The 53,670-nt window shown below is 65.1% G+C and carries 62 protein-coding genes, 3 tRNA genes and 1 pseudogene (2 of these 66 running past the window's edge); 34 read left to right on the top strand and 32 right to left on the bottom strand.

Annotated features, from left to right (window positions below):
- Positions 1-1,156 carry the 5' portion of an alpha/beta hydrolase gene (locus DCM79_RS15835; protein WP_257180637.1) on the bottom strand. 116 nt of this gene lie to the left of the window's left edge, so the window shows 1,156 of its 1,272 coding nt (coding positions 1-1,156); its start codon is at positions 1,154-1,156; its stop codon lies off the left edge, out of view.
- Positions 1,157-1,510: 354 nt separating this feature from the next.
- Between DCM79_RS15835 and DCM79_RS15830 the strand changes: the two genes are divergently transcribed.
- Together DCM79_RS15830 and DCM79_RS15825 are read left to right on the top strand one after the other, a co-directional pair.
- Positions 1,511-2,878 carry an APC family permease gene (locus DCM79_RS15830; protein WP_257180636.1) on the top strand — a complete coding sequence of 456 codons (1,368 nt, stop codon included), beginning with the start codon at positions 1,511-1,513 and terminating at the stop codon, positions 2,876-2,878.
- Between the two features lie 2 nt (positions 2,879-2,880).
- Positions 2,881-4,095 carry a hypothetical protein gene (locus tag DCM79_RS15825; RefSeq protein WP_257180635.1) on the top strand — a complete coding sequence of 405 codons (1,215 nt, stop codon included), beginning with the start codon at positions 2,881-2,883 and terminating at the stop codon, positions 4,093-4,095.
- Here the strand turns inward: DCM79_RS15825 and DCM79_RS15820 are convergent, their stop codons facing one another.
- Together DCM79_RS15820 and yidD are read right to left on the bottom strand one after the other, a co-directional pair.
- A complete protein-coding gene (locus tag DCM79_RS15820; protein WP_257180634.1) occupies positions 4,096-4,329 on the bottom strand; it encodes a hypothetical protein in 234 nt (77 codons plus the stop codon).
- An 87-nt stretch (positions 4,330-4,416) separates the two neighbouring features.
- The gene (gene yidD / locus DCM79_RS15815) at positions 4,417-4,755 is read right to left on the bottom strand and encodes a membrane protein insertion efficiency factor YidD (RefSeq protein WP_257180633.1); all 339 of its coding nucleotides are present in this window, start codon (positions 4,753-4,755) and stop codon (positions 4,417-4,419) included.
- A gap of 229 nt (positions 4,756-4,984) precedes the next feature.
- Between yidD and DCM79_RS15810 the strand changes: the two genes are divergently transcribed.
- Positions 4,985-5,878, top strand: coding sequence for a hypothetical protein (locus tag DCM79_RS15810; protein ID WP_257180632.1), 894 nt, complete (start codon positions 4,985-4,987; stop codon positions 5,876-5,878).
- 114 nt (positions 5,879-5,992) lie between these two features.
- Here DCM79_RS15810 and DCM79_RS15805 read toward each other — a convergent pair whose 3' ends face one another.
- Entirely contained in the window at positions 5,993-6,448 is a 456-nt protein-coding gene (locus DCM79_RS15805) for an iron-sulfur cluster assembly scaffold protein (RefSeq protein ID WP_028137200.1), read from the bottom strand.
- 254 nt (positions 6,449-6,702) lie between these two features.
- Between DCM79_RS15805 and folE the strand changes: the two genes are divergently transcribed.
- The 4 genes from folE to DCM79_RS15785 all read left to right on the top strand — a co-directional run bounded on the left by folE (position 6,703) and on the right by DCM79_RS15785 (position 10,476).
- A complete protein-coding gene (gene folE / locus DCM79_RS15800) occupies positions 6,703-7,392 on the top strand; it encodes a GTP cyclohydrolase I FolE (protein ID WP_028137199.1) in 690 nt (229 codons plus the stop codon).
- Positions 7,393-7,416: 24 nt separating this feature from the next.
- Positions 7,417-7,839 (top strand): phosphoribosyl-AMP cyclohydrolase, encoded by a 423-nt coding sequence (gene hisI / locus DCM79_RS15795; RefSeq protein ID WP_257180630.1) that lies wholly within the window; start codon positions 7,417-7,419, stop codon positions 7,837-7,839.
- A gap of 119 nt (positions 7,840-7,958) precedes the next feature.
- Positions 7,959-9,017, top strand: a complete 1,059-nt coding sequence (locus DCM79_RS15790) for a transglycosylase SLT domain-containing protein (protein WP_257180629.1) — start codon at positions 7,959-7,961, stop codon at positions 9,015-9,017.
- A gap of 292 nt (positions 9,018-9,309) precedes the next feature.
- Entirely contained in the window at positions 9,310-10,476 is a 1,167-nt protein-coding gene (locus tag DCM79_RS15785; RefSeq protein ID WP_257180628.1) for a DUF2336 domain-containing protein, read from the top strand.
- Positions 10,477-10,910: 434 nt separating this feature from the next.
- Here the strand turns inward: DCM79_RS15785 and DCM79_RS15780 are convergent, their stop codons facing one another.
- From DCM79_RS15780 to DCM79_RS15770, 3 genes are all read right to left on the bottom strand, one after another.
- A complete protein-coding gene (locus tag DCM79_RS15780; RefSeq protein WP_257180627.1) occupies positions 10,911-11,489 on the bottom strand; it encodes an Hpt domain-containing protein in 579 nt (192 codons plus the stop codon).
- A gap of 29 nt (positions 11,490-11,518) precedes the next feature.
- Entirely contained in the window at positions 11,519-12,064 is a 546-nt protein-coding gene (locus DCM79_RS15775; RefSeq protein ID WP_008549760.1) for a response regulator, read from the bottom strand.
- A 100-nt stretch (positions 12,065-12,164) separates the two neighbouring features.
- Positions 12,165-12,944 (bottom strand): NAD kinase, encoded by a 780-nt coding sequence (locus DCM79_RS15770; protein WP_257180626.1) that lies wholly within the window; start codon positions 12,942-12,944, stop codon positions 12,165-12,167.
- A gap of 241 nt (positions 12,945-13,185) precedes the next feature.
- On the opposite strand from DCM79_RS15770, the gene DCM79_RS15765 reads away from it, so the two are divergent.
- Positions 13,186-14,751, top strand: coding sequence for a S10 family peptidase (locus tag DCM79_RS15765; RefSeq protein WP_257180625.1), 1,566 nt, complete (start codon positions 13,186-13,188; stop codon positions 14,749-14,751).
- Here DCM79_RS15765 and DCM79_RS15760 read toward each other — a convergent pair.
- Positions 14,741-16,126: a serine hydrolase gene (locus DCM79_RS15760; RefSeq protein ID WP_257180624.1), complete on the bottom strand. Its 1,386-nt coding sequence runs from the start codon at positions 16,124-16,126 to the stop codon at positions 14,741-14,743. The genes DCM79_RS15765 and DCM79_RS15760 overlap by 11 nt on opposite strands.
- Before the next feature lie 104 nt (positions 16,127-16,230).
- Positions 16,231-16,773: a tetratricopeptide repeat protein gene (locus DCM79_RS15755; RefSeq protein ID WP_257180623.1), complete on the bottom strand. Its 543-nt coding sequence runs from the start codon at positions 16,771-16,773 to the stop codon at positions 16,231-16,233.
- Positions 16,774-17,024: 251 nt separating this feature from the next.
- On the opposite strand from DCM79_RS15755, the gene DCM79_RS15750 reads away from it, so the two are divergent.
- The 4 genes from DCM79_RS15750 to DCM79_RS31795 all read left to right on the top strand — a co-directional run bounded on the left by DCM79_RS15750 (position 17,025) and on the right by DCM79_RS31795 (position 19,517).
- On the top strand, positions 17,025-17,432 hold the full coding sequence (locus DCM79_RS15750; RefSeq protein ID WP_257180622.1) for a His-rich protein BRANT: 408 nt from the start codon (positions 17,025-17,027) through the stop codon (positions 17,430-17,432).
- A 168-nt stretch (positions 17,433-17,600) separates the two neighbouring features.
- Positions 17,601-18,035: a hypothetical protein gene (locus DCM79_RS15745; protein WP_257180620.1), complete on the top strand. Its 435-nt coding sequence runs from the start codon at positions 17,601-17,603 to the stop codon at positions 18,033-18,035.
- 274 nt (positions 18,036-18,309) lie between these two features.
- Positions 18,310-19,020 carry an outer membrane protein gene (locus DCM79_RS15740; protein ID WP_257180619.1) on the top strand — a complete coding sequence of 237 codons (711 nt, stop codon included), beginning with the start codon at positions 18,310-18,312 and terminating at the stop codon, positions 19,018-19,020.
- 254 nt (positions 19,021-19,274) lie between these two features.
- Positions 19,275-19,517 carry a DUF6719 family protein gene (locus DCM79_RS31795; protein WP_028137189.1) on the top strand — a complete coding sequence of 81 codons (243 nt, stop codon included), beginning with the start codon at positions 19,275-19,277 and terminating at the stop codon, positions 19,515-19,517.
- A gap of 29 nt (positions 19,518-19,546) precedes the next feature.
- Here the strand turns inward: DCM79_RS31795 and DCM79_RS15730 are convergent, their stop codons facing one another.
- From DCM79_RS15730 to DCM79_RS31790, 3 genes are all read right to left on the bottom strand, one after another.
- Positions 19,547-19,801, bottom strand: coding sequence for a hypothetical protein (locus DCM79_RS15730; RefSeq protein ID WP_257180618.1), 255 nt, complete (start codon positions 19,799-19,801; stop codon positions 19,547-19,549).
- Between the two features lie 328 nt (positions 19,802-20,129).
- A complete protein-coding gene (locus DCM79_RS15725; RefSeq protein WP_257180617.1) occupies positions 20,130-20,504 on the bottom strand; it encodes a hypothetical protein in 375 nt (124 codons plus the stop codon).
- Positions 20,505-20,769: 265 nt separating this feature from the next.
- Complete coding sequence (locus DCM79_RS31790; RefSeq protein ID WP_306556664.1) at positions 20,770-21,120, bottom strand: hypothetical protein; 351 nt, start codon at positions 21,118-21,120, stop codon at positions 20,770-20,772.
- A gap of 80 nt (positions 21,121-21,200) precedes the next feature.
- On the opposite strand from DCM79_RS31790, the gene DCM79_RS15715 reads away from it, so the two are divergent.
- Together DCM79_RS15715 and DCM79_RS15710 are read left to right on the top strand one after the other, a co-directional pair.
- Positions 21,201-21,914 carry a class I SAM-dependent methyltransferase gene (locus tag DCM79_RS15715; RefSeq protein WP_257180616.1) on the top strand — a complete coding sequence of 238 codons (714 nt, stop codon included), beginning with the start codon at positions 21,201-21,203 and terminating at the stop codon, positions 21,912-21,914.
- A gap of 74 nt (positions 21,915-21,988) precedes the next feature.
- Positions 21,989-22,189 (top strand): hypothetical protein, encoded by a 201-nt coding sequence (locus tag DCM79_RS15710; protein ID WP_257180615.1) that lies wholly within the window; start codon positions 21,989-21,991, stop codon positions 22,187-22,189.
- Here DCM79_RS15710 and DCM79_RS15705 read toward each other — a convergent pair.
- Together DCM79_RS15705 and DCM79_RS15700 are read right to left on the bottom strand one after the other, a co-directional pair.
- Positions 22,190-22,264 (bottom strand) — tRNA-Thr (locus tag DCM79_RS15705).
- A 167-nt stretch (positions 22,265-22,431) separates the two neighbouring features.
- Positions 22,432-22,905: a hypothetical protein gene (locus DCM79_RS15700; protein WP_257180614.1), complete on the bottom strand. Its 474-nt coding sequence runs from the start codon at positions 22,903-22,905 to the stop codon at positions 22,432-22,434.
- A 281-nt stretch (positions 22,906-23,186) separates the two neighbouring features.
- Between DCM79_RS15700 and DCM79_RS15695 the strand changes: the two genes are divergently transcribed.
- Positions 23,187-23,672: a hypothetical protein gene (locus DCM79_RS15695; RefSeq protein ID WP_257180613.1), complete on the top strand. Its 486-nt coding sequence runs from the start codon at positions 23,187-23,189 to the stop codon at positions 23,670-23,672.
- Positions 23,673-23,716: 44 nt separating this feature from the next.
- On the top strand, positions 23,717-24,235 hold the full coding sequence (locus DCM79_RS15690; protein WP_257180612.1) for a hypothetical protein: 519 nt from the start codon (positions 23,717-23,719) through the stop codon (positions 24,233-24,235).
- A gap of 79 nt (positions 24,236-24,314) precedes the next feature.
- Here the strand turns inward: DCM79_RS15690 and rlmB are convergent, their stop codons facing one another.
- Positions 24,315-25,145, bottom strand: coding sequence for a 23S rRNA (guanosine(2251)-2'-O)-methyltransferase RlmB (rlmB, locus tag DCM79_RS15685; RefSeq protein ID WP_257180611.1), 831 nt, complete (start codon positions 25,143-25,145; stop codon positions 24,315-24,317).
- A gap of 207 nt (positions 25,146-25,352) precedes the next feature.
- Here rlmB and DCM79_RS15680 point away from each other — a divergent pair.
- Together DCM79_RS15680 and DCM79_RS15675 are read left to right on the top strand one after the other, a co-directional pair.
- Positions 25,353-25,438: transfer RNA gene (locus DCM79_RS15680), tRNA-Tyr, on the top strand.
- 94 nt (positions 25,439-25,532) lie between these two features.
- Complete coding sequence (locus DCM79_RS15675; protein WP_257180610.1) at positions 25,533-25,775, top strand: GIY-YIG nuclease family protein; 243 nt, start codon at positions 25,533-25,535, stop codon at positions 25,773-25,775.
- A gap of 70 nt (positions 25,776-25,845) precedes the next feature.
- On the opposite strand, the gene DCM79_RS15670 is transcribed toward DCM79_RS15675, so the two are convergent.
- Positions 25,846-26,826 carry an NADPH:quinone oxidoreductase family protein gene (locus tag DCM79_RS15670; protein WP_257180609.1) on the bottom strand — a complete coding sequence of 327 codons (981 nt, stop codon included), beginning with the start codon at positions 26,824-26,826 and terminating at the stop codon, positions 25,846-25,848.
- A gap of 57 nt (positions 26,827-26,883) precedes the next feature.
- Positions 26,884-27,083, bottom strand: a pseudogene (locus tag DCM79_RS31845) (hypothetical protein); the annotation flags it as partial.
- A gap of 58 nt (positions 27,084-27,141) precedes the next feature.
- On the opposite strand from DCM79_RS31845, the gene DCM79_RS15665 reads away from it, so the two are divergent.
- Together DCM79_RS15665 and DCM79_RS15660 are read left to right on the top strand one after the other, a co-directional pair.
- A complete protein-coding gene (locus DCM79_RS15665) occupies positions 27,142-28,362 on the top strand; it encodes a DNA cytosine methyltransferase (protein WP_257180608.1) in 1,221 nt (406 codons plus the stop codon).
- Positions 28,359-28,775 (top strand): very short patch repair endonuclease, encoded by a 417-nt coding sequence (locus DCM79_RS15660; RefSeq protein ID WP_257180607.1) that lies wholly within the window; start codon positions 28,359-28,361, stop codon positions 28,773-28,775. Before DCM79_RS15665 ends, DCM79_RS15660 begins: the two co-directional genes overlap by 4 nt.
- Here DCM79_RS15660 and DCM79_RS15655 read toward each other — a convergent pair.
- Together DCM79_RS15655 and DCM79_RS15650 are read right to left on the bottom strand one after the other, a co-directional pair.
- A complete protein-coding gene (locus tag DCM79_RS15655) occupies positions 28,737-29,606 on the bottom strand; it encodes a hypothetical protein (RefSeq protein WP_257180606.1) in 870 nt (289 codons plus the stop codon). The genes DCM79_RS15660 and DCM79_RS15655 overlap by 39 nt on opposite strands.
- 72 nt (positions 29,607-29,678) lie before the next feature.
- Positions 29,679-31,736, bottom strand: coding sequence for an ATP-dependent helicase (locus tag DCM79_RS15650; protein ID WP_257180605.1), 2,058 nt, complete (start codon positions 31,734-31,736; stop codon positions 29,679-29,681).
- A gap of 122 nt (positions 31,737-31,858) precedes the next feature.
- On the opposite strand from DCM79_RS15650, the gene DCM79_RS15645 reads away from it, so the two are divergent.
- Positions 31,859-32,452, top strand: a complete 594-nt coding sequence (locus DCM79_RS15645) for a TMEM175 family protein (protein WP_257180604.1) — start codon at positions 31,859-31,861, stop codon at positions 32,450-32,452.
- Here DCM79_RS15645 and DCM79_RS15640 read toward each other — a convergent pair.
- Entirely contained in the window at positions 32,419-32,793 is a 375-nt protein-coding gene (locus tag DCM79_RS15640; protein WP_028137147.1) for a YciI family protein, read from the bottom strand. The genes DCM79_RS15645 and DCM79_RS15640 overlap by 34 nt on opposite strands.
- Positions 32,794-32,991: 198 nt before the next feature.
- Here DCM79_RS15640 and DCM79_RS15635 point away from each other — a divergent pair, with 198 nt between their 5' ends.
- From DCM79_RS15635 to DCM79_RS15625, 3 genes are all read left to right on the top strand, one after another.
- Entirely contained in the window at positions 32,992-33,177 is a 186-nt protein-coding gene (locus DCM79_RS15635) for a hypothetical protein (RefSeq protein WP_257180603.1), read from the top strand.
- A 25-nt stretch (positions 33,178-33,202) separates the two neighbouring features.
- On the top strand, positions 33,203-33,406 hold the full coding sequence (locus tag DCM79_RS15630) for a hypothetical protein (protein ID WP_257180602.1): 204 nt from the start codon (positions 33,203-33,205) through the stop codon (positions 33,404-33,406).
- A gap of 343 nt (positions 33,407-33,749) precedes the next feature.
- Positions 33,750-33,823, top strand: a tRNA-Gly gene (locus tag DCM79_RS15625).
- Positions 33,824-34,024: 201 nt separating this feature from the next.
- Here DCM79_RS15625 and DCM79_RS15620 read toward each other — a convergent pair.
- The 12 genes from DCM79_RS15620 to DCM79_RS15565 form a co-directional block, all read right to left on the bottom strand.
- A complete protein-coding gene (locus DCM79_RS15620) occupies positions 34,025-34,999 on the bottom strand; it encodes a tripartite tricarboxylate transporter substrate-binding protein (protein ID WP_257180601.1) in 975 nt (324 codons plus the stop codon).
- A gap of 24 nt (positions 35,000-35,023) precedes the next feature.
- Positions 35,024-35,740, bottom strand: coding sequence for a GntR family transcriptional regulator (locus DCM79_RS15615; RefSeq protein ID WP_049820176.1), 717 nt, complete (start codon positions 35,738-35,740; stop codon positions 35,024-35,026).
- Between the two features lie 23 nt (positions 35,741-35,763).
- Positions 35,764-36,504, bottom strand: a complete 741-nt coding sequence (locus DCM79_RS15610; protein ID WP_257180600.1) for an SDR family oxidoreductase — start codon at positions 36,502-36,504, stop codon at positions 35,764-35,766.
- Between the two features lie 24 nt (positions 36,505-36,528).
- Complete coding sequence (locus DCM79_RS15605) at positions 36,529-37,299, bottom strand: SDR family oxidoreductase (RefSeq protein ID WP_257180766.1); 771 nt, start codon at positions 37,297-37,299, stop codon at positions 36,529-36,531.
- Between the two features lie 15 nt (positions 37,300-37,314).
- Complete coding sequence (locus DCM79_RS15600; RefSeq protein WP_257180599.1) at positions 37,315-37,695, bottom strand: carboxymuconolactone decarboxylase family protein; 381 nt, start codon at positions 37,693-37,695, stop codon at positions 37,315-37,317.
- A gap of 29 nt (positions 37,696-37,724) precedes the next feature.
- Complete coding sequence (locus tag DCM79_RS15595; protein ID WP_257180598.1) at positions 37,725-38,963, bottom strand: ABC transporter substrate-binding protein; 1,239 nt, start codon at positions 38,961-38,963, stop codon at positions 37,725-37,727.
- A gap of 34 nt (positions 38,964-38,997) precedes the next feature.
- Positions 38,998-40,248: an ABC transporter substrate-binding protein gene (locus tag DCM79_RS15590; RefSeq protein ID WP_257180597.1), complete on the bottom strand. Its 1,251-nt coding sequence runs from the start codon at positions 40,246-40,248 to the stop codon at positions 38,998-39,000.
- A gap of 36 nt (positions 40,249-40,284) precedes the next feature.
- Positions 40,285-40,992 (bottom strand): ABC transporter ATP-binding protein, encoded by a 708-nt coding sequence (locus tag DCM79_RS15585; protein WP_257180596.1) that lies wholly within the window; start codon positions 40,990-40,992, stop codon positions 40,285-40,287.
- Complete coding sequence (locus tag DCM79_RS15580) at positions 40,979-42,748, bottom strand: branched-chain amino acid ABC transporter ATP-binding protein/permease (RefSeq protein ID WP_257180765.1); 1,770 nt, start codon at positions 42,746-42,748, stop codon at positions 40,979-40,981. Before DCM79_RS15580 ends, DCM79_RS15585 begins: the two co-directional genes overlap by 14 nt.
- A 2-nt stretch (positions 42,749-42,750) precedes the next feature.
- The gene (locus tag DCM79_RS15575) at positions 42,751-43,686 is read right to left on the bottom strand and encodes a branched-chain amino acid ABC transporter permease (protein WP_257180595.1); all 936 of its coding nucleotides are present in this window, start codon (positions 43,684-43,686) and stop codon (positions 42,751-42,753) included.
- 79 nt (positions 43,687-43,765) lie between these two features.
- Positions 43,766-45,160, bottom strand: coding sequence for an MmgE/PrpD family protein (locus DCM79_RS15570; protein WP_257180594.1), 1,395 nt, complete (start codon positions 45,158-45,160; stop codon positions 43,766-43,768).
- Between the two features lie 31 nt (positions 45,161-45,191).
- The gene (locus DCM79_RS15565; protein ID WP_257180593.1) at positions 45,192-46,085 is read right to left on the bottom strand and encodes an NAD(P)-dependent oxidoreductase; all 894 of its coding nucleotides are present in this window, start codon (positions 46,083-46,085) and stop codon (positions 45,192-45,194) included.
- A 247-nt stretch (positions 46,086-46,332) separates the two neighbouring features.
- On the opposite strand from DCM79_RS15565, the gene DCM79_RS15560 reads away from it, so the two are divergent.
- From DCM79_RS15560 to DCM79_RS15515, 10 genes are all read left to right on the top strand, one after another.
- The gene (locus DCM79_RS15560; protein ID WP_257180592.1) at positions 46,333-47,685 is read left to right on the top strand and encodes an MmgE/PrpD family protein; all 1,353 of its coding nucleotides are present in this window, start codon (positions 46,333-46,335) and stop codon (positions 47,683-47,685) included.
- 27 nt (positions 47,686-47,712) lie between these two features.
- Entirely contained in the window at positions 47,713-48,102 is a 390-nt protein-coding gene (locus tag DCM79_RS15555; RefSeq protein WP_008557256.1) for a carboxymuconolactone decarboxylase family protein, read from the top strand.
- Between the two features lie 11 nt (positions 48,103-48,113).
- Entirely contained in the window at positions 48,114-48,923 is an 810-nt protein-coding gene (locus DCM79_RS15550) for an N-acyl homoserine lactonase family protein (RefSeq protein ID WP_257180591.1), read from the top strand.
- A gap of 313 nt (positions 48,924-49,236) precedes the next feature.
- A complete protein-coding gene (locus tag DCM79_RS15545; RefSeq protein ID WP_257180590.1) occupies positions 49,237-49,566 on the top strand; it encodes a hypothetical protein in 330 nt (109 codons plus the stop codon).
- 59 nt (positions 49,567-49,625) lie between these two features.
- A complete protein-coding gene (locus tag DCM79_RS15540) occupies positions 49,626-50,078 on the top strand; it encodes a DUF2231 domain-containing protein (protein WP_257180589.1) in 453 nt (150 codons plus the stop codon).
- Positions 50,075-51,412, top strand: a complete 1,338-nt coding sequence (locus DCM79_RS15535; RefSeq protein WP_257180588.1) for a sorbosone dehydrogenase family protein — start codon at positions 50,075-50,077, stop codon at positions 51,410-51,412. The genes DCM79_RS15540 and DCM79_RS15535 overlap by 4 nt, the downstream gene beginning before the upstream one ends.
- 52 nt (positions 51,413-51,464) lie before the next feature.
- Positions 51,465-51,680, top strand: a complete 216-nt coding sequence (locus tag DCM79_RS15530) for a hypothetical protein (protein ID WP_257180587.1) — start codon at positions 51,465-51,467, stop codon at positions 51,678-51,680.
- 28 nt (positions 51,681-51,708) lie between these two features.
- Positions 51,709-51,879: a hypothetical protein gene (locus DCM79_RS15525; protein WP_257180586.1), complete on the top strand. Its 171-nt coding sequence runs from the start codon at positions 51,709-51,711 to the stop codon at positions 51,877-51,879.
- Between the two features lie 124 nt (positions 51,880-52,003).
- The gene (locus DCM79_RS15520) at positions 52,004-53,209 is read left to right on the top strand and encodes an MFS transporter (RefSeq protein ID WP_257180585.1); all 1,206 of its coding nucleotides are present in this window, start codon (positions 52,004-52,006) and stop codon (positions 53,207-53,209) included.
- A 167-nt stretch (positions 53,210-53,376) separates the two neighbouring features.
- Positions 53,377-53,670: the start of a CaiB/BaiF CoA-transferase family protein gene (locus DCM79_RS15515; RefSeq protein ID WP_257180584.1), read on the top strand. Its footprint extends 936 nt past the window's final position; the window shows 294 of its 1,230 coding nt (coding positions 1-294); it begins with the start codon at positions 53,377-53,379; its stop codon lies off the right edge, out of view.

The following is a 53,670-nucleotide window of genomic DNA, read 5'->3' as shown; positions in this document are numbered from 1 at the left end:
TGCCGTCGGCGGTCTCGACGAACACCACGCTGCCTGGACGGAGCGGCTGATCCATGTCCTCGGCGACGCTGATGCCCTTCTGGCGGAGCATGCTCATCAGCTCGCGGTCGCGCCGCGCGGTGTGGCGGGTGTAGGCGCTGACGAAGAAGCCGGAGCGGTGGCTTTCGATCCAGGACGCGAACTTGTCCAGTTCGCCATAGACGGCATCGAGCAGCACGACGCCGCGGACGCGCTCGCTGATGCCGCCGACCTCCAGACTCCAGGCCGTCGGCAGGAAGCCGCCGCTATAGCCGACGATTACGATCGGCATGCTGGCGAAGGCGCGCGCGCCGTTGGGATCGCCGGTGACACGGGCGAGATGCTCGGCCGATTCAGCCATGAAGCGCTTGAAGCCGCCCGGTTGCCAGAACTTGCCGGCGCTGGAATCGGCGGCATCGACCGCCATCTGCGGGGCGAGCAGCACGGCGTTGGCGCCGGAATCGGTGATCTGCTTGGGCACCAGCTGGCGATCGCGCACGTCGCGTTCGAGCGTTGCGCCGTTGCCGTGGAAGAACACCACGATCACGCCCGGCTTGCGCGCGTCGAAATGCTCGGGCACGTGCACCAGCACGCGGCTGTCATTATAGGTCTCGTCCTGCCAGAACACGCGACCGGAATAGCTGCGATGGCCGCGGCGGTCGCCCTTGGCAATGTTGAGGAACGGGGCGTCGGAGGCGGGGTTGTTGCCGAAATAGGGAAAGGCCGACGACTTCATGCTGACCAGGGTCGTCAGGCCCTCGCGGGCGGGGCGCTTGTAGGGGACCTGCGGCTCCAGCGAGGCGACCTTGTAAGGTGCCTGCTCCGGCGGCTGCTGCTGCAAAGCGTGCTTGGGCGAGAAATCCCACATCTGCCGCTGCAGAAGACTCTCGCTTGCGGACGGAAAGCGCTCACTGAACTGTGGGGCCGGGAAGCGATCCTCGAACGTGTCGCCGCTCGCCACCTTCTGGTTCGTCTTCGCAACGACCTGGACGTTCGCCTGCGAGTTCGCCGCGAGCGCGGCCGGGTTCGGCGCCTTGCCGCATTGAACCAGCGTCAGCGACAGCGGCACCAAGGCTGAGATTAGGCCGAGCCGGAGCGCGCGACCGCGCGCAGCGGAGGGGATCCGATCGGCAGGCATATCAGCTCTCGGTTTCGGAACGGCCCCGACCATCCACCCATGACCCCAAAGTCACGTCCACTCGGCAATCTCGAGACAATTGAGCCGACCGGCGTTTAGGCGACGTTAAGCGTCCGGAGAAACTTCCCCACATCCGGAACGCTCAAAAGGACCATGCAATCGTGTCCTGATTGTGGGGAGGGAGGACGGGGTTTTCCGGGGCTTATGCCGCTTTTTCTCGCGTTAGCGGCAATAGCGGTGCTCAAGTACCCCGTTTCCGCTGCCTCATTTAACCCTTGTTAACCCTGCTTGAATTGACTGGGCCAAACTGCACGATGCGCCCGCGAGGCACCATGCCTCAGGTTAAGGACCCCGATGACGGCATCAGATGCGGGAACCGAACCCTGGACTGGCCGGCTGACCGGAAGCGGGACAGGGGTCTCGGTTCTGGTCGCGACCGCCATCGTCGTGGCTGACATGATCGGGGTCGGCGTCTTCACCAGTCTGGGCTTCCAGGTCAAGGACATCCCGTCCGGCTTCTCGATCCTGCTGCTGTGGACCGTCGGCGGCATCGTCGCGCTATGCGGGGTGTTCGCCTACAGCGAGCTCGGGGCGATGTTTCCGCGCTCGAGCGGCGAATACAATTTCCTCGGCCGTGCCTATCATCCGGCGTTCGGCTTTCTCGCCGGCTGGGTGTCGGCGACGGTGGGCTTCGCAGCGCCGGTCGCGCTTGCCGCGATGGCGTTCGGCGAATACGCCAAATCGGTCGTGCCCGATCTGCCGCCGATCCCGCTCGCCATCGCCGTGGTGTGGCTGGTCTCGCTCGTGCAGCTGACCGGCGTGAGGCACTCCTCGACCTTCCAGCTGATAGCGACGATCATCAAGGTCGTGCTGATCGTCGCATTCCTGGTTGCCGGCTTCGTCATCGGCGTGCCGCAGCCGATCACCTTCACGCCGCAGCCGGGCGATCTCGCCCACATCGTCAGCGCACCGTTCGCGATCGGCCTCGTCTTCGTGATGTATTCGTTCTCCGGCTGGAATGCCGCGACTTACATCATTGGCGAGATGAACATGCCGCAGCGGAATCTGCCGCGCGCGATGCTGGCGGGGACGCTGATCGTGCTCGTGCTGTATGTCGCGCTGAACGCGGTGTTCCTCTATTCCACGCCGGTCGGTGCGCTCGCCGGCCAGCTCGATGTGGCCAGTGTCGCCGGCACCGCGATCTTCGGCAGTCTCGGCGGCCGCATCGTCGGCGCGATGATCTGCGTCGGCCTGGTCTCCTCGATCTCCGCGATGATGTGGATCGGTCCGCGCGTGATGATGACGATGGGGGAGGACATTCCGGCCCTGCGCGTGTTCTCGAAGCGATCGACGAGCGGCGCGCCGGCCTATGCCATCCTGTTCCAGCTCGCGGTCGCGACGCTGCTGCTGTTCACGCGCAGCTTCGAGGCGGTGCTCGACTTCATCCAGTTCGCACTGTTGTTCTGCTCTTTTTTCACGGTCGCCGGCGTCATCAAGCTGCGCATCACCGCCCCCGATCTGCCCAGGCCCTATCGCGCCTGGGGATACCCGTTCACGCCCCTGGTTTTCCTGCTCGTGACCGCGTTCATGATGTACTACCTCTTGACCGAGCGGCCGGTGCAGTCGCTCTCGGGGATGCTCGTCATGCTGTCGGGCCTGTTGATTTATGCCGTTTTCCGCAGGCGGCCGGTCGCCGCTGGCAATTCCCACAATCGCGAATAGACATGTTTCGATCCCTCAGAATTGCCGCCGCCGCTCTTGCCCTGCTGGCTGCGGCCGTCTCCTCCGCCCGCGCCGCCGACATCACCTTCGATGATACCGCGCGCTTCCTCGCGGGCATGCAGCCTTCGGCGGACTCGCCGCTGCTGCCGCTGACAAAGGAGCCGGGGTGGCAGCGCCATGCCAAGTTCTTCGACGGCGCCTTCGCCCAGCTCGAACAGCGCCAGCTCTCGAAGATCCGCGATTGGGCCGACGTCAATCTCGCCGCGCCCCGGCCGACCATGTTCTACATGTTCAGCGGCCCGGATTTCCTCTACGCCAACGCCTTCTATGCCAAGGCCAGCACCTACGTGCTCGGCGCGCTGGAGCCGGTCGGTGCCGTGCCCGATTTGACGCGGCTGCCGCGCGGTTCGATCAGTGCCGCGCTCTACAATGTCGAACGTTCGCTCGGCTCGATCCTGAGCTTCTCGTTCTTCATCACCAAGCAGATGAAGGTCGACCTGCACGCCAATCAGGTCAACGGCACCTTGCCGATCCTCTATGTCTTCCTGGCGCGCTCCGGCAAGACCATCCGCAACGTCGAGATGGTCGCGCTCGACGCCAAGGGGGGTATGCATGCCGCTGGAGACAATCCGGGACCGAACGCCGCCCATGGCGTGCGGATCACCTTCGCCGGCAGCGACGGCGAGGCACGCACGCTGTATTATTTCTCCACCGACCTTTCCAATTCAGGCGCGCGCAACACCGGATTCCTGAAATTCTGCGAGACGCTGGGGCCGGGCAACAGCCTGCTCAAGAGCGCGTCCTATCTCCTGCACTCCGGAAACTTCACCGTCGTCCGCGACTGGCTGCTCGCCAACAGCGCCACCATCATCCAGGACGATTCCGGCATTCCGCTAGCGAATTACGGCGCACGGCAATGGCGGTTCTTTCCGTTCGGGCGCTATCTCGGCCCCATCGACGAATTTCCCGGTCGCTACCAGGACCGTTACGCCGAGCTGTTCAGGCGCGCCCAGCCGATCGATTTCGGCGTCGGCTACCGCTGGCGCATGCACGAGTCGAATTTATTGCTGGCGGTGAAAGTGCCGGGCAGCGAAACGCCGCCAAGCGGGGAGGCGACCTCGTCGGCCGAGCCGGCGCCGAAGCCGCCGCGTCCGAAACGGCTGCGACCGCCCGAGTCGATCCCGCCGCAGTCCGGGCGCTTCTACTGGTTCCGATGATTACCAGTGCACGCTCTGGCTCGGTACGATGAACGCCGTCGAGCTTGGCGGCGTCGCAAGGCTCGATGCCAGGTACCAGCCCGAGCCGAGCACGAGCGCCAGCAAGGCGACGATTGCGAGCAGGTCGATGGTGCGGGGGTCGTGGTGCCGCCTGGAGCCGCGGGCGGGCCAAAGCCCAAGCCAATGCCCAAGTCCAAGCATGGCGTGAAGGTGAGGGCTGATTTTCCAGCGCATTGTTGTTTCCTCCCCAAGGGAGCGTCAAAACAACGCGGGAGCAAAGTCCAAGGTTCCAGTCAGGCGCACGGCAACGCAATCGCAAGCTCAGGGCGCATTGACGCCGCGCCATCGGCCATAGCGCCATGGCAGGTACCAGCGCGCGCCTTGCGGTGCGGTCAGCGGCACGTTGTCGATGCCTGATGTGCCGAAGGGATGGCAACGCAGCAGCCGCGCCAGCGTCATCCAGCCGCCGGCCCACAGCCCGAACCGTTCGATCGCTTCGTCGCCGTAGACCGAGCAAGTCGGCAGATGCCGGCAATTGTAGCCGACCAGGGGCGACAGCGTGTGGCGGTACAGCCAGATCAGCGCACGGCCGAATCTGCGTGGCAGCCGAAGCGCCCCTTCGACTGAGCTGGAACAATGCCCGCAGGCTGATTGCTTCATGTGCGCGGTGCTGCGATGTTAAGCGAGGTGTTGCACGGTTCCAATGCGGGGAACTGTAAGCTGTTGTTTGCGCGCCATATTTTGCATGCTTTCTGGGAGCAGTGCAGCAAGTACCTATGGACGATCTGTATTCCCCCGGATACCATTTTTGTGACGTTCGTGTGTAGACTCATCGCACGCAAAACGGGGCTTGCCTGAATCGCCTCTGGGGCTTGGGGAAGGGACCAGTTTGAAAGTTCTGAAGTCGCTCAATCTTCGCGGCTGGTTGCTGGTGGGAACCGCCGTGTGTGGAGTCGTGCTGGCTGGCGCCGTCGCGACACTCGGGTCGTCGGCCCGAGCGGGTAGCGCGCTCGAAGAGCGCAAGCTGCCGATGAAGTTCAGCTGGGTCGCCTGCGAGCCGAACTGCCGCGGCTGGGTCAGCGCGGTCGGTATCATCACCGCCGACACACCCAAGGCTTTCGAAGAATTTTCTCGCGGACGCCAGCTCGGCGGCGCCACCGTGGTGCTCGATTCCAGCGGCGGTTCCGTCAACGACGCGATCACGCTTGGCCGGCGGTTTCGCAATCTCGGCCTGCTGACCACGGTCGGCGTCAGCCTGCGCGGCGGGCAGTCGGCCCGCCCGGCGGTCGCGCCTGAGGCCTATTGCGAATCCATGTGCGTGTTCCTGCTGCTGGCCGGCAAGAAGCGCTACGTGCCGGAAGCGGCTCATGTCCGCGTGCATCAGATCTGGATGGGCGACCGTGCCGACGATGCCAAGGCGGCGAGCTACAGCGCCCAGGACCTGATGATCGTGGAGCGCGACATCGGCCGGCTCGCGAAATACACCTTCGATATGGGTGGCACCGGCGATCTGCTGTCGCTCGCGCTCAGCGTTCCGCCCTGGGAAGATCTGCACAAGCTGGATGCCGGCGAGCTCAAGGTCACCAATCTCGTGACGACCGATCTCGTCGCCGACGTGCTGCCGCATGTGGACATCTCCGCACCGGCGATGGCGGGGCTTGCCCCGAAGACGCAGGCAAGGTTCGGCGAGGAGCCGGAGCAGCCTTCCAAGTCGACCAAGACGGCGGAAGCCGTGGTGCCGACGGGCGGTGTGGCCGCGCCGGCTGCGCCGACGCCGAAGTAAGATTCTTCGCCGTCATTCCGGGGCGTCGCAAAGCGACGGACCCGGACTCCAGACGTCAAAGCGCAAGATTTCCGGGTTCGCGCTGACGCGCGCCCCGGAATGACATCGATGGGCTCAGCCCTGTGCCGCAGCCGGCTGCTTGGCTTTGGCCTCGATCTGACCGATCGCGTCAACCACGGCATCGAAGGTCAGCAGCGTCGAGGCATGGCGCGCCTTGTAGTCGCGGACGGGCTCGAGGAGCTTGATCTCCTCCCATTTGCCTTCAGGAGGCGCACCGTTCTCCTTCAGCATCTTGCGAACAGTCTCGCGTAACTCACGGAGTTCGCTCGCAGTCGAGCCGACAACCCGACTTGCCATGATGGATGAAGAGGCTTGTCCGAGTGCGCACGCCTTCACGTCATGGGCGAAGTCGGTGACGGTGTCCCCGGTCATCTTGAGATCGACTTTGACGGTCGAGCCGCACAGCTTGGAGTGGGCCGTGGCGGAGGCATCGGGGTCCGGCAGCCGTCCGAGGCGCGGAATATTGCCGGCCAACTCGATGATCCGCTTGTTATAAATGTCGTTCAGCATGTGATGGAGTCCAGCGCGTCCATGCCCACTTCGGCAACCTGTCGGCCTTGGCGGGCGTCGTCCAGGGTCCTATATAGGGACGGAACTGGTGGAAATACAGTCCGGCGGTACGAGGCGGTGATCCGGATCCATGCCGTCGGCGTTTTGAGCCCAGGACCCTTTCCGCCGAAACTGTTCTCTTCAGGCGTCCGGCGGCTTGGCCGCCCCGTCTGCCGGTGACACTCCGGCCGTCAAGGCCGTCGAACGGAGTCGATATGGACGCTGCAATCAAATCCATCCGCCCGGGCAAGCCCTCTGACCGGCAGCCCGAGAGTCGTCCGGCCGAGCTTGATCCCGCTGAATTCCTCGCGGCCGCCGTCCGCGCCGACCAGCCGCGCCCGGCGCGCGCCGAGGCGGAAGCGGCGGTGAAGACGCTGCTCGCCTATATCGGCGAGAACACCGAGCGCGAGGGCCTGCTCGACACGCCGCGCCGTGTCGTCGAGGCCTTCGACGAGCTGTATCAGGGCTATCACCAATGTCCGGCCGAGGTGCTCGACCGCACCTTCGGCGAAACTGCCGGCTATGACGATTTCGTGCTGGTGCGCGACATCGAGTTCACCTCGCAGTGCGAGCATCACATGATGCCGTTCTACGGCAAGGCCCATATCGCCTATACGCCGGTGGAGCGGGTCGTCGGCCTGTCCAAGCTCGCCCGCCTCACCGACATCTTCGCCCGCAGGCTCCAGACCCAGGAGCACCTGACGGCGCAGATCGCGGCTGCAATCGACGAGGTGCTCAAGCCGCGCGGCGTTGCGGTGCTGATCGAGGCCGAGCATACCTGCATGTCGGTGCGGGGCGTCGCCAAGCACGGCGCCTCCACCTTCACCAGCCGCTTCACCGGCATGTTCCGCGACAATCCCGCGGAGCAGGCCCGTTTCCTGTCCCTGGTGCGAGGCACGCGCTGACCTCGCGAATGGATCGGCAAGGTCGTGTCCGCTCACTCCCATGAGATCGAGGAAGGCCTGTCCTTCCGGCCCCGCTTCGATGCCAGCGGGCTGGTGACGGTCGTCGCCACCGATGTTGCCACCGGCGACGTGCTCATGGTCGCGCACATGAACGAGGAGGCGCTGCGCAAGACCATCGCGACCGGCGAGGCCTGGTACTTCAGCCGCTCGCGCAAGGCCTTGTGGCGAAAAGGTGAGACGTCGGGTCAGACCCAGCGCGTGGTCGAAATGCGCACCGATTGCGACCAGGACGCGGTCTGGATCCGCGTCGAGCAGATCGGGGCTGCCTGCCACACCGGGCGGCGGTCGTGCTTCTATCGCAAGGTCGAGGGTGAGGACGGAGGAGCCAAGCTGGTCTTCGCCGATGCGGAGCGGCTGTTCGATCCGGACGCGGTCTACAGGAAGTAACTGTCATTCCGGGTTCGCACCTGCTGTGCGCCCAGGAATGACTTGAAGTGGGGCGGCGATACCAGGATTAACCCCGCATTAACCATACCTGTCCGAGGGTGAGGCGACGGGCGTCCGAATTGCCGGCGCCGCTCAACGCCGCGCGGGGCGGGCACTTCATCATGTCGGTCGACACTTCCAGCGCCACGCAGACCGCCGGTCTCGATCCGGCGCGGGCGCGCGTCGCCGGTGCGATCAAACAGGCCTCGAACATCTCCGGCGTCAGCTTCCAGTACATGCTGACCACCGCCAAGATGGAATCGGATTTCAATCCCACGGCAGGCGCCACCACCTCGTCTGCGCATGGGCTCTACCAGTTCATCGACCAGACCTGGCTCGGCACCGTGAAGGAGGCCGGCACGCAGCTCGGCTACGGCAATTATTCCGACGCCATCACCAGGACGTCGTCGGGCAGCTACACCGTCGATGATCCCGCGATGAAGCGGTCGATCATGAAGCTGCGCGACGACCCGCAAGCCGCTTCCAGCATGGCGGCGGCGCTGACGCAGTCGAACGGCTTCAAGCTGACCGGCCTGCTCGGGCGCAGGCCGAGCGACAGCGAGCTCTACATGGCGCATTTCATGGGCGTCGGCGGCGCGGCCAGGCTAATCGCCAATGCCGAGGACAATCCGCAAGCGGTCGGCGCGCGGCTGTTTCCGAACGCAGCGTCCGCCAACCGTTCGATCTTCTACGCCAGGGACGGCCGCGCCCGCAGCGTCTCGGAGGTCTATTCGGTGCTGGACGCGCGCTATGCCAGCGCGGCGAATTCGAAAGTGACCCGCAGCGCGATGGCGATGTATGGCGGCACGCCGTCGACCACCGAGGTCGCGAGCGCGAACGGTGTGCAGCCGACCGCGCCGATCGTCGACAATGCCGCCTATCTCCAGACCTTCCCGAATACACGTGCGGCGACGCCCGTCGGTGCGATATCGCCCACGACGGTCGCGGACAGTGCGTCGACCACACCGGCCTTCCGCTCGATCTACCAGCCCGGCGACACGCAGCCGGTCTCGACCACGGTGCAGAAATTGTGGGGCAACAACGCCTCGCTGACGTCAATCGCCTCAGCTGCGCCCGACGTGCGTCCGCCGCAACCGCTCGATCTCTTCAGCGATCGCAGCGGCACGTTCTCAAGCTAGAAACCTGGTCTCGTGTCCCGGACAAGGCGCAGCGCGTGAGCGATGCGCCGCAGAGCCGGGACCCATGCTGCCGCACACATTGCTGTCGAAGATTCTGGGCCCCGGCTCAGCAGCGCATCACTGACGTGATGCGCTGCGTCCGGGGCACGAGAGCGTGGCCATTCTCTCCCTTAACAAATCCTCAATAAAACCAGCCAGTTATGGTGAACGCTTTGTTAAGCGTCGTGGTTTATTTTGTGTTGCAGGTGACGAGCCGTCACCCTTTTCGTTTGTTGTGTAAGCCGGAAGCAGCATGATTGTTCGGCAGTTCATTAATTGGATCAGGACGGCGTCCGCCGGCGAGCGGGCCGAGGCAACGCGGGCGTTGGCCCGGGCCTGGCTGATCTCAGACCTTTCGACAGAGGACCGCATCGCCGCCGAAGGCGCGCTGTTGATGCAGCTCGACGATGCCTCGCCCTTGGTGCGGCAGGCGATGGCCGAGGCCTTTGCGCGCAGTCCGGACGCGCCGGCATCGATCGTGCGGGCGCTGTCGGCGGACCAGCCGAGCGTCGCACTGCCGGTGCTCGAACATTCCCCGCTGCTGATCGACGCCGATCTCGTCGACATCGTCGCAACCGGCAATGACGAGGTGCAATGCGCGGTCGCGCGCCGCATCGCGCTGCCGGTCTCGGTCTGCGCCGCCATCGCCGAAGTCGGCTGTGCGGCGGCCGCGCTGGAGCTGATCGAAAATCCCCATGCCGAGCTTGCGCCGTTCTCCTGGAATCGCATCGTCGAGCGCCACGGCCATCTCGCGGCGATCCGCGAGGCGATGCTGGTGCTGGATGACCTGCCGTCCGCAACCCGCGCCGCGCTGGTGGCCAAACTCTCCGAGACGCTGGCACAATTCGTCGTGGCGCGGAACTGGCTGAGCGCCGACCGTGCCGATCGCATCACGATCGAGGCGCGCGACCGCTCCACCATCAACATCGCGGCGCGCTCGCGCGGCGAGGACATGCAGGGCCTTGTGCATCATCTGCGCGTCACGGGCCAGCTGACCGCCGGCCTGATCCTGCGCGCGCTGTTGTCGAGCAATCTCGGTCTGTTCGACGCGGCGCTGGCCGAGCTTGCCGATCTGCCGCTGGCGCGTGTTACCGCGCTGCTGCACGACCGCGGCGGCAACAGCCTGCATGCGCTGCTTAGGCGCGCCGGGCTGCCCGAGACGACGTTTGCGGCGTTCCAGGTCGCGCTCGATGCCTGCCACGAGCAGGGCTTTGTCGACAGCGACGACGGCGCGGCACGGCTGCGCCGCCGCATGGTCGAGCGCGTGCTCACCCATTGCGAGACCGACCGCGGCGCCACCGAGCCGCTGATGGTCCTGCTGCGCCGCTTCGCCACGGAATCGGCCCGCGAAGAGGCGCGGCTGTTCTGCGACGAGCTGATCGCGGACGAGGACGCCTACGACGATCTGATCGCGGCATAGCGCGATGCCGTAGGACCTCCTAGCCTTGGTCAAGAGCTTTCGTGCCTTGGTGAACCAGGGTAGCGCGGTGCTCACCGCAGTCCAGGACGCTTCGCGCCGGCTACGCCGGTGCCGATGGCATCCTGGACAGCGGCTGGGGCGCGGGTCCTACGTCGGTGCTCAAGGCACAGGTGGGCAAGGCGGCTCCCGGCGGATCGGCCCGGCCGACCAGCCTACACCAACTGACTGGCCTCCGAACGCCAGAAGGGTACAGGGTGGGCAAAGGCGCAAAGCGCCGTGCCCACCGCCTCTCAGTTTGATCCGGGATGAATCGTGGGCACGCTTCGCTTTGCCCACCCTACGAAACTGATCGCAATGATGGAGCCGGGCCTCCAGCCACCGTCATTGCTTCGTCGCAAGTGCTGCTCGTAATGACGGGGAGAGAGCGGGAGGCCTTACTCTCCCGGCACGATGCTCGGCGCCAGGATCACCTCGAGATGCTCGGGGCGGTCGCGGTTGACGTGCGCGAGATAGTCGTCGGCGATCTTGCGCAGGCGGCGGCTGAGCTCGGAGGAGACGCTGATGCTGTCGAGCCTGGTGCTCTCGTGCACGATGGCGAGGATGGCGTTGATGTGGTGCGTGAACAGCTCGGCCGGGACCTTTGCCAGGTCAGGCGCGTGCTCGATGACGCGGCACAGGCTCTCGGCGATTCCCGCCGCGGCCGGATAGCCGAACGTCACGGCGTCACCCTTGATGTCGTGAGCGGCGTGAAACAGCTCGTCGCGCCTTTCCTTGGTGAAGGCGTCATTGCGGATGGCGACATAGGCGGCCGACAGACGGTTGACCTCGGTCGTCATCCAGTCCTTGAACTCGCCGGAAAGACCCGCGAGCGCCTGCTCGGCGCGGCCGACCGGATCGTCCAGGTCCTTCTCGTCGACGCGGCGCAGAACCTTGCGCAGCGGGTTGGGCTGCGTGATGATCTGGTGTGTGGCGAAGGCCTTGACCTCGATATCCTTTGCGCTGTTCTTCGCCATGATTTCTGCCTCGCCTGAAGACGCCTGCGCTAGATGCTGGAGCGGGCCTTGTCGAGCAGCGAGGGCTGCTGCAGCACCTCGTGCTTTTCGCCGACGCGGCGCTCGGGACCCATATAGGCGGAATTGGTGTTGCGGCGCCGGTCCGGCCCGAAATAGGTCTTGGTCTTGATGAAGGGGCGGGGATTGGCGACCACGTTGAGGATGCGCTGATAGAGCCCCTTGGCCGAGATCGGCTTGGCCAGGAATTCGGTGACGCCGGCATCGCGCGCCACGGTGACGCGACGTTTCTCGGAATGGCCGGTCAGCATGATGATCGGCGCGTAAGGGTTGCCCTTGGATTCCGGCTGCCGGATCATCTGCGCGAGCTCGAGCCCGTCGAAGATCGGCATCGCCCAGTCGGTGATGACGATGTCGGGCACGTAATGGCTGTACATCTCCAGCGCCGTGGCGCCGTCCTCGGCCTCATAGACTTCGCGCGCGCCGAAGGAATGCAGCAGCGTCCGCAGGATGCGGCGCATGTGCGGATTGTCGTCGCAGACGAGGAAGCGCAGCTTGTTGAAGTCGATACGAAACATGACGCCCGGGCCAAAAGCGGTCAACCTTCGTTAACCATATCGCGCCGGAGGTTAACGAAGGGTTGCGGCCGCGGCTGCGGCGGCGGCCCGCGAGGTGGTTCTAGTAGCCGAACTGCTCGCGCAGGATGCGCTCTTCCAGGCTGTGGCCGGGGTCGAACAGCATGCGCATCGAGATCGTCTTGTCGGACAGGACCTCGACCCGGCGGACGTCGCGCACTTCGTCGTGGTCGGCGACCGCGGCCACCGGTCGCTTGTCGCCCTCCAGCACCTCGATGACGACATAGGCCGTGTTGGGCAGCAGGGCGCCGCGCCAGCGCCGCGGACGAAAGGCGCTGATCGGCGTCAGTGCCAGCAGCGCCGCGTTGATCGGCAGGATCGGACCCTGAGCGGACAGATTATAGGCGGTGGAGCCCGCCGGCGTTGCCACCATGATGCCGTCGGCGATCAGCTCGGGCATGCGCTCGCGCTCGTCGATCATGATCCGCAGGCGTGCGGCCTGGTAGGTCTGCCGGAACAGGGCGACCTCGTTGATGGCGTGGTGCAGGTGGACGCGGTCGTTGACGTCGGTCGCGCGCATCAGAAGCGGATTGATCTCGGATTCATGCGCAGCCTCGAGCCGCGCGCGCAAATCGTGGGTCGAATATTCGTTCATCAGGAAGCCGACGGTGCCGCGATGCATCCCGTAGATCGGCTTTCCCGTGCGCATGTTCTGGTGCAGCGTCTGCAGCATCAGCCCGTCGCCGCCGAGCGCGACCACGACATCGGCGTCCTTGGGGTCGCAATTGCCATAGTCCCTGGTGAGTTGGCCGAAGGCGGCCTGCGCCTCGTTGCTCGAGCTGGCGACGAAGGCGATCCGGTCGTATCGCTGGGGCTTGGTCATTGGCTTGTCGGACACGGCCGCTGGCTGGAGGAAGTTCCGCCGGGCTCGTCTATACGAGGTTTGGCTACATTGTCGAGGATGACCGTCCTTCAAGGCAAACGAGCGATTGTCGGTCCAGAGAACAAAACGGGTTGATTTGAGCCCGGTGGGAATGCGCCATCGGCCGTGATCCGCAAACGGTCGCAATTTCTTGCTAGCTTCAATGCGGCCCGGCGATGACAGCCGGGCAGGGAGAACGATCATGCCCACGATCTTGCCGAGGCTGCGACGAAGCGGGCTCGTACTGGCTGTTGCGGTAGTCGCATGCGCAAGTGTTGTGCGCGCGGAGGATCCGCCGCAGCCGCGCGCCGAGATGACCGCGCCGGCCGGACAGAAGGGCGGGCGCGGCAGCGCTGCGCAAAGCGGGCCGCAGAGTTCGTCCCCGGCCGAGACGCACCGTCTCCCGCCGGATTCGACCACGAAGCAGACGCTGGAGCTGCCCGGCCGCACCCTCAGCTTCGCGGCGACCGCCGGCTCCATTCGCGTGTTCGACGGCAAGGGCGAGCCGCTGGCCGACATCGCCTATACGTCCTACCAGCTCGACGGCGCCGACCGCGCCACGCGCCCGGTCACGTTCCTGTTCAACGGCGGACCCGGGGCGTCCTCGGCATGGCTCCAGTTCGGCGCGGCCGGTCCTTGGCGGCTGCCGTTCGATGGCGATGCGCTGTCGCCGTCGGCCTCGCCCGAGGTGAAGCCGAACGCGGAGACCTGGCTCGACTTCACCGACCTCGTCTTCATCGATCCCGTCAGCACCGGCTACAGCCGCTTCATTGCGAGCGGCGAAGACGCGCGAAAATCCTTCTACTCCGTGGATGGCGATGCCAATTCGATCGCGCTGGTGATCCGGCGCTGGCTCGAAAAGCACGAGCGGCTGACGTCGCCGAAATACGTCGCCGGCGAGAGCTATGGCGGCATCCGCGGCCCGAAGGTCGTGCGCCAGTTGCAGCTCCAGCACGGCATCGGCGTGCGCGGCTTGATCCTGGTGTCGCCGCTCCTGGATTTCCGCGAGTTCACCGGCACCAGCCTTCTGCAATATGTCGCGACGCTGCCGAGCTATGTCGCGGTGGCGCGCGAAGCCAAAGGGCCGGTCAAGCGTGCCGATCTCGCCGACGTCGAGGCCTACGCGCGCGGCGAATTCCTGGCCGACCTCGTCAAGGGCGAGGCTGACAAGGAGGCCACCAATCGTCTGGCCGACAAGGTCGCCGAGCTCACCGGCATCGACCAGGCGGTGAGCCGCCGCCTCGCCGGGCGCTTCGACGTCGGCGAATTCCGCCGCGAGTTCGACCGCAAGAACGGCAAGGTGACGGGACGCTACGACGGCTCCGTGCGCGGCTTCGATCCCTATCCGGATTCCAGCAGCTCGCGCTTCGGCGACCCCTCGGGCGATGCGCTCCAGGCGCCGCTGACGAGCGCTGCGGTCGACGTGCTCACGCGCAAGCTCAACTGGCGGCCCGACGGCTCCTATGAGGTCCTGAACGGCAGTGTGGAAGGTCACTGGGATTTCGGCCGCGGCATCAACCCGCCGCAATCGGTGTCCGAGCTGCGCCAGATCCTTGCCACCGATGCCAAGCTGAACGTGCTGGTCACGCACGGCCTGTTCGATCTTGCCACGCCCTATTTCGGAACCAAGCGGGTGATCGATCAACTGCCCGCCTTCGTGACGCAGCGCGTCAAGTTCGTGGTCTATCCCGGCGGCCATATGTTCTATTCGCAGGGCGGCTCGCGGCAGGCGTTGCGCAGCGAGGTCGAGCGATTGATCAGGGAGTAGGCCGTCGCTTGCGCGGCGGATAGCGGCGCGCAATCTCCTTTGCCACGACGCGCTCCGGCTTCACATTCGCACCGGCGATCCAGATGTCACTGACCTTGCCGCGCCTGTCGCGGATCCGGCGCACCGGCTCGCCATGGCTGGAATAGCCGGCAGCCCAGGCGAGCTTGCCGGTGTCGCGGCCGGTGACCTCGATCTCGGCGGCATCCATGAACGGATTGTTGAACTGCGGATTGGCGACCAGCACGCGGTTGCCCGCGGCAACGAGGTCGGTCGCGCCCCAGATCGTCCACCAGCGGCCGGTCCAGTCGCGCAGGCGGCGGTCGGGTGCGCCGCGGGTCTTGAAGACGCGCAGGATCTGCATGGCGCCGTCCATCCAGAACGGCGCCGCGCCGTCGATGGAGTTGCTCAGGATGCTGATCGAAAGCTCGCAAGCCGGGATCGCGCAGGTCCGCGAGATGTAGCCCTGAAAGCCGCCGCTATGGCCGAACCAGTCCCAGCCGTCGGTCTTGCCGGCATTGACGCCGAGGCCGTAATAGCCCTCGAAGCTCTGCGGGATGCGCCAGTGATGCCGCGTCATCTCGCGGCGGCTAGCGACGGAGAGCACGCTCTTCCTCGCATTGGGCGCAAGCTGCGCGAAGAAGCGCGCGGTGTCGCCGGCGGTGGCAACGAAGCCGGCGGCCGAAGCCATCGCCTGCGCCGGATTGTCTCCGGGGATCACGCAGCGTTCGCCCAGCGGAACCTTTCGTGTGTGGCCGCGCGCGAAGGAGGCGCCCTTGGGAAGCGGCGCGTCCGGCTCGGTCTCGCGCAGGCCCGCGGGCCCGATGATCTCGCGCTTGATCCAGACCGAGTAGGGCTGCTCCGTCACCGCTTCGATGACGAGGCCGAGCAGGCCAAAGCCATGATTGGAATATTTGAAGCGGGTGCCGGCCTCGATCGCGGTCGGTAGCTTCAATTCCGCGAGCAGCTCGTTCGCGTCGAGGTAGGGGCGACGATCGATGAACTGGCCGGAATCGACGCCGTCGCGCGTCAGCCCCGCGCTGTGCGACAGCACCTGCGCGATCGTCGTCTCGGCAACGCGCGGATGCAGGCCGCCGACATACTGGCCGATCGTATCGTCGAGCCGGAGCTTGCGCTGCTCGCGCAGCTTCATGATGCCGGCCGCGGTGAAGCTCTTGGAATGGGAGGCGATGCGGAAGCGGTGGCGCGGGGTGAGCTTCTCGCCGGTGTCGAGGTTGGAAAGGCCGAATGCATGCTCGGCGACGATCTCGCCGCGATGGGCGAATGCGACCATGACGCCTGGCTGCTGGATTGTCGTCAGTTGGAATTCGATCCAGGAGCCGACGTAGTCGATCGCGGATCGCAGCCACTTGTCCATTGCGCTACCGGTTTGCGGGGATTGGTGCGAGAGGCTAGCCGAGAAAGCGGAACGGGCACAACCCGGAAGGTTGTGCCCGTTCGCCTCATGAAGTTGCGATGTCGTCAGTACACGAGCGTCGCGCCGGTCGGCTTGTCGAGCGCAGCCGCAAGCGAGCGATATTCGGAGCTGTCGGTGCCGGCGAGCGAGGCGATTTTGTTCAGGTGATACTGCGCCTGTTCGCGGTTGCCCTGTTCGAGCTGCCAGAGGCCGTAATATTGCCAGGTGCGGACGTGGTTCGGATCGTCCTTCAGCGCCAGCTCGTAATAGAGCTTCGACGACTGGTAGTCGCCGAGCTTGCGATAGGAGTAGCCGATCAGATTGGCGACGTCGGCGACGTCGTCGCGCTTCAACGACTTCAGCTGGCCGATCGCGCCGGTGTAGTCGTGGTTGTCGTAGATCGCGGTGTAGGCGGTGCGATAGGCGGCGAGGAATTTGGGGTCGTTGACGGAAGAGCTCTTCTTCTTGCCCTTCTTGGTCGATGAGTCCGAGCTCGGCGGCGGCGAAGGGGAGTCGCCGCCCGCGGCATAGGCGCTGGACAGCACCGGTGCGGCCGCCAGCGACATGGCGACCAGTCCCGGCATGACAAGCATTGAGAGTCTGCGCATCTAAAATTCTCCCGTATGGAACTTGGCGATCCTACACGATTGCCCGAAGACCGAAACACCCGTCCCGCAGAAACATTCCCGCTTCGCACCATCTGCTCGCCCGGATGCAGATGACAAGCTCGTCATCGAGATGAACGGGAGCCTGCAAGGGGCTTCAGACTGGGTTCAGTGCCTCGCCCCTAGGTTCTGGCCTACGATCGAAGGGTAGGCGAGAGGGTGCCGCCTCGAGATCCTTCCAAGAGGAGACCACCATGCTGAAGACCATTTCCGCCGCCTTGCTCGCGACTTCCGTGATCGCAGCCCCGGCCTTTGCCGCCGAGGCCGGCAAGACCACCACGACCGCCCCGGTGATCAAGGCGGACCAGGCCCAGACCAAGGCGTCCACCACCGCCGCAAAGCCGGACGCCACTGTCAAGGCCGACGCCAAAGCCGATGCCAAGGCTGCTGACATCAAGCCCGCCGACGTCAAGGCGGATTCCAAGGCGGACGTTAAGGCGGATTCCAAGTCGAAGGCGATGAATGCCAACGCGGCGGCCACGCCGGACGAGCACAAGTCGGCGCCCACGCTTAGCCACAACGACAAGCATCTGTCGGCCAAGAAGTCGCAGAAGGCGCAGCCGGACCTGGCCAAGCCGGCCACCAGCGACAAGCGCAGCTGACGTCTGATCCCGCGCGGCGGCACCTTGCATTGCCCGCCGCCGCGTACGGACTTCAGGCCCCGTCCCGGCGCCTGTGCGAAAGCGCAGGCGCCGGCGGCGGTGCGTTCCCTTTGCGCGGCCTTGGGGCTAGAACATGCGAGGAGTCTGTGCACGTGGAGAGCGCGAGCTGTGGGGCGATTGGCGAAACGTACTGCGCGCCTGGCGTTGATCCTGACCTTGCCGCTGGCGCTTGCGGCCTGTTTCAGCGGCGATGGCGACCGTCCGACCTTCATGGGCGGGACCCAGGCCGGAGGGCCGCAGCCGTTTCCCGACAATTTCCGCAGCGACACGCTGGCGCTGATGCGCACCTATCTGAACAACCCGGTCGGCGTGCGCGAGGCCAGCATGGCCGAGCCGGTCCAGCGCGAGGTCGGCGGCCGGCAGTTCTATGTGAGCTGTCTGCACTTCACCCCGCGCGAGACCGACGGCAGCTACAAGGCCATGCGGGAACGCGCGGTGATCTTCGTCAACGGACGAGCGGATCGTGTCGTCGACCGGACCAGTGAGCTCTGTGCCGGTGCGGTTTACGCACCCTTTCCGGAACTCGAAAAGATGACGCGGTAGCGCAAAGCCGGCCTTCATGGCCTAGTGCTAGAACGAGATCGCCGGAGCCGCCGGATCACATTTCGGCGAGCTTTGAACGGGGCGGTTGGCGTTGCGACAAATTGGGACGGCAGGTCTTGCGAGACGACAAAAATAGTCGGCGGGATGGAACAAACTCGCGTTGTTGCCGACCCGTCACAGTAACGAACGATCAACGTTCCGGCATTGCCGTGAAGCAACCCAATTCACGCCACGTTGTTTCCTGAGTGTCGTAAATGAAAGAACGGGGATGATCATGAAATCGATTTTGCTGGGTGCAGTTGTTGCTCTGCTTGCGCTGGCCGCGCCGGCCGCAGCGGCGGACATGCAGCCGCGCACCTATGCCAAGGCGCCGGCCTATACGCCGCCGCAGGTGATCTATAATTGGACCGGTTTCTATATCGGCGGTCATGTCGGCGGCGCGTTTGCCGGCGACAACAGCTTCCAGTCCAGCGACGCCCGGTTCATGGGCGGCGTGCAGGGCGGCTTCGACTACCAGTTCGCCCCCAATTGGGTGATGGGTATCGAGGCTCAGTACTCGTGGCTGCCGACCAACAACAACGGCGTCACGTTCCCGCTGGGCACGCAGGTGACGTCCAACACCGACCAGATCGGGTCGGTGACCGGCCGTATCGGCTACACCTGGGGACCGACGCTGCTCTACGCCAAGGGCGGTTACGCCTGGCGTAACAACAATCTTGGCGTCAACATCGCCGGCGTGCCGCAGGCCTTCACCACGACCGGCAACAGCAAGGACGGCTACACGGTCGGCGCCGGTCTCGAGTACATGTTCGCGCCGAGCTGGTCCGCCAAGGCCGAGTACCAGTACTATAATTTCGGCAGCACCACCTTCACCTCGGGTCCGGCCGAAATCGTCGGGGTCCGCGGCCGGGAGGACGAGCATACCGTCAAGGTCGGTGTGAACTACCGTTTCGGCTGGGGCGGTCCGGCAGCTTCGCGCTACTGACCCACGACTACGACCACGCTCTGACAAAGGCCGGCTCCGCCGGCCTTTCGTCTGTCCGCCGTCCGCCCGTCGGCCGGCCCTGCATTTGCAATGCGTGAACCATCTGGCGCGTCATTTGCAGACGAACATTCCGGCGCGCGCTTTCTCACGCGCGTCATGGATCTCGGGTAAAGCAAAAATAATTTTTGCCGCTTACGGAACTCGCGCTCCGGAACGCGTTATATGACAATTACCGGGCTGGTGGGACGACGGACATGCGTATCTTGGTGTCGGCGGTGGTGCTCTCGTGCTTCTTGGGCCTGCCGTGCTCTGCACAGACAATCCTCAAATCCGAGCCTCTGATGTTGGCACCTTACGAGGTGGCTTTCGTCAAGGACGCCTCGTGTCCGTCGGGCAAGGTGATGAAAGTCACCGGCGCGATCCGCGGGTTGCACCGCCGCAAGGCCTGCGTGGCTATGCCTGGTGAGCAGGCCTCGCTGGCGACCGCGACGCCCTGATCCCCCCTGCGGCTTCCGCCGGCAGCCCCTCACGAATTCAGCTCAAGCTCCATCCTGGACTGGCGCTCGGCCTCGGCCTTGTTCCTGGCGGGGTCCTCGCCCGGGGCAGCCCGGCAGGGTTTGATCTCGTAGTCATTGTCGAGCACCCGGCGCGGCCCCGGACGGTCCTCGTCGGCGTTGACATCCAAGACCAGGCCACTCCGCTGCGCGAGCTTCCAGACGTCGGACTCGCTCGGATAGGCCTTGCTGATCTGGGCGTCGTTGCAGAACAGGGCGTAGGGCATTGCTTTCCGCTCCGGAAAGCCCGTTAACGGCCCCACGTGCCCGGGCGTTCCAGGTGGCGGTCGATCACGGGCCCGTGATCGGGCGCGCCGGGCCTTGAGTCCTTAACGAGTCCTGAATCGCGAAAAAAAGAATCCCCGGGACTCATTTGGCGGAATCAGCGGATGTTTTCCGCCATGACGAGCCACCTGAACACCTCCTGCGGGCACATGCTCCTGCCGCTGACGCTGGCGCTCCTCGGCGCCTGCGCTGCCAATCTTTGGCTGGTGTGGTCTTGGCTATAAGTCTTGGCTGTGGGATCTGGCTGTCGGCCCTCTGACGGGGCCAACTTTACTTTTTGGCCAGCGGGCCAGGGGCGTCGCGGAGGGCGGCGCGCAATCTGGTCAGGGTTTGCGCACAATATTCCTCGCGCTCGCGCTCGAACCGTTCCTGATGCTTGCGGAAATTGGCGATGCGGGCCTGCATCTCGGTGCGGAAATCGCCGGTTGTCCGCGGCGGCGAAAGCTGGATGGGCTGAGGCTGCGGAGGGGCCGGGGGTGCCTCGACCTCGACCATGACGGTCTCGACCGCGACGGCCTCGATGGTCGCCGCCGAAGCCTCCGGCGGCGCGCCCGGCCGCAGGAGCTCATCCGTCCTGCCGGTCACCGATTGGACGAAGGCCAGTGTCTGCGCGATCAGCGCGTCGCGTTCCCTGATCCATTTCATGATCCACCTCAGCCGCCGCCATTCCAGCAAAGCGGCTGCGCCGAATCAAGACGGTTGACAAGGGTTGCATATTTTTCCCGGTCGCCCGAAAGTGGACGGATGGAGTCCGGGAAAGAACGTTCGGCCGAAGTGGATGGCTTGAGGCTGATCCGCGCGTTCCTGTCGCTTCCGCCCGACAGGCGGGCGGAGGTGATCGCGTTCGTGGAGGAATTGGCGCGTGCCCATGGCCGGCCCGAGGAAGGCACCAAGGCATCGCCGAGATGAGCTATCGCTCGCGCGGGTTGACGTTGGGCTCGAACGGCGCGCCCACCACCCGAACCGGCCTCTGATCCGAGATCCTGGTCACGTCGATCAGAGTCCGCTCGGCCACAGTCCGCTCGGCGACCTGCCTCTCGGGGGCCGGCTGAAACACCGGCTCAAGCAGCGTCAACGTCCCGGCCACGGCGCCACAGAATAGTGTCACCGTCGCCAGCAGAAACATATTCCGGTTTTCTTCGCGAATTCGCATGGGTCGAGAACGAACGACGTGCGTCGTTGGTTCCGCGAGTCCCTCTGTTCGGGACGCGAATGCCATCGACAGCGCCAGCAGAAATCCCGAGACGATGACGAACCGCACGGCCGTCATCACAACCTGACCACATCGGCGGCGTTCGCTGTATGATGTCCCGCATCGCAATTTCGACTCGCGCCCGTCAGATGATCGCCAATCGTCCCCCCGTGCTGGCTCACGAACGCTTCGTCGCCGACCGCGATAATTTCGTGGGCCTCGATCTCGCCGCGCGGTTCGAGCGGATCGAGCAGACCAACCTCTGGGGCGCGGCCAGCTCGGTGTCGGGCCTCGGCTCGGAGGACACCGCCACCGCCGCCATCCGGGAGGCGCTTCCGTCATTGCTGCAACGGCTCGGCGCGCGCTCGCTGCTTGATGCGCCCTGCGGCGATGCGGGCTGGATTGGCCGCATCAAGCTCGAGCTCGACTACATCGGCATCGACATCGTGCCCTCGCTGATCGCCGCCAACAACCGGCGCGTGGCGGACGGCGAGCTGGCCGGCCGCTTCCTCGTTGCCGATATCACGCGCGATGCCCTGCCGCGTGCCGACCTGATCCTGTGCCGCGACTGCCTGGTGCATCTGAGTTTTGAGAACATCGCCCGCGCCGTCGCGCGCTTTCGGGAGACCGGGGCGCAATTCCTGCTCGTCACGACGTTTCCGGAAGTCGAGCACAATCGCGATTGCGAGGACGGCGACTGGCGAGCGCTCAACATGACGAAGGCACCGTTCGACTGGCCCGCGCCGCGCGCGTTGATCGACGAACGCTGCGAGGAGGGCGACGGCGGCTGGCGCGACAAGAGCCTCGGGCTATGGCGGCTGGACGAGTTGCCGGATCGCGACCGCATGGCCACGGATGTGTGACGGCCGCGACGTGAGATTCGCGCCTCGGACGCTGCGGCATTGAACCGCTTCGGAGCCTGGCGCCACAAAGTGGCATGACCGGCATCATCAGAGAATTGCTGCTTCCGATTGCGAGGTCCGTTGTCGAGGCCTGGTCGCTTGCCTTGTTTACAAAGGTGGGAAACTGGCTGGATGCAAATGTAGCCGGGCGATACGTGAAGCTCGTCATCGGCATGCTTCTCGGGCTTGCCGCGTTTTTCTTCGTCCCGGTGGTTCGCGGAATCCTGGGTCTTTGATGGTGCCGGCTGAGGGGATTGAACCCCCGACCTTCGGTTTACAAAACCGCTGCTCTACCGCTGAGCTAAGCCGGCGACGCCTGAAAGACACGGGCAGGGCCGGCAGGCGCCGGGGCTGTCCGCCCGTGCGCGCCGCAATACCAGACTTGATCGAAAAGTGCCAGAACCCGGGAGGTCGTGGCACCAGCATGAATCAGGCGGCCCTCGGGGCCGCCTGATCTCTCACATCGATTCAGATCGCCTTACTGGCAGATGTGCCGGCGGCCGTCTTGTCCCTTGAACCAGGTGCCTGGCGTGCAGACGAAGCCGTTACGCTCGGCATAGGAGCGGGTGTCCCAGCTGCGATTGTCCCAGGAATTATTCCAGCGATTGTCGTAGGCATAGGAATTGTCCCAGCCGCGGAACGGTGCGGTCGCGATCGCGCCGGCGGTGCCGATCGCGGCGCCGGCTACGCCGGCCGCGACGTCGGTCGGCCAGAAGCCGGTGCGGCTCCTGTTCCAGTCGTTATTCCAATCGGCATTGGTCTGCCGGTGGGACACGCGGCGCTGGCGGTTGCCACGATCGGTGTAAGGGGTGCCGGGGCCGAGGTTCTGGCAGTTGGCGTTGGGGAATTGCGCCGAGCAGCGGCCGGGTTCGTTGACCACAGACTGCGCCATGGCAGAGCCCGCCAGCATGGTCGCCGCAATCGCCGTCGCTCCGAGAAGTCTAATCGTCATGGTTGTTGGCTCCCATTTTGTTGACGAGAGCTAAACACTCACGGCGCCGGACGTTCCGCTGAACTGGGGAATTTCGAACGCTAAACGCTCAAACCGAGGTGAGCGCGCGGCGCGGTTCCGTGCGGCGCGCCCTGTGCCGTTAACGCTTCACTAGCCCGCTTCCCTGCATTTGAGCGCGGCGCAATCCTTACGCATTAGGCTTACCGGAAGTTGGTGAGCGCGCCTTAACTCTCTCTACGTCGTGATCGGCTAGGTTGCAGCCGCATAACCGGGGTCTCCTCATGCGCGCTGTAGCGCTCGCCGCCTTTCTGATCGGATTGCCTGCGACCGCGTTTGCCGGCGAGGGCTTCGATATCGTCATTCCCGGCCGTCCCGGCGTGCCGATCATCATCAACAATATCGACGCGTCCTATGCGGTGGTCGAGGGTGTCTGGGGCCTGGGCAAGAACCAGCAGGTGCAGCCCACGATCTATGGCGGACGCTATATCGCCGAGCGTCAGCCCGACAATGTCGGCCACTATTATCCGACGCTGGGCCTGCGGCCCGGTTACGGCCGGCTCGAGGTTGAGCCGCCCGCGAACCGCAAATTGCCGAAGCCGGCCGAGAGCTATCACCAGAGTTGGGGCGCGCAATCGGCGCCGTTGCCGGCGCAGATGGATCCGCCCGTCGATCCGCCGCCAGTGATCTACGCGCCCGAGATCAACAATCGTCCGCGGCCACCGCGACCGCGGCCGCATGTCGAGGTCCCCGGTAGGCCGCCGGGTTAAGAAACGTCAAAATCCAACAACACGGAAATCAACAGGAGAGAGTAATGCGTCAGATGATTTCGGGACTGGTCGCGGCGGCTGCCGTGATGTTCGCCGCCACCGCGCCGGCCGCGGCCTGCGGTTTCAATCCGTGCCAGCCCGTCGCGCCGGTCTATTCCGGCTGCAACACCGGCTGCGGCGGCTACGGGTACGGCTATGGCTACGGCTACGGCGCCTACGAGCGTCTCGCCGAGCCGACCACGCAATATTACTACGTCAACCAGGGCCCGACCTACACCGGCCCGGGCGCCTTCGCGCCGTATCCGACCTACCGTGAGGACGCGGTCGTCGCGCCCGCCAACTACGGCTATGGCAATTACGGATATGGCTATCGCGCCGCAGTGGCTCCGCATCACCGCCCGTACTACCGTCCGTACCGCTATGGCTACGGTCCGCGCTACGGCTATCTGCCGCGCGTGAACTACGGCTACGCCCACCGCCACGCTCCGCGCTACGGCTACGCTCACCGCTACGCGCCGGCGCCGTACTACGGTGGCCACCGCGTGCTGCGCCGCTACTACTGATCTCTGATCGGACCGAGTGACGAAACGGCCGTCCGCGCATTGCGGACGGGCGTTTGCTTTTCGATGCGAGGCGAAGGAGCTAGCGCTTCATCAGTCCCAGCCGGCTCGCGCCGACATAGAGCGCGAGCACGGCGGCATTCGACACGTTGAGGCTCTTGATCTCGCCGGGCATGTCGAGCCGCGCCACGACGCTGCAGGTCTCGCGGGTCAATTGCCGCAGACCTTTTCCTTCGGCCCCCAGCACCAGCGCGAGCGGCTCGCGCAGCGCGACGTCCGAGAGGTCCTCGCTGCCTTCGCTGTCGAGCCCGACGGTCTGGAAGCCGCGCTCGTTCAGTTCGGTGAGCGCACGAGCGAGGTTTTGCACGGTGACGACAGGCACCAGTTCGAGCGCGCCTGAAGCGGCCTTCGCCAGCACGCCGGTCGCTTCCGGACTGTGGCGCGCGGTGGTGACGATGGCCTTGACCGCGAACGCTGCGGCCGAGCGCAGGATGGCGCCGACATTGTGGGGATCGGTGATCTGGTCGAGCACCAGCACCATGCCCTCCTGCTTCAGGGTCTCGATATCGGGCGAGGGCAGGGGATCGGCTTCGGCGAGCAGGCCCTGGTGCACGGCGTCGGGCGACAGCAGACGGTCGATCTCCTGAGGCCGAACGATCTCGGGCGTGACCGGGGTCGCGATGTTCTCGTCCGCGAGCCGCTTCGCTGCGTTCTCGGTCAGCGTCAGCTTGCGGATCCGCCGCGCCGGATTGGCCAGCGCCATGGTGACCGTGTGCCAGCCGTAGAGGATGGCCGGTCCGTCGGGGTGCGAATCGCGGTCCCGCCAGGCCCGCCGGCCGGCCGATTTCCCTGGCCTGTTGAAGGGCTTAGCTCCGCCGCGGGAACCCTTTGGTGCGAATTTTCGATCCTTCATGGGCTCGCTTGTGTCACGGGTCCCGGAATATGGCAATTTGAGCGCCCGCGAGGGCGATTTTAGCTGTTCGCCTCGGTTGACTTTACCCCACCGCTTCGCCCATAACCGCGCCCGGTCGCGCCCCCATCCGGGCTGTCGCGGCCTTCACGTTCCATGGCCGTCTTCGGTCCGCCGGCAAGGTCCGGCCCGATTGTGCTGCCGTCGAGCGGGGGAGTGTCCCGAGTGGCAAAGGGAGCTGACTGTAAATCAGCCGCCTCATGGCTTCGCAGGTTCGAGTCCTGCCTCCCCCACCATCCTGCTTCGCGCTGACGCGCTTCGCAGGATTGCAGCCCTTCACTGCGCGAAGCAGGATGCCCTCCGAAGCCTTGGCGAAGGAGGGCGGCGGCGATGCACTATGTCTATCTTCTGGAGAGCGAAAAGTTCGGAGGTCAGCGTTATATCGGCCTGACTATGGATCTCAAGCAGCGCCTGGCAGACCACAATGCAGGCAAGTCACCGCACACCTCGAAGTACATGCCCTGGCGACTGGTGACTTACGTGGCCTTCTCGGACATTGCGAAGGCACGTGAGTTTGAACGTTACTTGAAATCCGGTTCGGGCCACGCCTTCGCGAAAAAGAGACTCTGGTGAGTGAAGTCGGGCTGAGACTATTCCCCCATCATCTCCCTGACCATCGGCACCACCTTGCGTCGGTGGCGTTCTATCGCGCGATCCGCACCACCATCTTGCCGAGCGCCGCGCGCGTCTGCATGGCTCTGAACGCGTCGCGGAAATCCTCGAGCGCGAAGACGCGGCCGACCACGGGCTTGAGCTGGCCGTCGGCGAGCCAGCCGGTCAATTGCGACATCAGGCGCTTCTGCAGCTCGGGCTCACGCAGCGGGATCTGAGCGAGGTCGACGCCGAGCAGGGCGCCGCCTTTCAGCAGCGGGAGATTGAACGGCAGAGCGGGGATGGCACCGGCCGCAAAGCCGACCACGAGATGGCGTCCGCGCCAGGCGATGGATCGAAAGGCCTGCACCGAGATCTCGCCGCCGACGGGATCGAAGATGACGTCGGCGCCGTGTCCTCCGGTCAACTCCTTCAGCGTGTCGCGCCAGCCGGGCTGCGTATAATCGATCACGGTGTCGGCGCCGTGCGCCTGCGCGAATTGGCGCTTGTCCGGCGTCGACGCTGCCGCGATCACGCGCGCGCCGAGCAGCTTGCCGATCTGGACGGCTGCGATCCCCGTGCCGCCGGCCGCGCCCAGCACCAGAAGCTGTTCGCCTGCGCCGAGCGAGGCGCGTGCACTGAGCGCATAGAGCGCGGTCAGATAATTGGCGCGAAACGAGGCGGCGACCTCGGCCGCAACGCCGTCCGGCAGCGGATGGAGCGCTGCGGGGCTGACGACGATCTCCTCGGCAAGTGCGCCGGAGCGCGTCATCCCCATCACGCGCATGCCGGGCTGATAGCCGCCGGGTGCCCCGGGCGCGTCCGTCACCACGCCTGCGAACTCCGTCCCGGGAATGAAGGGAAGGGGATCCTTGGTCTGGTAGCGCCCTTCGATCTTCAAGCCGTCGACAAAGCCGATCCCCGCGGCTTCGACGCGGACGCGCAACTGGCCCGGGTCCATGGATGGAGGCGGGACGTCCTTGAGCTCGATCTGATCGATTGGGGCGTATTGCTCGACGACAACGGCTTTCATGTCCCGACCTCTGCTGTTCCAGTTGTCCTGACAGGTCCCACGACCGGCCTCTTGCGTCTACCGCCACATCCCCCGCATCCGCGCGCCGATGTCGATCTTCGGCCCAGCGCCGCGCTGCGCGCAGCGCCTGCGGCGGCCTTCGGCCATGCGGTGCGCTCGAACAGGTAGACCAGCTGCTCCGGGATGAAGCGGGTGCGCGAGGCGTAGACGTGGCGGTCGCCCTTGGCGGCCTGGCCGTGGGTGAATCGAGCCCAAGGGCAACTAGGGCATTTCCTGTGAGCTAAGCATGAATGTGGTTGAGAACAAAATAAGAACATGCTATCGTTGCATAGAAGCAGTGTTCCGAATCGGTTGGGGTTGGAAGTGAAGGTTGCAGGCTTATTCGCTGGCATCGGCGGACTGGAGCGGGGTCTGGCTGCCTCTGGACATGAGCCGAGCCTGCTCTGCGAAATCTGGGAACCCGCTCGCGCGGTGCTTGCTGCCAGAATGCCGGACGTTCCGTGTAAACGCGATGTTCGGGAGCTCAAGTCGCTTCCAGGCGACACTGATCTGATAGCAGGTGGTTTCCCCTGCCAAGACCTGAGCCAAGCTGGTCGAACTGCAGGTATTGGCGGCGCCCGCTCGGGACTAGTCGGGGAGATCTTTCGGTTGCTCGATCGACGGCGAGTGCCCTGGGTGATTCTGGAGAACGTGTCGTTCATGCTGCAACTCGACAAGGGAAGTGGCATGCGTACCCTTGTCGAGGCTTTCGAAGAGCTTGGCTATCGCTGGGCTTATCGAGTGGTGAATAGTCTCTCGTTCTTACCCCAACGCCGAGAGCGCGTGCTTTTCGTTGCGACCACCACCGAGGTTGATCCCGCGTCGGTAGTTCTTACGGACGAAGCAGAGCCAGCATTGGCTTCGACTGACCTCAGCGCTCATGCACACGGATTTTATTGGACCGAGGGGGTTCGTGGGCTTGGCTGGGCGCCGGATTCCATTCCTACGTTGAAGAACGGTTCTACAGTGGGGATCGCGTCGCCCCCCGCTATCCTGCTTCCCTCGGGTGACGTGATCACACCAGACGTCCGAGACGCGGAGCGCCTTCAAGGTTTTCCGGAAAACTGGACCCGTCCAGCTGAGGAAGTTTCACGGACGTCCATTCGTTGGTCTCTCGTCGGAAACGCAGTTACGGTCCCTGTGGCCAAATGGGTGGGCTCGCGCCTGGCTCGTCCAGGCGCATATGAGTTCAGCCGCGACTGCGAATTGCCGGCGAATGGCCGATGGCCCAAGGCCGCACGTTTTGACGGCAGACGACGGCACGCCGTTCACATCAATGCTTATCCGAAGTGGGAGCGGCGCTCGTCTCTGACGGCTTTTCTGCGATATGACGGAAAGCTCCTTTCAGCACGAGCAACGCGTGGCTTCCTTTCGAGAACCGAAAGAGCGAAGCTTCGATTCGCGGATGGTTTTCAAGATCGACTCCGTCAGCATCTTGCTCGAATGGAGCTTCATGTTGCGTCGAGCAATTCGAACTATGCCGTCGCCGCGGAATGAGGATTGTTCGCACCGACGCAGAAACGTCCGCACGGATGGCGCGGATAAGGCAAAAGGGCACGAAGATCGAAGCGGCGGTTGCGTCCGCGTTGCGTGATCTGGGGCTGCACTATCGCAAGAACGTCAGAAAGCTGCCCGGTAGTCCGGACTTTGCCAATCGATCGAAGCGATGGGCAGTATTCGTGCATGGTTGTTTTTGGCATCATCACACGGGCTGCTACAAGGCGACGATACCGAAGTCCAACCGCAGGTTTTGGCTCGAGAAGTTCCGCGATAACAAGCGCAGGGATGCTCGAAGCGCGCGGCTACTTCGAAGGGAGGGATACCGTGTCCTCGTAATCTGGGAATGTCAGGAGCGCCGCATCCGAGACAAGCTAACCAAGATCCTTGAACCGAGTCGCATAAATTCCTGAGAGGCGCGCGATCATGCCTCCGTAGTTGTAGATGTCATCTTTCGGCGGAGCGGGAGGAGACTCGACGAATAGAACTGGCCTGCCATCGTTGGCCATATCGATCACGACGATGGATATCGCATCATAGCCGACATCGCCCACTCGCGAGCGACGGGGCAGCTGCTTTATCTTGTCGATTGCAAGCTGAGCATCTCTAGGTTGCTTGTGTCGACTCCATTCTGGATCGGACGGTCTGTTCTTCTTGTTCAGATCCGGGCTCAGATAGGTTTCCGCGACGTTCACCATGGTGAAGGCGACCGCTATGGCCTCGTCGCTTGCTCCGTGTACGGTGAGGTGCGACGAGTTTAGCTCATCGTACAGACGGGGGAGAGCTCGCTGATGAGCCGTCATACAGGCCTTGGCTTCGAGAGCCATCAGAACGGAGCCGACCGGGGCGCGCGCAAGCTGTGGAAGCTTTTCGAATGTCGTTCGCTCCTCCGGAGTCAGGTCGATGCCGTATTCCTCGGCGATGCTGGCTAAAGTCTCTGAGGTCGCAGGTCCACCCGGCGTACAGAGCACGAGATCCAGATTCTTCTTTCTATCATGGACGAAGTCTCGCATTTCGTGGTTGATGCCGAAGCAAACTGTTCCGGCCTCCACATGTCGCTTCAGAAGTGGGGTTGTCGCCAATAAATCGAAAATCACTCCCCAGCAGCCGATCTTCGAATGGCGATCACTCCTTGAGTGGTATTGCCACGAATTCTGATAGCGATCGCTGATATTCGTCTTCGATAGCGTTCGTACGAGTATTGCTGGCCCGTGCATTCGCGCCTCGATTGTATTGATCCACATGCTGTTTACATGCCCCGCGACGGACACCACAAGGGCCGTTGGAGGTCGGAAATGCTCAGTTTCCGTTCGCGTCTACCGCCACATGCCCCGCATCCGCGCCCCGATGTCGATCTTCGGCCCCTGCGCCGCGGTACGCGCGCCACCCGCGGCTGCCTTCGGCCAGGCGGTGCGCTCGAACAGGTAGACCAGCTGCTCCGGGATGAAGCGGGTGCGCGAGGCGTAGACGTGGCGGTCGCCCTTGGCGGCCTGGCCGTGGGTGAAGAAGCGCTGGGGAACGACGAGGTGGAGATCGTCCTTGGCGCGCGTCATCGCGACATAGAGCAGGCGGCGCTCCTCTTCCAGTTCGGCACTGGTGCCGGCGCCGAGATCTGACGGCATGCAGCCGTCGACGACGTTGAGCACGAACACCGATTTCCACTCCTGGCCCTTGGCGGAATGGATGGTGGAGAGGATCAGATAATCCTCGTCGCGCAAGGGCGGACCTGATTTGTCGCTGGTCGCATCCGGCGGATCGAGCGTGAGCTCGGTCAGGAATTTCTCGCGGCTGGAATAGCCGCTCGCGATCTGCTCGAGCTGCATCAGGTCGGCGCGGCGCGTCTCCGAATCCTCGTGTATGCGATCGAGATGCGGCTCGTACCAGAGCCGCACACGCTCGAGATCGACGGGCCATTCCGAATAGCGCAGGTTCTGGGTCGTGCGGACGAAGTCGGTCCAGTCCGCGCCGGTGCGCGCCGGCACCGGCAGCTGGCCAAGCGTTTGAAGCGGATCGGTGCTCTCCGCCATCTGGTCGAGCACGCGCTGCGCAGTCGCAGGCCCGATGCCAGGCAGCAGATGCAGGATGCGGAAACCGGCGACGCGGTCGCGCGGATTTTCGGCAAAGCGCAGCAGCGCCAGCACGTCCTTGACGTGCGCTGCGTCGAGGAATTTCAGCCCGCCGAACTTGACGAAGGGAATGTTGCGGCGGGTCAGCTCGATCTCCAGCGGACCGGAATGTGAGGACGTCCGGAACAGCACGGCCTGGTGCTTGAGCAGCGCGCCTTGCTCGCGGTTCGCCAGCACCTCCTCGACGATGTAGCGTGCCTGGTCGGCCTCGTCGTGCACGGTGACGAGCTGCGGCTTCTGCCCCGAGCTGCGGTCGGTCCACAGGTTCTTGGTGAAGCGCTCGCGGGCGAGGCCGATCACGCCGTTGGCCGCGGCCAGCACGGCCTGAGTCGAGCGGTAATTGCGGTCGAGCGTGATCATCTCCGCGCGCGGCGAGAAGCTTTGCGGGAAGTCCAGGATGTTGCGCACGGTGGCAGCACGGAACGAGTAGATCGACTGCGCATCGTCGCCGACCACGGTCAGTCCGCGTCCGTCGGGCTTCAGCGCCAGGAGGATCGAGGATTGCAGGCGGTTGGTGTCCTGGTATTCGTCGACCAGCACATGGTCGAAGCGGCCGCCGATCTCCTCGGCGATCAGCGCATCGCTCATCATCTGCGACCAGTACAGCAGCAGGTCGTCGTAATCGAGCACGTGCTGGGCCTGCTTGGCCTCGACGTAAGCGGCGAACAGACCCTTCAGCTCGGCGGCCCAGCCGGCGCACCAGGGATAATGTTGGCCGAGCACCTTCTCGATCTCCATCTCCGCGTTGACGCAGCGCGAGTAGATCGACAGGCAGGTGCCCTTGGCGGGAAAGCGGCTCTCGGTCCTGGACAGGCCGCGCTCGTGCCGGACCAGGTTCATCAGGTCGGCGGAATCCTCGCGGTCGTGGATGGTAAAGGCGGGATCGACGCCGATCCGCTCGGCATATTCGCGCAGCAGCCGCGCGCCGATGCCGTGGAAGGTGCCGGCCCAGGTCAGCGCCTCGCGCATGATCGCGGCGTTGTTCTCGCCGAGCACCTTGCGGGCGATGCGCTCGACGCGGCCGGCCATCTCGGCTGCCGCGCGGCGGGAGAACGTCATCAAGAGGATGCGGCGCGGATCGGCGCCGGCGACGATGAGATGCGCGACGCGGTGGGCCAGGGTGTTGGTTTTGCCGGAGCCGGCGCCGGCGATGACGAGCAGGGGCGCACCCAATGTCTCACCGTCGGCCACGCCATGCTCGACGGCGCGGCGCTGCTCCGCATTGAGCGTGTCCAGATATGTCGCCACGAATCGCCCCGGTGAAAGGCCGAGAGTCGGCCATCCCATCGCGAATCGCAATGCAGCTGGACGAAACCGGGTTTAGGATTTAGGGGGAAAGACAGCCCGAAGTTCCCGCAACCCATGGCCAGATGACCGAGCTCAAGCCCGACCAGTTCGAGATGCGGCGGCTGGAATCGCTCAGCAACACCATTTTCGGCGTCGCCATGACGCTGCTGGCCTACGATCTGCCCAAGGCCGCGGTCTTCAGCACCGCGCCCGACTGGAATGATCTGGCACGGGTCTATTCCGGCAAGCTCGCCGGCTTTGCGCTCAGCTTCATCATCGCCGGTGTGTTCTGGATCAGCCATCACCGCCGACTGGCACGCCAGCCCGTCGGCAGCCGCGGCATGGTGGTCCTCAACCTGTTTTTTCTGCTCTCGATCGTGCTGCTGCCGGTGACCAACGGGCTCTATACCAATTACGCCACGAGCAACGCCGTGGCGGTGCTCTACGGCCTGCATTTGACCGCGATCGCCGGCCTCAATGCCTTGCTGTGGTGGACGATCCTGCGCAGCTGGGGCCGCGAGATCATGGCGTCCCTGTTTCCGGTTGCCGTGTTCATCCCGGGCACGATCGTTGCGGCGTTCGCGCCGCATTTCGCGCCCTTCGTGTGGTTCCTCGCGTTTGGCGGGCTGCTGATCCAGCGCTTTTACGTCGCGCCGAACCCGTCGGCCGGCACGTAAAGCTTGACCGGGCGGATTTCGTAGACCGCGGTCGGATTGACCGCCCGCAGCTTCCGCGCCGCGGCGATCGCCTCCTCCTCGGTGGCGCATTGCATCAAATGGAAGCCCAGAAGCTGCTCCTTGGTCTCGGCAAACGGCCCGTCCAGCACCATGCCCGCGCCGGGGCCACGCAGGGTCCGGGCCTTTCGGGTCTCGTCCAGACGGGCTGCCGGTCCAAACTGGCCGCTTTCCCTGAGCGGCGCTTGAACCTCGATGACTTTGGCCACGACGGCGGCGTCCTGCTCCGGCGTCCAGGACATGACCTCGTCTTCCACATGGTAGGCCAGGATGGCGTAAAGCATCGTCACCTCGTTGTTTTTCTGCACAGACACCAAGGACGTTGCACCGCAGGCGGTGCCGACAATCCCGAAGCAAAATATTGCGCCGCCCGCAAGTGACGAAACCGTCCTGAAACCCGATTGCACCCTTGCCGCGTGAACGCGGCCGGAAGCGGTCGCGACTGATGGACCATAAACAACAAGGTTTTGCTGGAGGCGGCAATGTCGGGTCACAACACCAGGATCATTTGCGACGCACGTCGCGCCAAACCATCGGAGACGGCCGATCTGCACGATCAGAGCGGCCATCACCGCTATTACGGCAGCTCGGCCGAGAACGGCGGCGAGCGCATCGTGGAAAGCCGGCGCGGCAAGCGTCCGCGCGCCACCAACGTCTGCGGCTTCTGAAGCTTGCGGCTACCGTCTGCCTGCCATGGACGTCCTGCAGATATCGATCGCGGCGATGCCGTTTCTGGTCTCGCTCGTGAGCCGCAACGGCAAGGCCATTGCGCCGTGCCTGCTCGCGAGCATCGCCACACTGGTGCTCGGCGGGGAGCCGCACCGGGCAGTCATAGCCTGGTGTGTCGGCATATCGATCGCGGCCGTCGCGTTGCGCGAGCGGCTTCGCACGGGCTGACCGAACGAGCGCTCCAACCCGCGCCAAGAAAAAGGCGCGGCGGGGAAACCCCGTCGCGCCCGATTTCGTGCTCGCTGGTCCAGGGCTGAGACCGCCCCGATGCCAAGCCTCTCATCGGAGCTTAGCGGGCGACCCCAGCGAGGTGACAGCGCTTGGTAAGAGACACTGGATCACCTCCTTTCGTTGGTTGCGGAAGATCTCAATATAGGCGGCATGGCGGCGGCTGTTAAGGGGGCGGCGAGTCCGGAAGGAACCGGTGCGATTCGCAGAGCCGAGGACATGCCGGAACGCGGCGTCCTCAGCAGTTGAGACCGCCGCCCGGCCGTGTTAGGGAGCCCGTAGCGCGGGTGTAGCTCAATGGTAGAGCAGCAGCCTTCCAAGCTGAATACGAGGGTTCGATTCCCTTCACCCGCTCCAATGTTTTCAATAACTTAGCGCGTCAGGGCCTTTTCATTCTGACAAGACGCGCATTCCCATTCTGACAATCGGTCACTTTCCTTGCGCTTGTTTTCGCTCGGTGCTTGATGCGTTCATTTGCGCATCCTGCTTTGCTTCGTCGTCGTGCATTGTGCGCTATCGCAGCATGTAGAGAGGCATCGGCCTCTCCGCCGCTAGCGTCTACTGCGGATCGATGCCAGCGGCTTTGATGATCCGTTTCCATTTGCCGATCTCGGCTTTCAAGAACGCTTCGAGCGCTTCCGGCGTCGCACGCTCGGATTCGACGGGAGCCATGCTGAGCTCGGCAAAGCGGCTGATCAGTGCGGGGTCTCTCAGCGCCGCCTGCAAGGCGGCGACGAGATGGTCGATCACCGGTTTCGGCGTCCCCTTCGGCGCGTACAGGCCATACCAAGTCGTCACGTCGAATTCGGGAACGCCGGATTCCGTCGAGGTCGGCACCTCAGGCAGCGTTGCAACGCGCGTCTTGCTGGTGATCGCGTAGCCCTTGATCGTGTTCGACTGGATGTAGGGCGTCGGTCCGGTCGCGGGATCGCAATAGACGTCGATGTGGCCGGCGATGACGTCGTTCAGCGCCGGTCCGCCGCCCTTGTAGTAGATCGGGGTGAGCTTGGTATCCGTAGCGCTCATGAACATCAGGCCGCAGAGCTGCGATGCCGAGCCGAGACCGACATTACCGAAAGTAACCTTGTCGCCGGCCTTGCGAATCTGCGTGATGAGCTCGCCGAGGTCCTTGGCGGGATAGTTCGGCCGCGCCACCAGGATCATCGGAACGTCGGTGACGAGCCCGATCGGCGCGAAGTCGCCGACTGGGTCGAACGGCAGCTTGGCGTAAAGGGCAGGTGCCGTGGCCTGGCCGACATGCATCAGCAGCAACGTATAGCCGTCAGGGGCCGCCTTGGCGACGCGGTTGGTGCCGAGCGTGCCGCCGGCGCCGACGACATTTTCGATGACGATGGATTGTTTCAGCGTCGCGCTCATGGCGCTGCCGAGGATGCGCGCGATGACGTCGCCGGGCCCGCCGGCGGAGAACGGCACGATGACCGTGATCGGGCGGGCGGGGTAGTCGTCCGCGATCGCCGCGCCGCAGGGATAGAGCAGGAGGAACAGGATCAGCGATCGTACGAGAAACGTCATCGAACACTCCCTGGCGGCATTGTTCTAGTCGTCGGTAGGCGCCGCCTCCTTGGCCGCCGACGATTTTTCGATCATGTCGAGCGCTGCCACCGCAGCCGCATTGATGTGGTCGACGCAGCAGCGTTCGGCGAGATCCGGGTCGCCGTTCTGGATCGCTCGCCAGATCGCAGTGACTTCGCGCAGGCTCTTGTTGATCCGCTTCGGCTGCGACATCGAGGTGATCCGCAGCAGCTGGATGCGATCGTGCAGCGGCTTGAGCATGCGCTCGATGAACGCATTGCGGCAGCCGCCGATCAGCGCTGCGTAGAAATCGGTCTTGGCTTCGAGGCTGCCGACGAGATCCTGCTTGGCGGCGGCGGCCTTCAGCCGCGTCAGGGCGTCGCCGATCCGGCGTGCCACCTCGGGATCGTGCAGCCGCGCGCATTCGCGTCCGGCGAAGCCTTCGAGCACCGCGCGTGCGGCGTAGAGCTGCCGCGCCTCTTCCAGGCTGATCGTGGACACAACAGGGCCGCGGTGCGGGACCGTGTTGACCAGCCCGTCGGCCTCGAGCGCCCGCAGCGCCTCGCGGATCGAGGGACGGCTGACGCCCATCATCTCGCAGAGCTCGCGCTCGACCAGGCGCTGGCCGGGCTTCAGCGTTCCCGACATGATCGCCGCACGCAGCTTCTGCGCCACCATCGCCCGGACGGTCGGGACGTCCTCGATGCGGAGTGTCGACTGCAATTCGCGGCGTCTTTCCATGTTCTGGTCCTGTTCGGGAAAACTCAGTACCGGTTTACAGGCAGAATCATCATTTCGGCAATTTGAACGTGGGCGGGCTGGTCGAGGGCGAACACGATCGACCGCGCGATATCGGCCGGATCGAGCGCCATTCTGAACTGGTCGAAATATTCCTTTTCCTTCTGCTGATCGCCGCGGTAGCGGGTCAGGATGATGTTGGTGCGGGTCAGCCCGGGCTGCAGCTCGGTGACCCGGATCGCGGTGTCCGCGAGCTCGCCGCGGAGGGTCTCGGTGAACATGTGCACGCCCGCCTTGCTGGTGCTGTAGGCGGCCATGTCGGGCACGATCCGCACCGCGTTGATCGAGCTGATGTTGACGATATGGCCGGCGTTGCGCTGGACCATCCCGGGCAGGATCGCGCGGGTGACGCGCATCAGGCCGATCAGATTGGTCTGGATGATGTTGGACCAGTCGTCGGCACAACCGATGTCGAAGCGCGTCCGGCCGCCGATGTCGTGGCCGGCATTGTTGATGAGGATATCGACCGGCTTGAAATGAGCGGGAATGGCATCGGGCAGGCGATCGACAGCCTTGGCATCGCTGACGTCAAGCTGGATCGGGACCACCGCATCGCCTGCCGTCGCCGCCAGTTGTTCAAGCGCCTTGGCGTCGCGATCGACCAGCACGACGCGGCGGCCGCTGTCCAGCAGCGCCTTGGTGATGGCGCGCCCCATGCCGCCGGCGGCGCCCGTGAGCACGGCGGTCTGGCCTGATCGCTCAGTCATCGCAAAACTCCCGTTCCCATGTGCTCATGCCACGGACCAGCCCCCGTCGATCGGCAGGCTGGCGCCGGTGACGTCGTTTGCGGCGGGGCCGCAGAGGAAGACGACCATGGCCGCGACGGCGTCCATCTCGATGAAGCGCTGCGTGGGCTGGCGCTCGCCGAGATAGTCGCGCGTGACCTCCGCGACGGGACGGCTGCTGCTTTCCGCCATCCCCGCGATCTTGTTCAGGATGGCCGGCGTCGGCAGCGTGCCGGGGCAGAGAGTGTTGCAGGTGATGCCGCTGCGCGCCGTCTCGATGGCGACGGCGCGGGTCATGCCTGCGATCGCCGTCTTGGTGGTGACGTAGTCGATGCGGTGCTCGACCGCGCGGCTCGAATAGATCGAGCCCATATTGATGATCCGGCCCCAGCCGCGCTGCTTCATCGCCGGCAGCGCCAGGCGGATGAGGTGGAACGGCGCCGACAAATTGACGGCCAGCGCCTCGTCCCAGCGGTCGGGCGGAAACTGCTCGATCGCGGCGAAATGCCTGACGACGGCGTTGTTGACGAGGACGTCGATGGCGCCGCAGCGGTCGCGCAGATCCGTCATCATGGTCTCGATCGCTTCGCGGCGCGACAGGTCGGCGCCGGCTGCGATCGTCTCAATGCCGAAGCGGGCGCGCAGATCGTCTGCAGCCTGCTTCGGCTGAGCGAGGTCGTGCAGGACAATGTTGGCGCCCGCGCCGGCAAGGCCTTCCGCGACCGCAAGGCCGAGGCCTGCCGTCGCACCGGTCACGAGCGCCCATTTGCCCTTCATCACGAACCTGCTCCGCTACTTCTTGTCGAGCTCGGCGAAGACCTCCTTCGCGTTGCGGAAGGCATCGACGCCGGCCGGCACGCCGCAATAGATCGCGACCTGCATGAAGACCTCGCGGATCTCCTCCTTGGTCGCGCCGTTGGCGAGTGCGCCGCGGACATGAGTCTTCAGCTCGTGCGGGCGGTTGAGCGCGCACAGCATCGCGAGGTTCAGGAAGCTGCGGGTCTTCAGTGTAAGGCCCTCGCGGCCCCAGACGTAGCCCCAGCAATATTCCGTGGTGAGGTCCTGCATTGGGCGGTTGAACTCGTCGGCCGACGCGATCGCCTTGTCGACGAACTCGTTGCCGAGCACGCTCTTGCGGATTTCGAGGCCGCGGTCGTAGGTCGCCTTGTCCATTGTGGTCTCCGTTTCTTCTGGGGCGGATGTCAGCTTTTTGGCCAGAACGGCTTCGCCAGCGCGAGCTCCGGCGGAAACACCGTGACCGGCACGCCGGATTGCCACTGCACGATGGTCATGCCGGCACCGACGCGGCGGCCCTTCTCGTCGAACTTGATCTCGCCTAGCGGATAGTATTTCGAGGGCCCGCCATCCATGGTGCGGAGCGCTTCGCCGACGGCGACGCGATCGGCCTTGCCGGCTTTCTCCAGCGCGTCCTTGATCACCCACATGTCGCCATAGGTGGAGATCGCGTTCTGCGTCATCCACGGCTCCTTGTAGCGAGTCTTCAACTCGGCGATCAGCGCCTCATGGCCCTTGGCGCCCCAGCTCGCGACGCAGGTCAGAACGCCCTGCAGCAGTTCTGGGCTGACGGTCTGCAGCATGTCCGGTTCGGCGATCGCGATGCCGAACGAGATCGTCGGGATCTTGCCCTGACCGAGGCCGAACTCGTTCATCTTCTCGAGCAGCAGTTTTGCGTCCGAGATCACCGTGGGCAGGAAGAACAGCAGGTCCGGCTTGGCGGAACGGATTTTCTGCACCAGCGAGGTCGCGTCGGCGAGCGGCGGCGTAAACGTCTCGTCGACGATCAGCTGCAGCTGGTTCTCGGCCAGCAGGCCATCGCGCATCGCCTTGGCGGAGGCGATCGAGGCGCCGGTGTTGTCGGTGAGGATCGCGACCGTCTTCGGCCGCTTGCCCGCGGCCGTCTCCGCCAGCTTGATGATCTGCGGCAATGCTTGCCGTGCCTGCGACCCCGCGGTGGCGGCGGTCTGGAACACGTATTTGAACCCACGCTCGGTGATCAGGTCAGAGTAGGAGAGGGTGAGCATGGGCAGGTTGGCGCGCTCGGTCACCTCGGTGACCGCGAGCGTGAACGAGGACAGATAGGCACCGCTCGCCGCGACCAGGTCGGTCTCCTGCGCCACCATGCGTTGCGCGGCGTTCTTGGCCTTCTCGGTGGTGTCGCCGGAATCGAGCACCACGAGCTTCAGCTTGGCGCCGCCGAGCGCCTTGACGCCGCCTTGCGCGTTGATGTGGTCGATCGCCATCTCGGCGCCCTCGCGCATCACCGTTCCCGGGCGGGCGTAGAGCCCGGAGATCGGCACCAGCAGGCCGACCTTTACCTCGGCAGGCTGCTGCGCCCAGGCAGCGCGGGATGCGATCAGCGTGCCGGAGGCACCGGCCAGCAATGTTCGGCGAGAGATCGTGGTCTTGCTCTTTGCAGTCATGACAATTCTCCTCCCTGAAAATCCGCGCGACGCTTCAGGATTTCTTCGGCCAGAACGGCTGCGCCTGTGCGAGCTCGGGCGGATAAACGGTGACAGGCACGCCCGATTGCCATTGCACGATGACGACGCCGGCGCCGACGCGGCGGCCCTTGTCGTCGAACTTGAGCTGGCCGCCCGGGTAATATTTCGACGGGCCGGCATCCATGGTGCGGAAAGCCTGCGCGACCGCATTGCGATCGGCCTTGCCGGCCTTCTCCAGCGCTTCCTTCATCAGCCACATGTCGCCATAGGTCGAGATGACGTTCTGCGTCATCCAGGGCTCCTTGTATTTGGCCTTGAGCTCGGCGATCAGCGCCTCGTGGCCCTTCGAGCCCCAATTGGCGACGATGGTCATGATGCCCTGTACGGTCTCCGGGCTGACGCTCTGCAGCATATCGGGCTCGGCGATGGTGATGCTGAAGGACACGGTCGGGATCTTGCCCTGGCCGAGCCCGAACTCGCTGATCTTCTCGAGGCCAAGCTTGGCGTCCGACACCGCATTCGGCATGAACAGCAGCAGGTCGGGCTTGGCCGAGCGCACCTTCTGGATCAGCGGCGTCGCATCCGACAGCGGCGGGGTCCAGACTTCCTCGACGACGAGCTGGAGACCTTCCTGCGCGAACAGCTTCTCCTTGAGCGCCTTGGCGGTGGCGACCGAGGTCGCGGTGTTGTCCATCAGCATCGCCACGGTCTTCGGCTTCTTGCCGGAGGCGTTCTCGGCGAGCTTCATCAATGTCGGCAGGCCGAGCTCGGACTGGCGGCTCGCGGTCGCGGCGGTCTGGAAGATGTATTTGAAGCCACGGTCGGTCAGAAGGTCCGAGTAGGACAGCGTCAGCACCGGCAGTTCGGCGCGCTCGGTCACTTCCGTGACCGCGAGCGTGAAGGAGGAGAGATAGGCGCCGGTTGCGGCGACGAGGTCGGGCTCCTGTGCCACCATGCGCTGCGCCGCGTTCTTGGCCTTCTCGGTGGTGTCGCCGCAGTCGATCACGACCAGCTTAAGCTTGGCGCCGCCGAGCGCCTTGATGCCCCCCTGCGCGTTGATGTGCTCGATGCCCATCTCGGCGCCCATCTTCATGACCTGGCCGGGGCGGGTGTAGATGCCTGACAATGGCACGATCAGTCCGACCTTGATCTCCGCCGGGACTTGCGCGCGCGCCACGCCGGCGAGGCCGACGGCGGCGGCACCGGACAGCACGGTCCGGCGGGTCAGTCCGTTCGCCATCTTGCCTTTCGAAGTCTTGCTCATCTTGTTTGCTCCCAATTCCCTGTTTTTTCTTGGTCGTCACATGCCGAGATAGGCTTTGCGCACGCGGTCGTCGGCGCGCAGCGTGGCGTTGTTGCCCTGGAGCACGACGTGGCCGGCTTCGAGGACATAGCCGTGGTCAGCGGATTCCAGCGCTTCCGCAACGCGCTGCTCGACCAGCAGCATGGTCAGCCCGGACTGGCGGCGGATATCGATCAGCCGCTCGAAGATGAAGTCCGCGGTCGAGGGCGCCAGCCCCATCGAGGGTTCGTCCAGCATCAACAGCTTCGGCGAGGAGGCGAGGCCTCGGCCGATCGCGAGCATCTGCTGCTGGCCGCCGGACAGCGTGCCGGCGAACTGGTTGCGGCGTTCCTTCAGCACGGGCAGCCAGTCGAAGATGCGCTCGATGTTGGCCTGCCAGTCGCGGCGGCCGCTCTCCGTCATTGCACCCATCTCCAGGTTCTCCATCACGGTCAGTGACGGGAAGACCTGGCGTCCCTCCGGGACATGGGCGATACCGAGATGGGCGCGCTGCGGCGGCGGCACCGCGAGCAGATCGACGCCGTCGAAGGTGATCGATCCGCTGCTCGGCTTGACGATGCCGGAGATGGTCTTGAACAACGTGGTCTTGCCGGCGCCGTTGGGGCCGACGATCGCGACGAACTGACCTGCGCCGACATCGATCGACACGTGGTTCAGGACGGGCTTCGTCGAATAACCTGCGCTCAATCCCTCAATTCGCAGCATGGCCCACCCATTTCTTGCCGAGATAGGCCTCGATCACGCGACTGTCGCGCGTCACGACTTCGGGCAGGCCCTCGGTGATGACGGCGCCGTGGTCGAGCACGAGGAAGCTGTCGACCAGGCGAACCATGGCCTGCATGGTGTGCTCGATGATCGCGATGGTCATGCCGTCGCGCGCGAGCTGCTGGATCACGGCGACGACTTCGTCCGCCTCGCCATGGCCGAGGCCCGCGAGCGTTTCGTCGAGCAGCAGGATGCGCGGCTGGCCGGAGATCGCGCGGGCCAGCTCCATCAACCGCAGCTCCTTGGTGGAGAGCTCGCCGGCGACACGGTCGGCGACGGCGGAGAGGCCGACGCGGGCGACCGCATCAGCCGCAAGCTTGCGGGCTTCGTCGTCGGTGCGTGCGCGCACATAGGCGCCGACCACCACATTGTCGAGGATCGACATGCGCAGGAAGGGCCGCATCACCTGGAAGGTGCGGCCGATGCCGGCCTCGCAGATCACGTGCGGCCGCTGGCCCGACATGTTGCGGCCGTCGATCAGCACCTCACCCTGGCTAGGCTTCAGGAAGCCGTTGAGGAGGTTGAAGAGGGTGGTCTTGCCGGCGCCGTTCGGGCCGATGATGCCGAGGATCTCGTTCTTGTGCAGCTTGAAGCTGACATCCTGCACGGCTTTGAGGCCGCCGAAGGAGCGCGAGAGGTTCTTGACCTCGAGCATGACTTCGCCCTTGGCGGCGCGTTGCCGCGCGGCCGGCTTCAGCGTCGTGACGTTGGCGACAGCTTCCGCTGTATCGCTGGCCGAGGCCTTGGGTGCCGTACGCCTGCGCAGGAGATCGCGCAGCTTCCAGAACAGCCCCTCCGGCGCCATCAGGATGACGCCGACGATGGCGAAGCCGAAGATCACGCCCTGGATGCCGGGAAAGCGCGCGCCGGCTTCGGCGTGCAGGATCTCGGCGAGGGGAATCAGGATCACCGAGCCGATCACGGGTCCCCAGACCGTGCCGACGCCGCCGAACATCGCAACCGTCAGCGCCTGCGCCGACACCAGCATGCCGAACACCGATTGCGGCGTCACGACCAGTAGCACCTGGGCGTAGAAGCCGCCGATCGCGGCGGCGATCGCGCCGCTCAGCGTGATCGCGCGCAGCTTCCAGGCCAGCGTGTTGATGCCGGCGGCCTCGGCCGCGGCCTCGTTCTGCTTGATCGCGAGCAGCGCCATGCCGAAGCGGGAGCGCTCGATCCATTGCGTCAGCATGATGGTGCCGAGCATGATGGCGAGGCCCAGCAACGTGTAGACGTGGGGATCGGTGAATTGCATGAAGGCGATCGGCGCGTCGCGCTTGATCGGAAGCGTGACCTCCTGGAAGCCGAGCCACTCGAAAACGTAGAGAATGGCGAGCGGATAGGCGAGCATCGCCAGCGCGAAATAGTGGCCCTGCAGGCGGAAGGTCGGAAAGCCGATCAGAAGCCCGGCGATGCCGCCGAGCACGGCCGCGATCGGGATCAGCAGCCACGGCGAAATGTCGAAATAGATCTGGCCCAGCGCGGTCGCATAGGCGCCGATTCCGAAGAAGGCGGCGTGGCCGAACGAGATCAGGCCGGTATAACCGCTGAGCAGATTCCACGACAGCCCGAACACCGCCCACACCGGCACCAGCGTCAGGATGAGCTGGTAGTAGGAATTGGTGACGCCGAGCGATACGACAGCGTAGGCAAGCGTGAAGAGCAGGGGAGGCAGAAGGGAGCGCATCCGGAGCATGGTCACGTCCTCTCCACCATGCGTCCGAAGAAGCCTTGCGGACGGAAGAAGATGATGAGGAGGAAGACGGCGAAGATCGCGGCGTTCTGCAGCTGCGTCGGCAGGATCAGCGTCGACATTTGCTGCACGAGACCGATCGTCATGCCGCCCCAGAACGCGCCGATGATGCTGCCCATCCCGCCGAGCACGACGCCGGCATACATGACGATGACGTATTCGAGTCCGACGAAGGGGTGGAACGGATAGTTGGTGGCCAGCAAGCCGCCGGCAATCGCGGTGATCCCGCAGCCGAGCGCAAAGGCGGTGCGGTGCGCGCGATCGACGTCGATGCCCATATAGGTCGCCGCGGTCGGATTGTCCGCGGCGGCGCGCAGCGACTTGCCGATCCGGGTGCGCGTGATCAGCAGCGAGAGCAGGACCATGATCGCGAGCGACACGACCATGTCGATGCTGCGCGCCTTGTTCAGGAAGATGCTCATGTCGAAGAACGGCCCGAGCTCCCAGGCCGAGCTCGACAGCGGCGTGCGGATCGAGGCCAGCACCGAGCCGAACACGATGAGGCCGCCGTTCTGCAGGATCAGCGCGATGCCGAGCGTGAGGATGAGCTGGGCGTAGTGGCCGTCGCCTTCGAGCGAGGCGGTGCGCGTGCCCGACACGTGCGAGATCAGGGCCAGATGCACAAAATAGCCGAACACGGCGAGCACCGGGCCGGCCAGCAGGATGGCGACGAACGGCCCGACCGTGTTGCCGAACAGCGCCTGGACCCCGGCCGCGGTGAAGAGATAGAAGGCGGTGTACATGCCGAGCATCATGAAATCGCCATGGGCGAAGTTGATGACCCGCATGACGCCGAAGATCAGGCCGAGCCCGACGCACATCAGGCCGTAGACGCCGCCGATCAGAACGCCCGCGGCGAGCGCTTGCAAGAATCCTTCCATCAGCCCGGCCTCCGCGCAGCTGACGATCTCAAGCTGGTCTCCACCTCGACCATGTTTCCCCCATGTTCTCCGGCATTTCTCATGATGCCGATCGTAAAGCCCGTTCCGTTGCGTCCAGGCGGCACTGCGCGGCGATCACGCTGGCGTCGCCGAAATGTTCGCAGTCGCCGATAAGCTGTTCGAGCCGGTGCGCGCGGTCCTCGCCGAGAACCCGTGCGGCGGCAGCGCGGAAGCGTGCGCGGACATCCGAGGGCGTCGCCGCGATGACGTCGGGCAAAGCGTGCCGGATGGTCCGGCCGTCGGGCAGGCGCACGCTCACCTCCGCGCCCTGCTTGCCCGGGAAGGCGGCGGTGAAGCCGGCATCCGCCTTCAGCTCCGTGACCGCGACCAGGCGGATAATGTCGGCATCATCGAGCCCGGCGTAGTTCTCTTCCTCGATCTCGCCGCGCGCCAGCGTCGCCGCCACGCTGAACGGGATGCTCATCTTGGCTTGAAGCGCGTTGCGATAAGGCCCGAGGGAATCGCAGCCGGGATAGCGGACCGCGGCATCCGGCGCGCGGATGACGACACGATCGATCTCCTGGGGGGTGGTGAGCTCGTGCGCGACGCGAAGCGCGGCTTGCGCGGCAGTCTGGGCGAAATTGCAGGCGGGGACCGGCTTGTTGTAGACCGCCATGATTTCGCACGCGCCGTTCGGGAACAGCGCGATGCCGTCAGGCGCGGCCTGGCGGCGGTAGGCGGCGAACAGGCCGGCTTCGCCTTCGATGATCGTCTCGGAGCCGAACGCCCCGGCGGCGGCAAGGCCGATGGCCCTGATCGCGTTGCCGGCGGCAAAGCCGGGATGGAAATACATGTCCGAGCCGCCGGCATGCGGCCATTCGTTGAGTCCGCCGCAGGTGTTGGCCGCGATCGCGATGGCGCTGGTGGCCTGGTCCTCGGACAGCCCAAGCGCATAGCTTCCCGCGAGTGCCGCGCCCAGAGGGGCCACGAGGCCGGTCGGGCGGTAGAGACGCGCGAGGTCGGAGGTCAAAAGCGCGCGGCCGATCCGCGCGCCGGTCTCATAGCCGATGATGGCGGCCGCCAGCAGCCTGGCGCCGTGCAGCGGCACCTGCTCGGACAGTGCAAGCAGAGCCGGCCAGATCACGACGCCGTGGTGTGCGATGCTGGCGGCGTGCATGTCTTCGCGCACCAGGGCGTGCCCCATCACGGCGTTGGCGAACGCGGCGTCGGCCGGCGAGCAGAGCTGCGCGGTGCCGATAATGGTCGCGCTGCCGCCGCCATGCGCGATCGCAACGGCCTGACGGCTCCAGGGATGCTGCCCGGCCTCGAAGGCACAGGACAGGAAATCGAGCAGGCAGAGCTTGGCCTTGGCGACGACATCCGGTCCGAAATCGCCGAGATCGACGGCAAGCGCGCTCCGCGCCATCTGGCGCGCGAGCGATACCTTGCCTGATCCGGTCGAGCCGATCGTCATCGCGGGTTTCTCTCCCTGACGGCTTGCGCGATCAGCCGCGCATTTCTACCCCGGCCCACTCCTCGAGCACTTTGGCGATCGAGGTGAAATCGGATGAAGCACCGTATTTGGCGTTGGTGATGGCGAGCATCTGCCGCACCACCGCTCCGCAGACCATTGGCACGCCCATGGCCTCGGCCTCGTCCACGCAGAGGCGAACGTCCTTGTAGGAGAGGCCGGTGGTGAAGCCGAAATCGAACGTGCCGGGCAGCACCGCGCGGGGGAATTTGTCTTCGGAGGCGCTGTTGCGGCCGCTGCTGGCATTGATGATGTCGATCAGCACCTTGGCGTTGACGCCGCCCTTGACGCCCATCGCGACGGCCTCCGAGGTGATCACGAGAGCCGCAGCCGCCATCAAGTTGTTGGCGAGCTTGGCGGTCTGCGCTACGCCCGGCTTGTCGCCGGTGTAGAACAGCTTGCCGAAGTTCTTCAGGATCGGCTGCACGGTCTCGTAGGTCGCCTGCGGGCAGGACACCATCACGGCCAGCGTGCCGTTGACCGCGCCCTTGATGCCGCCGCTCACGGGCGCATCCACCAGCGTCATGCCCTTGGCTTTCAGGCCCTCCGCGACCAGCTTGGCCGCGCCAGGACCCGAGGTCGACAGGTCAACGACGATCTTGGCGCGGTTGCCGCTGCTGATGCCGTCCTGGCCGAGCGTCACCGCCTTCACGATGTCGGGCGTCGGCAGGCTCGCGAGCACGATATCGGCGCGCGAGGCGACGTCGGCCGGCGATCTGCCGAGCAGCGCGCCGCGCTTGACCAGCGGTTGGGTGGCCTCGGCCTGCGTGTCGTAGACGACGAGCGAATAGCCCGCGTCCATCAATCGTCCCGCCATGGGGCCGCCCATGCGGCCCGTGCCGATCACGCCGAGCGTTTCTCCCGCCATCGTTCACTCCCTGTCGCGCAGATCCCGTGACGGGGCCCGCCTTCTTGATCTTGTCGGTCGTTTCGCGATCGGGCTCGTCGGCCGCAATCGTTGCGGCGAGGGCATCCCGCGCCAACGGGGCTGATTGTTATGATTGTCAGACAAGCTGTCAAGCATAACATTTGGGGTCGACAGTTTGCCGCGGATCGGCATAAGGTCGAACAAAACGAGGAAGACGCCCCGCGTGCCGCAAGATCCGATTCCGAGTGTGAGCAGGACGCTCGCTGATTTCGTCGCCGTCTCATCCTGGGTGGAGGTGGAAGGGCAGAGTCTGGAAGCGCGGCGGTCGATCCTCAATTTCTTCGCGACGGCGCTGCTCTCTGCGCGCGATCCGGTGGTCACCGCCGCGATGCGTACCTTGTCGCCGTTCAGCGGCCCGGCGACCTCGACCGTCATCGGCCATTCGGAGCGGATGGATGCGATGTGCGCGTCGTTTCTCAACGCCGTCTCAGCCAATCTGCTCGACTTCGACGACACTCACCCCGACACGATCATTCATCCGGCGGCGCCGATCGCAGCGCCCTTGCTGGCGCTGGCGGAGGCGCGCAGAACTTCGGGCCGCGAGGTGCTGACGGCGTTCATTCTCGGTGTCGACGTCGAGTGCCGGATCGGTAATGCGGTCTCGCCACACCACTATGCGCGTGGCTGGCACATCACCTCGACCTGCGGAATTTTCGGCGCGGCGGCGGCGTGCGCGAAGCTGCTGGGCCTTTCGGAAGATGGGATTGCGAACGCGATCGGAATTGCGGCGAGCCAGTCGGCCGGCAATGTCGAGAATCTTCCCAGTGCTGCCAAGAATGTCAGCGTCGGCAACGCGGCTCGCAACGGATTGTTCGCCGCATTGCTGGCCCAGCAAGGCTTTGAGGCCGCGCCCCTTGCCCTCGAAGGTCCGCTTGGGTGGGCGCGCACCATGGGAGACGAACTCGACCGCACGCGGCTGTTCGATGGTCTCGGCAGAACCTGGGAGATCGCAAAGAATACCTACAAGCCGTATTCCGCCGGCATCGTGTTTCACGCGGTGATCGACGCCTGTCTGCTGTTGCGCGAGCGAGTCGGCGGGCGCGTCGACCAGATCGAATCGGTGATCGTGCAGGGCTCGGCGCTGCTGCTGGCCCGCGGCGACCGCCCGGTCAACAACGCGCGCGATGCGCGCGTCAGCATCCATCATTGCGTGGCGTGCGGACTCTTCCTCGGAAGGGCTGGTGTCACCGAGTTCGAGCAGGAGACCGTGATCCGGCCCGATATCGCGCGATTGCGGGAAAATGTGAGGGCGGAGCTCGACCGCGAGATGCCCGACGGCGCCGCGCGTGTCACCTTGCGCCTGTCGACCGGCGAAGTGCTCACCGAGACCGTCATTTCGCCGCGCGGCAGCCAGGCCGCGCCGCTGTCGGATCGCGACATCGAAGCGAAGTTGCGTGACGGCGTGCGCGCGGGCCGCAGCGATTGGGACGCGGACCGTGTCATCGATGCGATATGGCGGCTCAATGCGGCCGATGACGTCGGCGCTCTCCTGCGATCGCTGCGGCCGCCGCCGGCATCGCACCACGCAACTTCCAACTAAAGCTCTCAAGACCTGAAAGGGACGATCATGAGCAAGACCGAACTGTTCGAAAAGGGCCTCAAGGTTCGTAAAGAGGTGCTCGGCGAGGACTACGTCAACAAGTCGATCGCCGGAGCCGATGAGTTCACGCGCACCATGGCGGAATGGTCGACCGAGTTCTGCTGGGGTGCCTTGTGGACGCGGCCCGGTGTCGACCGGCGCACGCGCTCGATCGTGAATCTGGCGATGCTCGGCGCGCTGAACCGTCCGCACGAATTGAAGCTGCACGTCAAGGGCGCCCTGAAGAACGGGCTGACCAAGGAGGAGATCAAGGAGATCCTGCTCCAGGTCGCGGTCTATTGCGGTGTGCCCGCAGGCATCGACGCCTTCCGCAACGCGCGCGAGGCCTTCAACGAGGTCGACGCGGCCGGCTCCTGAGCAATTGTCCCATGGCCGCCCCGGACTACGAGCTCTTCGCCATCCGCTACGCCACGCGCGATGCCCAGCGCAGCGAGCACTTCATCGGCGGCGACCCGCATGACGGGCCGATGCCGATGGACTACTTTATGTGGCTGGTGCGGGGAGGCGGGCGCACCTTCGTCATCGACACCGGGTTCAACTCGGACGTCGCCAAGCAGCGCAGGCGGACTTTCCTGCGCTGCCCGGTGGAGACGCTGCGCGCTTTCGATGTCGATCCTGCCGAGGTGCAGGACGTGATCCTCACCCATCTGCACTACGACCATGCCGGCAATTTCGACCGGTTTCCGAACGCTCGGTTTCATCTCCAGGAGCGCGAGCTCGCCTACGCGACCGGCCGCTATATGCACTATCCCCGGCTGTCGCATTCCTTCGAGGTCGAGGATATCTGCGGGATCGTGCGGCTAAACTATGCGCGCCGGGTTCTGTTTTACGACGGCGACGCCGAGATCGCGCCCGGGCTGACGGTCCATGCGGCGGGCGGACATTCCGCCGGGCTGCAATTCGTCCGCGTCAACACCCGCCGCGGCCCTGTCGTGCTCGCCTCCGACGTCAGCCATTTCTACGAGAACATGACGAGCGAGCGTCCGTTCACGACGGCGTTCCATATCGGCGACATGCTGGTCGGCTTCGACAAGCTGCGCGCCACAGCGCCCAGTGCCGACCATATCGTTCCAGGTCACGATCCGCTCGTCATGATGCTTTATCCGGCGCCGCGCCCGGATCTGGCCGGGATCGCGGTTCGCTTGGATGTGGCGCCGTCCGGGCCTGCTCAATCCTAGGACGGCGAGGACCACGCGCCCCCTCCTTGTCGAGCGTCTCTCCCAGGGTGATGGACACATCTTTCGCTATTTGGCTCCGAAAGGATATCGATTGCTGGAGCTGGCCCCGATGTCCTGGTCTCATCGCCCTATCTGGCAAAACCCAGGGACGTGCAGGTCCGGATCGTGGCGACCGACGCAGCAGTGGTCCGTCCATGCCAAAGCCTCAACACGGAGGCGCCGATCGCCCGAATCCAGAGTCGAGCCTGATCCAGATCAATCCGGCGCGGATCGGATGGTCTATCTGTCGGTCGTATCTTGGAAAGACCACGACATGACCGACAAGCCGATCGATTGGACGCCAGATCTCACGCTGCCGACCTCGAAATCCACGGTGCAACACTTCACTGCAAAAGCCGGCGGTGACCGCCTGGAGATCGATGCCACCCCTTGGGGCGAGGCCGATCTCACCGTCAACGGTCGATCGATCGCCCACATCGAGACGGCCCCGAGCGCCGGGGATGCGTTTCGGGAGCTCGAGACGATCGCCGAAGATTTCGAGGCCGGCAAGAAGGCTCGCGGTGACCGGCGCCTGGATCAGACGATCGAGGATGACGAGGTTCGCCAACGGCTGGGCCTGACGCGCCTGGGAACCCGCACCTAGGAACCATCGCGCCGCGCACGAGTTGGCCGGTCGGGCAGGACGAAATCACGAGGCCGACCGTGCAGGAAGACGTGCGCGTGCGCACGACCGCGAAGATCGCGGGGCATCCCATTCATCCGATGCTGGTGCCGATACCGATGACGTGCTTCGTCGGGGCGCTCGTGACCGACATCGCCTATGTCGCCAGCGCCGAGATCATGTGGGTGAATTTCTCCGCCTGGCTTCTGCTCGCTGGCGTCGTCTTCGGCGTGCTGGCGGCGATCGCGGGCCTGACCGATTTCCTCGGCAACCGGCTGGTGCGGGCGCAGACGCCGGCCTGGCCGCATCTGATCGGAAATGCCGTGGCGCTGATCCTCGCGATCGTCAACACGCTGATCCATGCCCGCGATGGCTGGACCTCGGTGTGGCCGACGGGGCTCGTTCTGTCGGTGATCACGGTGCTGATCCTGCCCGTCACCGGCTGGCTCGGCTGGGCCATGGTCTATCGCCACGGCGTGGGAGTTGCGCGATGACATTCTCAATTGGCCGTGCGTTGCTGTGCTCCTCGCTGCTGCTTCTGGCCGCCTGCGACGACGGCAGCGGCGATCCCCAGGCGCAGATCGGTGCCAACCCGAAGCTTCCCGACATCCAGCAATATCTGCTGCCGCCAGTCCACATCGCGCGCATTGTCGGCTGGAAGCAAGGCGAGACGCCGACGGTGGCGCAGGGCCTGCAGGTCAAGGTCTTCGCCACCGGCCTGCAGCATCCGCGTTTCCTCTACGTGCTGCCCAACGGCGACGTGCTGGTGGTGGAATCCAAGGCGCCGAAGCGAGCCGGGATCAAGCGGCCGAAGGAGCTTATCATGGGATTCATCGAGTCCTGGGCGACCTCCGGCGGCAACGATTCCGGGCCGGGTAACCGCATCACGCTGCTGCGTGACGGCAATGGCGACGGCGTGCCGGATACGCAAAGCGTCTTCCTCGACCATCTCAACTCGCCGTTCGGCGTCGCGCTGGTCGGCAACGATCTCTATGTCGCCAATACCGATGCGATCGTCAGATATCCCTACGCCGAAGGGGATACCAGGATCACCGCACCGGGCACGGTGCTGACGCCGCTGCCGGGCGGGCCGATCAACCATCACTGGACCAAGAGCCTGGTCGCCAGTCCCGACGGCTCGAAGCTCTATGCCGGCGTCGGCTCCAACAGCAACATCACCGAGAAAGGCATGGAGGCCGAGCACAACCGCGCCGCGATCCTCGAGGTCGACCGCGCCACCGGGCGCTGGCGCATCTTCGCAAGCGGCCTGCGCAATCCGAACGGGCTCAGCTTCGAGCCGCAGACCGGCGCGCTGTGGGCGGTGGTGAACGAGCGCGACGAGCTCGGTCCCGATCTCGTCCCCGATTACATGACGTCGGTGAAGGACGGCGGCTTCTACGGCTGGCCCTACAGCTATTTCGGACAGCACGTCGATCCCCGCGTCAAGCCGCAGCGGCCGGATCTCGTCGCCAAGGCGATCGTGCCGGACTATGCCCTGAGCTCGCATGTCGCGCCGCTCGGGATGGTGTTCAACACCGGCTCGGGTCTGCCGGCCGCCTATCGCGGCGGCGCCTTCGTCGGTGAGCACGGCAGCTGGAACCGGCAGGTGCTGAACGGCTACAAGGTGGTGTTCGTGCTATTCAAGGACGGCAAGCCTAGCGGACCGGCGCAGGACGTCGTGACCGGCTTTCTCAACGGCGACAACCAGGCGCGCGGTCGCCCGGTTGGCGTTGCCATCGACAAATCGGGCGCGCTGCTGGTCGCAGACGACAGCGGTAACACGGTGTGGCGCGTCACCGCCACGCATCCGCAACTGACGCAACGTTAGGCCCGCCGGCGCGTTATCGGGGCAGACGGTTTCTGAAACTCAGGAGTTCGACATGGGCCTTGCTCAATATGCCATCGTGCCGGTGCAGGATGAATGGGGCGTGCTGCACGACGGCGACGTCAGGAATACCTATGCCACCAAGGAAGCTGCGTTCGAGTCCGCAGTTGCCGCGGCTTCTCTCGCGCTGCGTGAGGGACATGAAGTCCAGGTCAGCGTGCCCGGCCGCGAGGCTGGCGGCAACGCGCTCGGCGTCCAGGACAACGCGTAAGAGGGACAACGCTCGAGAAGGAGACGCGATGACCAAGCCCCGTGAGCCCAACGGCGTCGAGCCATCCCGCTCCGAGGACGACATCCAGCGCGAGCAGCTGGGTCCTCGCGGCGTGCCCGGTGCGCCGGATCCGGCCAGGATGACCCCGCAGCGCGAGAAGAAGACGCCGAAGCAGGTCGATCCCGGCCACACCGCGTGATGCGGTCTGCTCTGCGGCTAGCGCCGCGGTGCCATTTCGGAACCGACATTCCAGTGACCGCAACCGGCAGGTAAGAGAGGCTACCGGCGCGCTTTGCGCTTGGGCGGGGCAGGCGACCTCCGGAATGCAATTCTTGAAATCTGACGGCAGGCTGATCGGGGTCCTGCTGGTGCTTGCCATCACGCAACTGATCGGATGGGGCACGATCGGGCTTCCTGCCATCGTCGGGCGCGATCTTGCCGCCGATCTCGGCATGAGCCTGCCGGCGGTGTTCGCCGGGACCTCCGTTCTCTACGTCGCGATGGGCTTGTGCGCGCCGTGGCTCGCCGCTTCGTTTGCGCGGCATGGCGCCCGGACGGTCATGATGGTCGGCACCATCGTCACCGCGCCGGGCTTTCTGCTGCTGTCCCTCGCGCGCGAGCCGATGCTGTATTTCGCCGCCTGGATCGTCCTCGGCGTCGCCGGCAGCGCCACGCTGTCGACCGGCGCCTACATCATGCTGAACGAGATCGCCGGGCGGCAGGCCAGGAACGCGATCGGGGCCTTGATGCTGGTGACGGGCCTGTCGAGCAGCATCTTCTGGCCGACCACCGCATTCCTGAGCGGCCAATTCGGCTGGCGCGGGACGTGCCTCGTCTATGCCGCGATGCTGCTCGTCGTCAGCCTGCCGCTTTACGCGTTCGTCGCGCCGCGCCGGAAGAACGTGGCGGATGATGCCGGCGAGCCGGTCAAGTCGTCACCGCCGCCCGCGATTCCGAGGAGCACGTTCGGCCTCGTCGTCGCCGCGATCACGCTCAACGCCTTCGTCAATTTCGGCATCAGCGCCATCCTGATCGAGCTCTTGCGGGCCGAGGGGCTGGCGCCGGCGCAGGCACTGGCCTTCGGCTCGATGCTGGGCGTGATCCAGGTCAGCGCCCGCGGGCTGGATCTGCTCGGCGGCGGGCGGTGGGACGGGATCACGACCGGTCTCGTCGCCGGCACGGCGCTGCCCGCGGCCATGCTGCTGCTGATGCTGAGCGAGGGCGCGACCTGGGCGGTCGCGGCCTTCATCCTGCTCTACGGCGCCGGCAGCGGCGCGATGGCGGTGGCGCGGGCCACCATCCCGCTCGTGTTCTATGATCAGGCCGAGTTCGCCAAGGCGATGTCGATGATCGCGCTGCCGCTCAATCTCGCCTCCGCGATCTCGCCGCCGCTGCTCGTCGGCCTGCTCACGCAGTTCGGCAGCCGCGGCGCGCTCGGTCTCACCCTGGTATTTTCCTGCGCCACGGTGCTGATCCTGGTCCTGCTCGGACGGCGACGGCCGCGGGCGGTGGCGGCGCCCGTCACCTGAACGGATGTTCGCGGCGCGGAAAGTGCTGGGGCAATGTCGTCGTGCCCGGCAACAGATGGCCGCATGCCGCCAGTGCAGTGCTCAGGGCGCCAAAATGGTGGTATCGGCAGGAGCGCGGGCCGCCTCGAGCGGCCGCGCCAAAGATCAGTTCCCCGGAGGAAATCGACATGTCGGCCTTGCCGCTCTCAGGCATCAAGATCCTTGACCTCACCCGCGTGCTCGCGGGGCCCCTGTCGGCGCAGATGCTGGGCGATCTCGGCGCCGAGGTCATCAAGATCGAGCGGCCGGGCACCGGCGACGACGCACGCGCCTTCGGCCCGCCTTATCTGGCCGATCCCGAGGGCAAGGCCAACAACAACAATTCCTTCTACCTCTGCGCCAACCGTAACAAGAAATCGGTCACGGTCAACATCGCCAAGCCCGAGGGGCAGGCGATCATCCGCGAGCTCGCCAAGGACGTC

The sequence above is a fragment of the Bradyrhizobium sp. WBOS07 genome, assembly GCF_024585165.1.
In the GTDB taxonomy this organism is placed as follows: Bacteria; Pseudomonadota; Alphaproteobacteria; order Rhizobiales; family Xanthobacteraceae; genus Bradyrhizobium; species Bradyrhizobium japonicum_B.
This window is presented reverse-complemented; position numbering and strand designations above follow the sequence as displayed.

Bases quoted from the DNA above. Each gene is read 5' to 3' on its own strand.
- DCM79_RS15575 (WP_257180595.1), bottom strand. From the start codon at position 43,686: ATGGAAGGATTCTTGCAAGCGCTCGCCGCGGGCGTTCTGATCGGCGGC.
- folE (WP_028137199.1), top strand. From the start codon at position 6,703: ATGGACGCTGCAATCAAATCCATCCGCCCGGGCAAGCCCTCTGACCGG.
- DCM79_RS15760 (WP_257180624.1), bottom strand. From the start codon at position 16,126: ATGGACAAGTGGCTGCGATCCGCGATCGACTACGTCGGCTCCTGGATC.
- DCM79_RS31795 (WP_028137189.1), top strand. From the start codon at position 19,275: ATGCGTATCTTGGTGTCGGCGGTGGTGCTCTCGTGCTTCTTGGGCCTG.
- DCM79_RS15530 (WP_257180587.1), top strand. From the start codon at position 51,465: ATGGGCCTTGCTCAATATGCCATCGTGCCGGTGCAGGATGAATGGGGC.
- DCM79_RS15725 (WP_257180617.1), bottom strand. From the start codon at position 20,504: ATGAAATGGATCAGGGAACGCGACGCGCTGATCGCGCAGACACTGGCC.
- DCM79_RS15590 (WP_257180597.1), bottom strand. From the start codon at position 40,248: ATGAGCAAGACTTCGAAAGGCAAGATGGCGAACGGACTGACCCGCCGG.
- DCM79_RS15665 (WP_257180608.1), top strand. From the start codon at position 27,142: ATGCTATCGTTGCATAGAAGCAGTGTTCCGAATCGGTTGGGGTTGGAA.
- DCM79_RS15605 (WP_257180766.1), bottom strand. From the start codon at position 37,299: ATGAAGGGCAAATGGGCGCTCGTGACCGGTGCGACGGCAGGCCTCGGC.
- DCM79_RS15615 (WP_049820176.1), bottom strand. From the start codon at position 35,740: ATGGAAAGACGCCGCGAATTGCAGTCGACACTCCGCATCGAGGACGTC.
- DCM79_RS15630 (WP_257180602.1), top strand. From the start codon at position 33,203: ATGGACGTCCTGCAGATATCGATCGCGGCGATGCCGTTTCTGGTCTCG.
- DCM79_RS15765 (WP_257180625.1), top strand. From the start codon at position 13,186: ATGCCCACGATCTTGCCGAGGCTGCGACGAAGCGGGCTCGTACTGGCT.
- DCM79_RS15580 (WP_257180765.1), bottom strand. From the start codon at position 42,748: ATGCTCCGGATGCGCTCCCTTCTGCCTCCCCTGCTCTTCACGCTTGCC.
- DCM79_RS15750 (WP_257180622.1), top strand. From the start codon at position 17,025: ATGCTGAAGACCATTTCCGCCGCCTTGCTCGCGACTTCCGTGATCGCA.
- DCM79_RS15535 (WP_257180588.1), top strand. From the start codon at position 50,075: ATGACATTCTCAATTGGCCGTGCGTTGCTGTGCTCCTCGCTGCTGCTT.
- DCM79_RS15710 (WP_257180615.1), top strand. From the start codon at position 21,989: ATGACCGGCATCATCAGAGAATTGCTGCTTCCGATTGCGAGGTCCGTT.
- DCM79_RS15805 (WP_028137200.1), bottom strand. From the start codon at position 6,448: ATGCTGAACGACATTTATAACAAGCGGATCATCGAGTTGGCCGGCAAT.
- DCM79_RS15520 (WP_257180585.1), top strand. From the start codon at position 52,004: ATGCAATTCTTGAAATCTGACGGCAGGCTGATCGGGGTCCTGCTGGTG.
- DCM79_RS15730 (WP_257180618.1), bottom strand. From the start codon at position 19,801: ATGCCCTACGCCCTGTTCTGCAACGACGCCCAGATCAGCAAGGCCTAT.
- DCM79_RS15565 (WP_257180593.1), bottom strand. From the start codon at position 46,085: ATGGCGGGAGAAACGCTCGGCGTGATCGGCACGGGCCGCATGGGCGGC.
- DCM79_RS15715 (WP_257180616.1), top strand. From the start codon at position 21,201: ATGATCGCCAATCGTCCCCCCGTGCTGGCTCACGAACGCTTCGTCGCC.
- DCM79_RS15830 (WP_257180636.1), top strand. From the start codon at position 1,511: ATGACGGCATCAGATGCGGGAACCGAACCCTGGACTGGCCGGCTGACC.
- rlmB (WP_257180611.1), bottom strand. From the start codon at position 25,145: ATGAAGGATCGAAAATTCGCACCAAAGGGTTCCCGCGGCGGAGCTAAG.
- DCM79_RS15600 (WP_257180599.1), bottom strand. From the start codon at position 37,695: ATGGACAAGGCGACCTACGACCGCGGCCTCGAAATCCGCAAGAGCGTG.
- DCM79_RS15550 (WP_257180591.1), top strand. From the start codon at position 48,114: ATGGCCGCCCCGGACTACGAGCTCTTCGCCATCCGCTACGCCACGCGC.
- DCM79_RS15660 (WP_257180607.1), top strand. From the start codon at position 28,359: ATGAGGATTGTTCGCACCGACGCAGAAACGTCCGCACGGATGGCGCGG.
- DCM79_RS15635 (WP_257180603.1), top strand. From the start codon at position 32,992: ATGTCGGGTCACAACACCAGGATCATTTGCGACGCACGTCGCGCCAAA.
- DCM79_RS15755 (WP_257180623.1), bottom strand. From the start codon at position 16,773: ATGCGCAGACTCTCAATGCTTGTCATGCCGGGACTGGTCGCCATGTCG.
- DCM79_RS15820 (WP_257180634.1), bottom strand. From the start codon at position 4,329: ATGCGCTGGAAAATCAGCCCTCACCTTCACGCCATGCTTGGACTTGGG.
- DCM79_RS15700 (WP_257180614.1), bottom strand. From the start codon at position 22,905: ATGACGATTAGACTTCTCGGAGCGACGGCGATTGCGGCGACCATGCTG.
- DCM79_RS15825 (WP_257180635.1), top strand. From the start codon at position 2,881: ATGTTTCGATCCCTCAGAATTGCCGCCGCCGCTCTTGCCCTGCTGGCT.
- yidD (WP_257180633.1), bottom strand. From the start codon at position 4,755: ATGAAGCAATCAGCCTGCGGGCATTGTTCCAGCTCAGTCGAAGGGGCG.
- DCM79_RS15770 (WP_257180626.1), bottom strand. From the start codon at position 12,944: ATGACCAAGCCCCAGCGATACGACCGGATCGCCTTCGTCGCCAGCTCG.
- DCM79_RS15570 (WP_257180594.1), bottom strand. From the start codon at position 45,160: ATGACGATCGGCTCGACCGGATCAGGCAAGGTATCGCTCGCGCGCCAG.
- DCM79_RS15740 (WP_257180619.1), top strand. From the start codon at position 18,310: ATGAAATCGATTTTGCTGGGTGCAGTTGTTGCTCTGCTTGCGCTGGCC.
- DCM79_RS15675 (WP_257180610.1), top strand. From the start codon at position 25,533: ATGCACTATGTCTATCTTCTGGAGAGCGAAAAGTTCGGAGGTCAGCGT.
- DCM79_RS15645 (WP_257180604.1), top strand. From the start codon at position 31,859: ATGACCGAGCTCAAGCCCGACCAGTTCGAGATGCGGCGGCTGGAATCG.
- DCM79_RS15690 (WP_257180612.1), top strand. From the start codon at position 23,717: ATGCGTCAGATGATTTCGGGACTGGTCGCGGCGGCTGCCGTGATGTTC.
- DCM79_RS15585 (WP_257180596.1), bottom strand. From the start codon at position 40,992: ATGCTGCGAATTGAGGGATTGAGCGCAGGTTATTCGACGAAGCCCGTC.
- DCM79_RS15655 (WP_257180606.1), bottom strand. From the start codon at position 29,606: ATGTGGATCAATACAATCGAGGCGCGAATGCACGGGCCAGCAATACTC.
- DCM79_RS15785 (WP_257180628.1), top strand. From the start codon at position 9,310: ATGATTGTTCGGCAGTTCATTAATTGGATCAGGACGGCGTCCGCCGGC.
- DCM79_RS15670 (WP_257180609.1), bottom strand. From the start codon at position 26,826: ATGAAAGCCGTTGTCGTCGAGCAATACGCCCCAATCGATCAGATCGAG.
- DCM79_RS15545 (WP_257180590.1), top strand. From the start codon at position 49,237: ATGACCGACAAGCCGATCGATTGGACGCCAGATCTCACGCTGCCGACC.
- DCM79_RS15775 (WP_008549760.1), bottom strand. From the start codon at position 12,064: ATGTTTCGTATCGACTTCAACAAGCTGCGCTTCCTCGTCTGCGACGAC.
- DCM79_RS15610 (WP_257180600.1), bottom strand. From the start codon at position 36,504: ATGACTGAGCGATCAGGCCAGACCGCCGTGCTCACGGGCGCCGCCGGC.
- DCM79_RS15555 (WP_008557256.1), top strand. From the start codon at position 47,713: ATGAGCAAGACCGAACTGTTCGAAAAGGGCCTCAAGGTTCGTAAAGAG.
- DCM79_RS15640 (WP_028137147.1), bottom strand. From the start codon at position 32,793: ATGCTTTACGCCATCCTGGCCTACCATGTGGAAGACGAGGTCATGTCC.
- DCM79_RS15595 (WP_257180598.1), bottom strand. From the start codon at position 38,963: ATGACTGCAAAGAGCAAGACCACGATCTCTCGCCGAACATTGCTGGCC.
- DCM79_RS15780 (WP_257180627.1), bottom strand. From the start codon at position 11,489: ATGGCGAAGAACAGCGCAAAGGATATCGAGGTCAAGGCCTTCGCCACA.
- DCM79_RS15695 (WP_257180613.1), top strand. From the start codon at position 23,187: ATGCGCGCTGTAGCGCTCGCCGCCTTTCTGATCGGATTGCCTGCGACC.
- DCM79_RS15620 (WP_257180601.1), bottom strand. From the start codon at position 34,999: ATGACGTTTCTCGTACGATCGCTGATCCTGTTCCTCCTGCTCTATCCC.
- DCM79_RS15525 (WP_257180586.1), top strand. From the start codon at position 51,709: ATGACCAAGCCCCGTGAGCCCAACGGCGTCGAGCCATCCCGCTCCGAG.